Genomic DNA, 57,279 nt, shown 5'->3' with positions numbered 1-57,279 from the left:
CGCCGCCACCGCCTCCGTGAGCCGGTCGCGCGCGGCCGCCCGCTCGCCCGCGTCGAGCAGCGCAACCCCGTCGCGGTAGAGCGCGTACGGCCGCAGGTGCGCGGGTCCGGCGGACTCGGCGACTGCCGACCACGGCCCTTCGCCGAGCTCGGCCGAGAACAACGCCGACCAGAGCGGGTGGGTCGGCCACTCGGCGTACGCGTCCACCTGCGCCTGGAACGGAGCAGCGTCGGGCACGGCTCCCCCGGACGCCTCCGCGTCGGGCGCCTCCGCCCCGGCCGCCTCCGCCCCGGCCGACCGGCGGAGCTGGCCGATCGCGCGCGCAGCGACGGCCAGCACCGGGAGCTGGTAAGCGGGGTTGCGCTCCTGGTCGGGCCGGAGCACCACGCCGGAGATCAGCCGCAGCGCCTCCTCGGCGTCGCCCCGCAGCAGCGCCAGCTCGGCGAGCGTGGCCGCGACCCGCGTGCGGACCTGCTCCTCGAGCCGCCCGAACCGCTCCCAGTCGGCGAGCTTGGCGCGCACGATCGCCTCCGCGGCCGGCACGTCGCCGCGCCACATCAGCAGCCAGGCCCAGCGCTCCCGCAGGTAGACCGCGAAGGTGCTCGTCGAGACCAGCGGCACCGCGCGCTCGTACCACGCGGCGGCCGTGTCCCACTCCCCGAGCGCCAGCTGCGCCTCCGCCGCGTTGCCCTCGAGCATCGCGTCGCTGCTCCAGCCGGCTCCGAGCGCGCGGGACCGCCGCGCGCCCTCCTCGGCCAGCGCCAGCGCATCCTCGTACCGTCCCCAGACGAGACGCGCCTCCGAGGCGTTGACGTAGTAGCGCGACAGGGCGACGAAGTCGTCGGCGGCCAGCTCGCGACACCGCTCGAGGTCGTCGAAGCCGCCGGCGTCGCCGAGCGTGACGCGGCTGACGCCCCGCATGTTCAGCGCGATCGAGGCCTCACGGCTCGCTCCGACCGACATCGCCGTCTCGTAGCACTCGGTCGCGGTGGTGATGCCCTCGGCAGAGCGGCCGTCGAGCATGGCGTCGCGCGCCTTCGACACCAGGAGCCGCGCACGCACCTCGTCGTGCTCCCCCGGCGGGACCAGCGCCAGCGCCCGCTCGAGGAACGCCCGCCCCTCGACGCTGCCGGCCTGGGCGGCGATCACCGAGGCGTCGTCCAGCGCACCGGCGAGACCCAGCGGATCGTCGTCCGGCCACTCGTCGAGGGCCTGGTGGCACAGCGCGAGCGCACGGTCGAGCCGGGTCATCGAGCGCACCGACTGGGCGACGCGGACGAGCATCGCGTGGTGCGGGACGCCCGCGACCGCCTCCGCGTCGGGGACCATCTCCCACAGCTCGAGCGCCCGCTCGCCCAGCGCGGCGGCGGTGGTCCACGCGCCGGCGCGGTCGGCCGCGTCGTGGCCCGAGACCGCGGCGGCGAGCGCGCGGTCGAGCACGCGGGCACGCCACCAGTGGTCGGCGATCTCGGACAGCCGCGCGACGGAGGTCGGGCGGGCCTCGAGCGCCTCCGCGTACGCCGCGTGGAGCCGTCGCCGCTCACCCGGCAGGAGCTCGGTGAGGACGGCCTCCTGCACGAGGGCGTGCCGGAACGCGTACGCGTCCGCGTCCCCCACCAGCACCGCCGCCTCGACCGCCTCACGTGCTACGGGCTCGGAGGCGGCCACGGCATCGGCGCCGAGGGCGTCCGTGAGCAGGTCGTACGGCGCGCGCGGGCCAGCTGCGGCCACCTGACGGCAGAACTCCCGCGCGGCGGGCGAGAGCCGCGAGTAGCGCAGCAGGAGCACGTCGCGGAGCGAGTCGGGCAGGTCGACCCCGAGGAACCCGACGAGCTCCTCGACGAAGAACGGCACTCCCTCGCTGCGGTCGACGAGGTCGGCGAGTCCGGGTCCGATGTCCTCGGCGTCGAGCAACGCGGCGGCGAGCTGCGCGATCTCGGCGTCGTCGAGACGGGGAAGGTCCACCCGCGTGACCAGCCGGGCCCGCTCCAGCTCGGCGAGCGTCGTCCGCAGCGGGTGCCCGCGCCCGACATCGTCGCTGCGATAGCTCAGCACCAGGAGGACCGACTCGTCCATCCCCATCCGTGCGAGGCGGGCGACGGTGGCGCGCGTCGCCTCGTCGGCCCAGTGCAGGTCCTCGACCACCACGACGACCGGGCGCTCGCGGCCGACGGCTGCCAGCAGCCCCGCCACGACCTCGGGCAGCCGACCCGGGCTGATGTCGGTGCGGACGTCGATCAGCCGCGGCGCGACCAGCCCGAGCGCGTCGGCACCGGGACCGGCCGCCTCGAGGGTTCGTTCGACACCGAGGGCGCCGACCACGTCGCGCAGCACGCCTTCGAGCGCGGCGTACGGGAGGGGGCCGGAGCCGGAGTCGGCGCACGCCCCGCTGACCACGAGCGCCTCGTCGGCCTCGCGCACCTGCGCGACGAACTCCTCCAGCAGGCGGCTCTTGCCGATCCCCGCCTCGCCCGCGACCACCAGCGTGCGGGGCGTGCCGCCGCGGACGTCGGAGAACGCTGCGCGCAGCTCGCCGAGCTCGCGGGCGCGGCCCACCAGCGGTGCGCGGACTCGGGACATGCCCTCATCGTGCCGCACCGCGCCGACACCCCCGCCAGAAGGCTCGGGACGGGCGCTAGGCGTCGCCCGTCGCCACCGGCCGCGTCGGATCGCTCACCCACTCGCTCCACGACCCGGCATACAGCGCCGCGTCGACCCCGACCCGCCACAGCGCGAGCACCTCGTGCGCGGCCGTCACGCCCGAGCCGCAGTAGACGGCGACCTCGCGCCCCGGCACCGCCCCGAGCCCGACGAAACGGTCCGCCAGCACCTCCGCGGGCCGCCAGCGCCCGTCCGCGTCGACGTTGTCGAAGGTCGGCGCGCTCACGGCACCGGGCACGTGGCCCGCGACCGGGTCGATCGGCTCGACCTCGCCGCGGTAGCGCGGCGTCACCCGCGCGTCGAGGAGCACGCCGTCGCGCCCGACGCGCGCCGCACCGTCGGCGTCGACCACCGGGAGGTGCCCCGGGTCCGCGACGAAGTCCCCCGGCTCAACGACCGCCTCCTCCGACGCCACCGGCAACCCCGCCGCCTCCCACGCCGCGAATCCGCCGTCGAGCAGCCGTACGTCGGGGTGGCCGTGATACGTCAGCAACCACCACGCCCGCGCGGCCGCCGTGCCGTCGGCGCCGTCGTACACGACCACGGGCACCCCGGACCGTACGCCGTGCGCCCTCATCGCGGTCGCGAACCGCGCAGGATCCGGCAGCGGGTGACGCCCGCGGCGCCCGTCACCCGGCGGGTCGGCGAGCTCGGTGTCCATGTCCACGTACGCCGCTCCGGGCACGTGACCGGCCTGGTACGCCGCGCGTCCGGGCTCGCCGCCGAGGACGTAGCGGACATCCAGGACCACCACCTCGCCGTTCTCCACCAACGTGGCCAGGGCGCCGGCCGTGACGAGGGGTTCGCGTAGGGGATCAGCCATGCGCACACGGTAGCCTCGTGCCTCGTGGCGAGCCTGCTCTTCTTCACCGGGACCATGGACAGCGGCAAGTCGACGCTGGCGCTCCAGACCAACCACAACCACGCGGCTCGCGGGCGCGTCGGGCGGATCTTCACCAGCCAGGACCGGGCCGGCGACGGTCGGCTCTCCAGCCGCCTCGGTCTGTCGACCGACGCGATCGAGGTCGACCCCTCGTTCGACTTCTGGGACCACGTCGTCAGCGCGCTGACGGCCGGCGGGCGGATCGACTACCTGATCTGCGACGAGGCCCAGTTCTACACCGCCGACCAGGTCGAGGCGCTCGCCCGGATCGCCGACGAGCTCCAGATCGACGTCTTCGCGTTCGGCATCCTCACCGACTTCCGCACGCGCCTGTTCGAGGGCTCGGCGCGCCTCGTCGAGCTCGCCGACCGCATCCAGCCGCTGCAGGTCGAGGCGCTGTGCTGGTGCGGCAAGCGCGCGACCCACAACGCCCGCACCGAGAACGGCGTCATGGTCACCGAGGGCGACCAGATCGTCGTCGGCGACGTGGACGAGCCGGGCCTGCCCACCCCCAACATCGGGTACGAGGTGCTCTGCCGCCAGCACCACCGGCGCCGGATGACGACCGCGCGGGCCCGTGCCGTCACGACCTTGAACGACCCGCTGCCCTTCGGCGGCTGACCGTCACCCCTCCACCCCCATCAGGCGGAAGACCTCGACCCGCTCCGCCTTGCCCTTGAGCTCCAGGAACCCGAGCGACTCCGCCCGCGCCTCCGGCAGCAGCGCCAGGGTCGCGGCGCTCACCGCGACGCCGCCCGCCGGGGCCTTCCCCTCGATCCGCGACGCGGTGTTGACGGTGTCGCCGATGACCGTGTGGGTGCGGCCGCCGGCGGTGCCGAGCACGCTCACCGAGACCGGGCCCGAGTTGACCCCGACCCGGAAGCGCGGCCAGTCGGGGTGCTCGCGGACCACCGCCCGGGTGGCCTCCTGGAGGGCGAGGCCCGCGAGCGCGGCGCGACGCGCGTGGTCGGGCTGGTCGCCGCGGCGGTTGAACGTCACCATCAGCGCGTCGCCGATGATCCGGTCGACGTCCCCGCCGTAGCGCCCGACCACGGGCGGCACCGCCACCTCGAAGAACGTGTTGAGCATCTGGGTGACCTCGCGGGGCTCGTGCGCCTCGGAGAACGTCGTGAACCCCTGCAGGTCGGCGAAGAGGATGCTCATGTCGCGCTGCCCCTCGGACGTGTCCTCGAGGTAGAGCTCGGCGAACCGCTCCTCGTGCCACTGCCGCCGGGCCGTCAGCGCGACCAGCAGCACCGCGGCCAGCATCAGGACGTGCCACTCCCACCACGACAGGTGCCAGTTCCGGGAGAACGCGACCGCGACCGAGGCCTCGGCAAGCAGCACGAACGCCGACGCCATCGCGAGGGGCAGGGAGGCGTGCCGCTGGCGCCAGAGCATCACGTAGTGCCACGCGGCCCACGCGTAGCCCACGACCGCCGCGCCCGCGAAGGCGGTGAGTACACCGTCGACCTGCTCGGGCACAGCCCCGGCGTCGAACGGCCAGATCGCCGCGAGGGACAGCACCGCCCAGCCCGCGACCAGCGCGACGATCACGCCGCGCAGCAGGACGGCGCGCCCGACGATGCGGACGTCCCGCTCCCCGCTGAGGTCGCTCCCGGACCACACCGCGAACACCGCCCCGAGCGCGAGGCCCGCAGGCGTCGCGAGGACGAACCCGGCGTTGGGCGTGGTCAGCAGCACGCCTGGCGTGGCCAGCGCGTGCAGCCCGAGGAAGGCCGCCGTGACCAGGAACGCGTACGAGGCGAGCAGGACGCGGGCGTCGCCGCGCTGGAGCGCCGCGGCCCCCATCGCGTACGCCAGGACCGCACCGATCAGTGCCGCCGACAGGACCAGCCAGAAGTGCGCGGGGTGGTCCTCCCACGCGATGTCGAACTCGGGCCGCCCGAGCAGGAGCGCCAGCCCGAGCAGGGGTAGGGCGAGGAACACGGTGATGGCGACTCCACCGGTCCGCCCTGGCGCGGCGGGCCCGCTGGACGTGGCGGCGCGGTGCTCAGGCATCGCCCTCGGCCAGACACTCGTGCACCTGCGAGACGACCACGGAGCCCTCGCCCACCGCGGAGGCGACGCGCTTGACGGAGCCCGCACGCAGGTCACCGACCACGAACACCCCCGGCATCGTCGACTCGTACGGCCGTGGGGGCCGCTCGCGCGGCCAGACCCCGTCGATCTCGGCATCCACGCCCGCGAGGACGAACCCGCGCTCGTCGCGCCGTACCTCCTCTGGCAGCCACTCCGTACGAGGCTGGGCGCCGATCATCAGGAACAGGCCGTCGGTCTCCTCCTTCTCCTCCCGCCCGCTGCGGCGGTCCCGGAGCACGATGCGCTCGAGCCAGCCCTCCCCCTCCCCGCCGACCACCTCGGTCCCGGTCCGGACGGAGACGTTCTCGGCCGCGGCGATCGCGTCGACGAGGTACTGGGACATGCCGGCCTCGATCGTCTCGGCGCGGATGGCGAGCGTCACGTGGGCGCAGTAGCGCGCCAGGTGCAGCACCGCCTGCCCTGCGGAGTTGCCGCCCCCGACGACGACCGCCCGCCGTCCCGCCATCGCGTGCGCCTCGGACACGCTCGCGCCGTAGAACACCCCGGCACCGCTGAGGTCCTCCAGCTCGGGAACGCCCAGACGTCGGTACGAGACTCCCGTCGCGAGCACCACGGCGCGGGCCGTCACCCGGCCGACGTCGGCGATCTCGACCTCGAACCCGCCCCCCTCGGCGTGCCGGAGGCCCACGACCTCGCGCATGAGGAGCACGTGTGCCCCGAACACCCACGCCTGCTGGTAGCCCCGCTGCGCCAGCTCGGCGCCGCTGATGCCACGGGAGAAGCCGAGGTAGTTGCGGATCAGCGAGCTCGACCCGGCCTGGCCGCCGATCGCCTCGCGCTCGACGACCAGGGTCCGCAGCCCCTCGGAGGAGCCGTAGACGCCGGCGGCGAGCCCGGCCGGACCGGCTCCGACGACCACGAGGTCGAACGCGCGGTCGCGGTCGAGGGAGGTCCGTACGCCCCAGGCCTCCGCGATCTGGACGTCGCTGGGGTCGCGGAGCACGACGCCGCCGATCGCCGGCATCCAGACCAGGACGTCCACGCCGGTCAGGTCGTGCCCACGGTGGCGTACGGCGCGCTCGACCTTGTCGGCGAGCTCGGTGCCGCGCTCACGGAAGGCGTGCGGGATGCCGTTGCGGACCAGGAGGCTGCGGATCTCGGCCGCCCGCGCCGAGCCTCGGCCCGCGACCACCACCACCTCGCGCATCGTGGTGGCGTCGCTGCGGGACCACTCCTGGACGAACTCGGCGACGGTCCGGTGGAACAGCTCGTCGCGCCACGTCCACGGCTTGAGCACGTAGTAGCTGACGTCGCCGACCGCGACCGCGGACAGGATGCTGCGGGCGACGTCGCGGCTGGCCCAGGCGCCCCAGGCGACGAGCATCGCCCGCCGCGCGTCGGGGTGCAGGCGCCGGGCGGCGTCGAGGACGGCGGCGCGGTCGGCCGGCTCGAGCGCGTGGTCCACAAGCACGACGGCGACCGGAGCGGAGCGCTCGTGCGCACGCTCCAGGGTGCGGACGGCGTCGTCCGCCGTCAGCTCGCCACGGACCCGGAAGTCGATCCCGAAGGCACGGGTCAGCTCCCCCTCGAGGCGTTCGAGCGAGTCCGGGTCGCGGTCGACCGCGAGCAGCAGCGGGCGCGCGGCGCCGCCCGTGCGGGCGTGGGCCATAACCGCACGCTAGCGAGCAGCCACCCCCCCTACCGCGTCGTTTTCACGCTGCCTCACCCGTCCACGAGCAGCGGCACCCGCATCTCCGCGGCCGTCACCGACCCGTGGAACCCCGCCATCTGCAGCTCGATCGCGAAGTGGCGCGACGAGAACACCCCGAAGTCGCCGAGCGAGGCCACGAGGACGTCGCCGATCCGCGGGCGGACGGTGTCGTCGATCGAGCCGAACCAGCCCGCCGCCTCGGCCTCGTCTCGGGTGAGGACCAGCGCCCGGTCCCCCACCCGCTCACGCCAGCGCTCGGCGACCGCGTGCTCCGCTCCGGAGCGGGTGTAGAGGTGCCGGAACCGGGCCTCCCCGGCGAAGACGATCACGTCGGTGAGCATCGCGGGCTCGGCCTCGACGTCGAAGCGCCCGGCCCGCGGCAGGTCGAGCATGCCGTGGTCGGCGGTGACGAGCAGCGCTGTGCCGGGCGAGAGCGCGTCCCTCAGGTCGGCCAGGTCCTGGTCGATCCCCCGGAGCCGGTCCCGCCACTCCGGCGAGGTGCAGCCCTTCTCGTGGCCGGTGTGGTCGAGCGTGGACTCGTAGGTGTAGACGAGCGAGCCGGGTGTCGCCTCGGACGCCTCCACGACCACGTCGAGCCGCTCGTACACCGACGCGAACGGGTGGAACGGCACCCCGCCCTGGCTACACACGGTCAGCCCGCTCCCCTCGAACTCCGCCTTGTTGACCGTCGAGGTGGGGATGCCGGCGGCGTCGATGCGCTCGAACATCGTCGGGTACGGCTGCCACTCGGCCGGATCGACCGTCGGGTCCCAGCGCAGCGAGTTCATGACGCGGTCGGTGCCCGGGATGCGGCTGGTGTAGCCGACGACGCCGTGGCGGCCCGGCGGCAGCCCGGTCCCGAGCGAGGTCAGGCTGGTCGCCGTCGTCGACGGCAGCCCGGACAGCAGCGGCTCACGGTCGAGCAGGCCGGCGAGGTACGGCGCGGCGTCGGCGTTCTCCACGAGCAGGTCGTAGCCGAGCCCGTCGACCAGCACGACGACGTAGCGCTCGGCTGTGGGGAGCCCGAGCGCGTCGGTCCAGCTCGGGACGCCCATCGCGGCCGCGACGCTGGGGAGGACGGAGGTCAGGGCACGCCCGTCGTAGTCGACGACGGGAAGCACCTCGCCGGTGGCGGTCACCGGGGACGGCTCGTGGCCGCCGAGAGCTCGCGGGTGAAGGCGAGGAGGCGCTGGACCGCGCCGCCCCCGTCGGCGGCGGCGCTCACGCGCAGCGAGAAGTCGTCAGCCGTCGCCGACCCGGTGTAGCCGTGGTCCGCCTCGCAGTTGGGGTCGGAGCAGGCGGCCGGCTCGAGGTCGAGCCGTCGTACGGCGCCCCACCCGATCGTCAGCACCGCCTCTGCGGCGTCGTGGGGCGAGTCCGCGCTCACCGCGGTCGCCGTCGGCACGGTGCGGGTGACCACGACGGAGTCGACCGTCCGCAGCGGCACCGCCTCGGTCGTCGTCGAGGTGTAGGGCTCGGGCAGGACGTCGTCGGCGGGGTGCTCGTCGGTGTGCGCGAGCACCAGCCGCGTCGGCGTCAGCGTCAGCACGGTCATGTGCCGGCGCACCTCGTCGCGGTCGAAGGTCGGCTCGTGGTGGAGCACGTAGGCCACGACGGGCTCGTCGGCGAGCGCGTCGGCGATCCCTGCCGCGACGACCTGCGGGTAGTAGCCGGTCGTCTCGATGTCGGCGCTCAGCTCGGCGGTGCGGTCGCGCTGCTGGTCCGAGGTCTCGGTGCGCTGGGGCGACGGGTGTCGGTTGGCCATGTCCCCAAGTCTCGCACTGTCACCGAGATCACGTCCTGCGGTCCCCACAGCAGCCGCCCTCACCGTGTGCCGACGCCACCTCATGCGCCCGCCATCGTGTCCCCGAGGCCGACCGGTGTGCTGAGGCGGCGGACGTACCAGTCGCGGCGGTTGTCGACCGGCTGCGCGACCCGCGCGCGAGCCTTGAGGACGCGATAGGCGTCCTGACCTGCGAGGACCGGCTCGAGGTTGAGCTCGGAGACCTCGGGGAGGTCGTCCTTGAGCGCGGCCACCCGCTGGAGCAGGTCCTCGACGGAGTCCAGGTCCGCGCGGGGGCCGCCGCGGTAGCCGAAGAGCAGCGGCGCCGACTTCAGCTCGCGGATCATGCCCGCCACGTCGACGTCGGTGACCGGCGGGATCCGGTACGACCGGTCCTCGAGGAGGTCCGCCGCCGCTCCGGAGAGCGCGAAGGACAGCAGCGGTCCGAAGAGCGGGTCCTCGACGGTCCGGATCGACATCGGGACGCCGGGAGGGGCCATCTTCTGCACCACGAACATCGCACGCTCGGGCGGGCCGATGTAGTCGGTCATCGCCGTCCACGCCTCGCGCATGTCGTCGGCGTCGGAGATGTTGCGCCAGACGTGGGTCATGTCGGGCCGCGCGCGTACGGTGTCCGCGGTGGCCTTGAGCACGACGTTCCAGCCGAACCGGTCGCCGGCCGCGATCGCCGCGTCGAGGGTGGGCGCGCGGTCCCAGTCCCACAGGTCGATCCCGTACAGGCGCAGGAGCTCGTGCACCTCGTCGTCGGTGAGCCAGCCGCCGCCCGGGCTGCGGCCCAGCGCGGCGCGGACGAGGGAGCTCGCGCGCTCGCGGTCCACGTCCTCGTAGTGGGCGATCTCGCCCTGCTCGCTGCCCGCCCACGCCGCATAGCTGACCACGCGCGCCAGGGCGCGTACGGCCGACTCGGGAGCGGAGTACGAGGGGACCGAGCCGCGACCGGCCGCACCCTCGACGTCGGGGACCCGGAGCAGCTCCGGGACGCCCTCGGTACCGAGGAAGGTCGAGACGATCGGCTTGTCCGACTGCTCCCCCACGGCGGCCAGGACGTTGGCGACGTCCTCGCCGGAGGTGTTCACCGGCGGGATGTAGACCGCGACGATCGCGTCGACCTCGGGGTTGTCGATCGCGGCGTCGAGGGCCTGCTCGAAGTCGTCGGCGCCCGCGTTCGCTCCCAGGGCGATGGGGTCGGCGACCTTGAGACCGGAGGCGGTGGCGGCGTCGGCGACCAGCAGCGCCAGGGCGTCGGAGTTGCCGACCACGGCCACCCGGGGGCCGCGGGGCAGGGGCTGGTGGGCGAGCAGCTGCGCCACGTCGAACATCTCGTCCAGCGTGTCGACCTGGATCACGCCCGCCTGACGGAACATCGCGTCGACCGCCGACTGCGGGGCGGTGGTCTTGCGGACGGCGTGGCCGACCGGGACGCCCTGCGTGGAGCGGCCCGACTTCACGGCCACGATCGGCTTCTTGCGCCCGACGCGGCGGGCGATGCGGGAGAACTTGCGGGGGTTGCCGATCGACTCGAGGTAGAGCAGGACGACCTCGGTGGCGTCGTCCTCCTCCCAGTACTGGAGGAGGTCGTTGCCGGAGACGTCGGCGCGGTTGCCCGCGGAGACGAACGTGGAAAGACCCAGACCGCGGCGGTCCACGTTCTCGAGGATCGCGAGCCCGAGCGCACCGGACTGGCAGAAGAAGCCGACCCGGCCGCGCGGCGGGATGATCGGCGACAGCGACGCGTTGAGGCGGACCTGGGACGAGGTGTTGATGACGCCGAGGCAGTTGGGGCCGACGAGACGCAGCCCGTACGACCGGGCGAGCCCGACCAGGCGACGCTGGCGCCGGCGCCCCTCCTCGCCGATCTCGGCGAAGCCGGACGAGATCACGACGAGGCCGTGCACGCCCTTGGCAGCACAGTCGAGGACGACCTCGGGGACCGACTCCGAGGGCACCGCGATCACGGCGAGGTCGACCTCGCCGGGGATGTCCTGGACGGTCTTGTACGCCGGCAGCCCGGACACCGCCTCGGCCTGCGGGTTCACGGCGTAGACCGCGCCCGCGAAGTCGCCGAGCACGAGGTTGCGGACCATGTTCTGGCCGATCGTGTCCTGGCGGCGGCTGGCGCCGACGACGGCGACGCTGCGGGCGTTGAAGAAGCGCTCGATGGACGCGGCCTCCGCGCGGTGCTCGCGCGACTGCATGACGCCGATCGCGGTCTCGGTCGGGTCGATGGGGAACACGAGGCGCATGACGCCGTCCTCGACGCTGCGCTCGACCTGGTAGCCCTGGTCGCGGAAGACCTGGATCATCCGCACGTTCTCCGGCAGCACGTCGGCGACGAAGCGGTGGATGCCCATCTCGCGGCCCGCCTGCGCCAAGTGCTCGAGCAGGAGCTGTCCGAGCCCGCGGCCCTGCTGGTCGTCCTCGACGAGGAACGCGACCTCGGCCTCCCCGTCGGCCACCGCGTCGTACCGGCCGACCGCGATGATGCTGGCGCCGATCGTCACCACGAACGCGACGCGGCGGAGGTAGTCGACCTCGGTGAACCGCTTGACGTCACGGTCGGACAGCGTCGGGTACGGCGCGAAGAACCGGTAGTACTTCGACTGCTCCGACACGCGGGCGTAGAACCGGACGAGCTCTTCGGCGTCGTCCGGGGTGATGGGACGGAGGTGGGCGGCACCTCCGTCGCGGAGCACGACGTCCGCCTCCCAGTGCTCGGGGTAGCGCTCGTCGGCTGCGTCGGATTCCTCGGCCACATCCAGGAATCTACCGTCTGCGACCCAGCGTCGTGGCGTCGCAACCCGGGGCCGTCGGCATGATGGCCTAGGGTTCTGGACATCCCCGGGATCAGAGGCGGGCGCACCGACCGGGCGCCCGTCGGAAAGAAGGACGTGCATGGCCCGCCGTACGCCGAGCAGCCCGCCACCAGAGGACTTCGAGGAGCACATCCTCGACGTCGACGTGCGCGAGGAGATGCGGTCGAGCTTCTTGGAGTACGCCTACTCGGTCATCTACTCCCGGGCGCTCCCCGACGCGCGCGACGGACTCAAGCCGGTCCAGCGCCGGATCCTCTACACGATGGACGACATGAACCTGCGGCCCGACCGCGGGACGGTCAAGAGCGCGCGCGTCGTCGGCGAGGTGATGGGTCGCCTCCACCCGCACGGTGACGGCTCGATCTACGACGCCCTGGTGCGGATGGTGCAGCCGTGGTCGCTGCGGCTCCCCCTCGTCCACGGCCAGGGCAACTTCGGCTCGCCCGACGACGGTCCGGCCGCGATGCGCTACACCGAGTGCCGGATGGCGCCTCCCGCCCTGGCGATGACCGAGAGCATCGACGAGGACACGGTCGACTTCAAGCCCAACTACGACGCCCGTGAGGAGGAGCCCTCGGTCCTCCCCGCGGCACTCCCCAACCTCCTGGTCAACGGCGCGTCGGGCATCGCGGTGGGCATGGCCACCAACATGGCCCCGCACAACCTGGTCGAGGTCGTCCAGGCCCTGCGCCACCTGATCAAGCGGCCCGACGCCTCGCTCGACGACCTGATGCGCTTCGTCCCGGGGCCCGACCTGCCGACCGGCGGCAAGATCATCGGCCTCGACGGCATCCGCGAGGCGTACGCGACCGGCCGCGGCAAGTTCACGATGCGCGCGACGGCCCAGATCGAGAGCATCACGGCGCGCCGCAAGGGCATCGTGATCACCCAGCTCCCGTACGGCGTCGGCCCGGAGAAGGTCATCGAGCGCATCAAGACGCTCGTCCAGTCCAAGAAGCTCCAGGGCATCTCCGACCTCAAGAACCTCTCCGAGGCCGAGATCAACCTCGTCATCGAGGTCAAGAACGGCTTCAACCCCGACGCGGTCCTCGCCCAGCTCTACAAGATGACGCCGCTGGAGGACTCCTTCGGCATCAACAACGTCGCCCTGGTCGACGGCCAGCCCCGCACGCTGGGGCTCAAGGACCTGCTCGAGGTCTTCCTCGACCACCGCTTCGAGGTGGTCCGCCGCCGCAGCGAGTTCCGACGCCGCAAGGCCGCCGACCGGCTGCACCTCGTCGAGGGTCTGCTCATCGCCATCCTCGACATCGACGAGGTCATCCAGCTCGTCCGCAGCAGCGACACCCGCAGCGAGGCGCACGAGCGCCTGAAGACGGTCTTCGACCTCTCCGACGCCCAGGCCTCCTACATCCTGGACCTCCAGCTTGGGCGCCTCACGCGGACCTCCCGCATCGAGCTCGAGCGTGAGGCGGAGGAGTTGCGCGCCACGATCGAGGAGCTCGACGCGATCCTCGGCGACGAGGCGCTCCTCAAGGGGCTGGTGTCCGACGAGCTCGGCGAGGTCGCCAAGAAGTACGGCACCCCGCGCCGTACCGTCCTCCTGGAGAGCGCCGGCCAGGCCGTCACGGCCGCCGTCCCGCTCGAGGTCACCGACGATCCGTGCTTCGTGCTGCTGTCCGCGACGGGTCTGCTCGCCCGCACGGCCGACGACACCGTGCCCGACGCCGAGTCGGGTCGGCACATGCACGACGTCATCGCGTCGGCGGTCCGGGCGACCGCACGCGGCGAGGTCGGCCTGCTCACCTCGGCGGGCCGCGTCATCAAGATGAGCGTGATCGACCTCCCGGCCCTGCCCCCGACCGCGGCCGCGCCCAACCTGCAGGGCGGCGCGCTGTGGGCGGAGGTCACCCAGACCGAGCTGCTCCCGGACGAGCGGGCGCTCGCGCTGACGACGTTCTCCCTGGACTCCCCGGGGCTGGCGCTCGGCACGCGCCGGGGCGTGGTGAAGCGGGTGAAGCCCGAATACCTCGGCAGCCGCGACGCGTGGGACGTGGTCTCGCTCGACGACGGCGACGAGGTCGTCGGCATCCGCGAGCTGCGCACGGGCGACGAGGAGCTGTGCTTCATCACGACCGACGCGCAGCTCCTGCGCTTCAACGCGTCGACGGTGCGGCCCCAGGGCCGTACGGGCGGTGGCGTCGCGGGCATCAAGCTGGCGGCCGGCGCGTCGGTGCTGTTCTTCGGGGCGTTCGAGCCGGCCGAGGACGCCGAGGTCGTCACGATCGCCGGCTCGGCCGGTACGCTGCCGGGCGCCGAGGCCGGCTCGGTCAAGGTCACGCCGTTCGAGGCCTATCCGGCCAAGGGACGCGCGACCGGCGGCGTACGCTGCCAGCGGCTGCTCAAGGGCGAGGACGCGCTCGTGCTCGCGTGGGCCGGGCCCGGACCGGCGATGGCGTCGGGGTCGGGCGGTGCGGCGGCGACGCTGCCCGCGGTCGATCCGCGGCGCGACGGGTCCGGGACCCCGGGAGCGCAGCCGGTGCTCGCCGTCGGCAGCCCGGTGGCGACGCAGGTCGGCTGAGGCCGACCCGGCGCCGTCAGCCCGGGGCCGACCCGGCGCCGTCACGCCGGCGCGGTCGTGGGCGCGTTCGCGCGGTGGTGCGCCTCCTGGACGGCCCACGAGTTCCCGTCGGGGTCGTCGAAGAAGATGTAGGACCAGAAGTCGCGGTGCTCGGGATCCGCGCCGGGCAGCAGCTCACCGTCCTCGAAGTGCTGGATGCCCGGATTCGCGACACCACGGTCCTCGAGGTGGGCGTGGGCGGCCTCGATGTCGTCGACGACGAGGTGCAGGCCCTTCGTCGCGCCGGGCTCTGCACCGTTCATGCCGATCCCGAACGAGATCGAGCACCCCGATCCGGGAGGCGTCAGCTGGACGACGCGGAACGCGTCGCTCGGCTGGTGGTCCACGTCGAGGTGGAACCCGAGGCGTTCGTAGAACTCCTTGGCGCGGTCGACGTCGGCGACGCCGAGGACGATGTTCTCGAGCTTCCAGTCCATCTGAGGATCCTCTTCTCTGGCGTGTCCGGCCGATCCCGACGACCCGACGCTTCGGAGGGACGACTCTCTCGTGGCACCGGACTCATCGGCTGCCGGCGCGTCCCGGCCGACCCCTATGCTGACGCCATGCTGAAGCGTGCCACCTTTGCCGTCCTCCTGCCTGCCCTCGTCCTCACGGTTGCGGGGTGCACCGGGGACGACGACGGCGGAGACGGTGACGGCGGCGAGGACCTGGCCGGGCGCCTGAGCGCGGCGCAGACCGTGCTCGACGACGCGCAGAGCCTGGAGCTGGACCTCACCACGCCCGAGCTCCCGAGCGGCACGACCGGCCTCCTCGAGGCGAAGGGCACCGGCACGCACGCCCCGGCGTTCGAGGGCGACGTCAAGGTGTCGCTCAAGGGCGTGCCCATCAACGCCGAGGTGGTCTCGGTCGACGGCACGGTCCACGCCAAGACCGGCTTCTCGCCGACCTTCCTGCCCCTCGACCCGGCATCGATCGGCGCTCCGGACCCCGCGACCCTCATGCGCAGCGACGACGGGATCTCGTCGCTGCTGACCGAGACCGACGACCTGAAGTCCGGCGGCGAGAGCCGCGACGGGCGTGACGTCCTGACGACGATCACCGGCACGATCGAGGGAGCCGTCATCCGCGGGCTGATCCCGACGGCACAGGCTGATACGACGTTCGACGCGACCTACCGCCTGACCGAGGACGACGTGCTGCGCGACGTCACGCTCGAGGGGCTGTTCTACGCCGGCGACGAGCCCGTGACCTACACGGTCGCGGTGACCGCCTCCGACGACCCGGTCGAGATCACCGCACCGTGAGCGAGCCGGCACCGGCTCCGGCACCGAGCGCGAACCGGGCGGCGCGCGTCCTTCTCGCCCTCGCGGCCGTGGCTGTCGCGTTCGCCGCCGCCGACACGTACGTCGTCGTCATGGCGCTCCCGGACATGATGACCGCCGCGGGGCTCGGTCTCGACGAGCTGCAGCGCGCAGCGCCGATCGTGTCCGGGTTCCTGCTCGGCTATGTCGCCGTCCTCCCGCTCGTCGGTCGCATCGCCGACCTTCGGGGCCGGCGCCCGGTCCTCGTCGGGTCGCTGGTGCTGTTCGCGGTCGGCTCCGTGGTGACGGCCGCGGCCGACGGCCTGGCCCCGATGGTCGCCGGACGGTTCCTGCAGGGGGTAGGCGGTGGCGGGCTCGTCCCGGCGACGCTCGCCCTCGTGGCGGACCTGTGGCCGCCCCGTCGCCGCGGGGTGCCGCTCGGCATCGTCGGCGCGGTGCAGGAGCTCGGCAGCGTCCTCGGACCCCTGTACGGCGCAGCTGTCCTCGCGGTCGGCGACTGGCGCGCGATCTTCTGGCTGAACTGCGCCGTGGGCCTCGTCCTCGCCGCCGCCATCGCCGCCCCGCTCGCCGCCGCGTCCGCGCCGCGGGCCGCCCCGTCGGCGCGCGCGTCGCGTCCGGAGCGCGGCCGGACGGCCCCTCTCCCCGACATCCTCGGCGCGGTCCTCGCCGTCCTCACCGTCGCCGGCATCGCGCTGGCGATCGGCCAGCCCGCCCGGCTGCGCAACGACGTCGAGATCGGCACCCTTTTCCTGCCCGTGGTGGGCGAGTCGCGCTGGACGACGCCCGTCGCGCTGGCGACGTACGCCCTCGGGGCAGCGTTCGTCCTCCGCGAGCTGACCGCTCGGCGCCCGCTCGTCGCCCTCCGCACCTGGCCCGCGACGGCACGCGCCGTGGACCTGGTCGGCGCCGGACTGCTCGGTCTGGCGCTCGGGTGCGTGATCGTCACCTTCGCCTCCGCCGACCCGGAGACCAGCGTCGTCTCCCCCGCCGCTCCGGCACTGCTGGGCGTCGCCGCGCTCGCCGCCATCGGGTTCGTCGTCCGGCAGCGTACGGCCGCCGCGCCCCTGGTCCCCCGACACACGCTCCGCGAGCGGCCGGCGTGGGGTGCGCTCGTCGTGTCCCTGTTCGTGGGTGCGGCGCTCATCGCGGCGCTGGTGGACGTCCCGTTCTTCGCCCGGCTCACCGAGCACCGCGGGTCGCAGCTCGGTGCCGCGCTGGTGCTCGTCGAATTCCTGGTCGCGATCCCGGTCGGCGCGGTCGTCGGCGGCTACGCGACCCGCCGCCTCCGACCGGCCTGGATCGCCGGCGCGGGCATGGCGCTCGCCTGCGTCTGCTTCGTCGTGATGGCGGGCTGGGACAGCGACGCGCTCTCCCACCTGTCCTCGTCGGTGGCACTCGCGGCGGCGGGACTCGGGTTCGGCCTCGCCGTCGCACCGGTGAACGCCGCGCTCCTCGACGCGACGCCCGACGAGACGCACGGGATCGCCTCCGCCCTGGTCGTCGTCGCCCGCATGGTCGGCATGCTCGTCGGTGTCTCGATCCTCACGTCGTGGGGCCTGCGGGCGTACCACGACGCGGTGGAGCGCATCCCTCCGCTCTCCGAGGTGTGCCCGGGTTCCGCGACCGCCTGCAAGGCGTACAACGCCGAGCTCGTCGACGCGGGGATCGTGCAGCTCAGCACCGTGTTCACCGGCGCCGCCGTCTGCGCGGGGATCGCCGCGCTCGCTGCCGTCCTGCTGCTCACAGGGCGTCCCGGCGTCGGTGTGAGCGAGACGGCCGACTAGGTTCGGACCATGACGTCAGCCGCTCCCGAGCCTCGCGACTTCTCCGACCTGCTCGCCGCGAACCGCGCGTACGCCGACGCCTTCGACCTCTCCGGGTTCGACGGCGTCGCCCGTGCCGGGGTCGCGATCGTGACCTGCATGGACTCCCGGATCGACCCGCTGCGGATGGTCGGGCTCGAGCCCGGCGACGCGAAGATCCTCCGTAACCCCGGTGGACGCGTCACCGAGCAGGTGCTCGTCGCCCTCGTCCTCGGCGCGAACCTGCTGCAGGTGGACCGCGTCCTCGTCATCGAGCACACCCGGTGCGCGATGGCCAGCGCGTCGGAGTCCGAGCTCCAGGCCCGGATCGGCGACGCCACGGGCACGGACGCGACCTGGATGTTCCTCGGCGCAATCAACGACCAGCGCGCCGAGCTCGCCGAGTCGGTGCACAAGATCGACTCGCACCCGCTGATCCCGCCGCACGTGAAGGCCGGCGGCTTCCTGTACGACGTCGACACGGGTCTGCTCGAGCAGGTCGTCTGAGGCTGGTCACGTACGGCAGCGCGGCCCGCCGCCGTAGCGTGCCGGCCCGCCGCCGTACGACCGCCTCAGCGCGGCCGTACCGTCGTCCCGCCCCAGGCCTCCGGCGGCACGTCCTCGAGCGTCTCGGTGAACGTCCAGCGGTGCCCGGCCAGGTCCTCGGCGACGTACTGGCGCTCGCCGTACTCGAACGTCGTCGGCTCCATCACGATCGGCGCGCCGCACGACCGGGCGTGCTCGCAGTGCTCGTCGATCCCGTCGACGCGGACCATGACGAGGTGGGTGACCTCGCCGCCGCGCGGCGGGCGCTGGTCGTGGCGGACGTCGGCGACGATGACCGCCCCGTCCCCGACTCCGAGCTGCGCACGGTGGTCCTCGCCGATGCGGACGTGCTCCACGAACCCGAACGCCGACGCGAGCCAGGCGACGGCGGCCCGGACGTCGGGATAGACGAGGACCGGGACGACCGTGGCCGCCGGGATCGAGCGGTTGCGCCTCACCCCGCCCATCCTGCGCCCGCAGGCGCCGCCGGCGCTAGGCGTCGATGCGGTCCGCGTCCAGCTCGTAGGCGCCCTGGACGATGAACTCCTTGCGCGGGGCCACCTCGTTGCCCATGAGCAGCTCGAAGACCTCGCTGGCCTCCTCCGCGTCGTCGACGGTGAGTCGCCGCAGCGTCCGGTGACGCGGGTCCATCGTGGTCTCCTTGAGCTGGTCGGCGTCCATCTCGCCGAGGCCCTTGTAGCGCTGGATCGGGTCCTTCCAGCGCAGGCCCTTCTTGCTCAGCTCGGCGAGCTTCCGCTGCAGCTCGGGGTCGGAGTAGGTGTAGACGTACTTGTCCATCCCCTTCTTGGGGTTGGTCAGCTCGATCCGGTGCAGCGGCGGCACGGCGGAGTAGACGCGCCCCTCCTCGACGAGAGGGCGCATGTAGCGGAAGAAGAGCGTCGCCAGCAGGCAGCGGATGTGGGCGCCGTCGGCATCGGCGTCGGCCATGAAGATGATCCGGCCGTAGCGCGCCTGCTCGGTGTCGAACGTGCGTCCGGAGCCGGCGCCGACGACCTGGATGATCGACGAGCACTCGGCGTTCTTGAGCATGTCGGCGATCGACGACTTCTGGACGTTGAGGATCTTGCCCCGGATGGGGAGCAGCGCCTGGTAGTCCGAGGAGCGCGCGGCCTTGGCGGTGCCGAGCGCGGAGTCGCCCTCCACGATGAACAGCTCGGTGCGCTCGGCGTCGTTGCTGCGGCAGTCGGCGAGCTTGGCCGGGAGCGAGCTCGACTCCAGGGCGTTCTTGCGACGCTGCGTCTCGCGCTGCTGGCGCGCCATCTCGCGGGTCCGGGCCGCGGCGACGACCTTCTCCATCACCGCCCGGGCCTTCGCCTTGTGCGCGGTCTTGTTGGAGGTGAGGAACGCCTTCAGCTCGTCGGAGACCACCTTGGTGACGATGCGGGTCACGGGCGGCGTCCCGAGGACCTCCTTGGTCTGGCCCTCGAACTGCGGCTCGGCCAGCCGGACCGTCACCACGGCGGTCAGTCCCTCGAGGATGTCGTCCTTGATGACGTCCTTGTCGTTGGCCTTGAGCTGACGGTTGGCCCGCAGCACGTCGTTGAAGGTCTTGGTGAGCGCGCGCTCGAACCCGGCGACGTGGGTGCCGCCCTTCGGGGTGGCGATGATGTTGACGAACGACCGCGTCACGGTCTCGTAGCCAGTCCCCCACCGCAGCGCGATGTCGACGCCCAGGTCGCGCTCGACGTCCTGCGGGGTCATGTGTCCCTTGTCGTCGAGCAGCGGCACGGTCTCGGTGAAGTGCCCGCTCCCGGACAGCCGCAGGACGTCGGAGACCTCCGGGTCCGGGGCGAGGAACTCGCAGAACTCCGTGATGCCGCCGTCGTGCTTGAACGACTCCTTCTGCGGCGCGTCTCCGCGCTCGTCGCGCAGCACGATCTCGAGCCCGGGGACCAGGAACGAGGTCTGCCGGGCGCGGGCGACGAGCTCGTCGTACGAGAACTCGGCGCCCTTGATGAAGATCTGGTGGTCAGCCCAGTAGCGGACGCGGGTGCCGGTCGTCGTCTTCTTGACCCGGCCCAGCTTGCGCAGCCCGCTCGCAGGGGTGAACGTCGCGTCGGCGCCCTCGCCGTCGAACGAGCCCGGCGCTCCGCGGCGGAAGGACATCTCCCAGCGCGCCCCGTCCTTGGCCACCTCGACGTCGAGCCGCTCCGACAGCGCGTTGACGACCGAGGCGCCCACGCCGTGCAGGCCGCCGGTGGCGACGTACGAGCCGCCACCGAACTTGCCGCCGGCGTGGAGCTTGGTGAAGACGACCTCGACACCGCTCAGACCGGTCTTGGTCTCGGTGTCGACGGGGATGCCGCGCCCGTTGTCCTCCACCTCGACCGAGCCGTCGGGGTGCAGGACCACCTCGATGCGGTCGCAGAAACCGCCCAGCGCCTCGTCCACGGCGTTGTCGATGATCTCCCAGAGGCAGTGCATCAGGCCCCGGGTGTCGGTGGAGCCGATGTACATCCCCGGTCGCTTGCGGACCGCCTCCAGGCCCTCGAGGACCAGCAGGTTGCGAGCGTTGTACTCGGTGTCGATGAGAGGCTCCTTCTCCACGAGCTCCGGGGTCGTCCGGCGCGACGGTGCCAATCTACCCAGGAGGTACGACGGACCCGGCGCACCGGGCGGACCTCGCGAGACGGCGTGTCGTCCGCCACACCGTGAGCGGTGCCGTGGCCTCGTTGCCGACGCCAGGTACGGTCGAGGTGTCGGGCCGATCACCGAGGAGCCCGGCGCGGGAACACCTACTCGTGGTTGGATGTTGATCCGGGAGAAGGCACCAAGCCTTCTCCTTTGTTGGAAATGTCGTTCGGGGAACCGAACCGTTCGGAGAGAAGAGGTCAGACGTGACAACTGTTGTCGCCCCCACCGCTGCCCTCAGCGCCGCTGATCGTTGCGACCGTTGTGGAGCCCAGGCCTATGTCCGAGCTGAGCTCGCCAACGGCTTCGAGCTCCTGTTCTGCGCCCACCACGCTCGTGCGCACGACTCCAAGCTTCGTGAGGTCGCCGCGACCATCCACGACGAGAGCGACAAGCTCACCGCCACCCCGGCGACGGCGCCGGCCGAGGAGCACTGACACCCGGTACGACATCGACGAGGGGCCCCGCACCACCTGGTGCGGGGCCCTTCGTCATGTCAGGGCGTTCAGGTGACGTTGGCCCAGGCTGGTACGACGATGATCCCTTCGACGACCGCCCGGCCGACGATCGAGTTCACGGCGACCCGGACACGCCCGCGCGACTTCGCGGTCATCCTCGAAACGTCGGTGATCACGCCGTAGCGCGTGCCTCGCTCGCGTTCGACGTCGTAGAGCTCGCTCGCCCTCCTCCCCGGGAGCTTGACGAAAATCGTCTCCGGGCGGGGCTTCTCGGTGACGACGAGCGCGACGCGGCTACCCCTTCCGGCCGGCACGCGCAGCGCGGCGTCGGCTCGCAGCTCCACCGCCCATCCGTCGGCGAAACGCCGGCCGCGTAGACGTGCCGCAGGCCCGGAGACCTTAGTCGCCTTCCTTCCGTAGGCCCGCGAAGCGCACCCGGCGTCGCTCCAGCTCCCGACACGTCCGACCGCATCGTGCGGGCGGACCTGGACGCAAGCAGTCGTCCCTCGTGCCAGACGAAGGTCGAGGGACATCGGCCCGTTGCCGTACTTGGGTGTCCGGTTCGTCCAGGCGGGTCGCCGCGCGTGCGAGAGACCCCGCCGCACTCGCACGTCGACGCGCGTCACCCTCGTGTCGTCGGTGGCCTTCCACCGGAAGCGCACTCGCTCACCAGTCACGAGCCGCAGAGACTCGTGACCGCCGGGAAAGCCGACGCCTGGCCCGAAGGAGTCGACCTCCCACCGGATCGTCGTCCCCGCGATGATGGAGCCGTCCCACGCATCGCGACGGACGAGGTCGACGTGAAGGCTCTCCCCCGCGCGCCCGTCGAAGCCGTAGACGCCTCCTCCGAGGTGCGGACATGCGACGTACCGGACCAGACCTTCGACCGTCCAGCACTCCAAACGGACGCTCGACGGGTCGACGCCGGTCATCCTCCAACGGATCGACACCGGAGAGCCGGCACGGACGACGGAGGGACGCCGGGTCACGTCGATCCTGAGTTTCGGTTCGTACGACGTTCCGTGCACCAGGCGCGTCCGGTTCAGGAGATAGACCTCGCCGCCCGAGGCGGCGACCGGCGCATCCTCGTAGTACCAAGCAAGGTCGGTGGGATCGGTGAGGCGCAGCGTCGCCCACCTGCCGCCGATGTCCTTGCGGTAGACGTTCTCGAACGTCCGCTCGACGTACACCCACGACGACTCGTCCGCGGAGAGCGCCACCGGCAGCCCCTCTCGGTCCGCGCCCAGCCCGTCCTGCGAGATCGTCTCGGCCGACCACGTCGCTCCGCCGTTGGTCGAGGAGACCATCATCCGGCGCGTTCGGATGCCGTCCGGCTGTGCCGATGCGACGGCAACCGCGCCATCGCCCCGCACCGCGACGTCGAGCTGCGACGCCTGCCGCGTCGGGCCCAGGTCGTGCCGCGTCCACGGCGCGCCATCGGCGGAGACGTAGGCAACCTGCCGCCACTCGCCCGTAGTCGCGTCGCGCTCGGTGGTCGCGAGTGCGCTCGTGCCGGCGCGGGTGTCGACGACGAGTCGCCCGGCGCGGGCCGCGGGTGTGAACCTGAGCTCCTCGGTCCACGATCGCGCGCCGTCGCGGCTTGTGAGAACGACAACCTGGTCGGCGGCCCGCCCTGCGACGACGACCCGGTCGCCGTCGGCGGTGACTGCGGGAAGCCCCAGTTCGGAGGCGAAGACATCCGGCAGCACATCCTGGCGCGCTCCGTCGAACGCCGCGCGGACGAGCCGGGGACGCCCAGTCCGGCCGGCGACGAGGACCGCGTCGTCAGCGATCGCGGCGTCGCCGAGCGTCGTCCAGACCTCGTCGGTCAGCTGCAGCTGGCTGAGGGTCCGACCGCGGTCTTGTGAAACGGCGATGCGGTGGACGTCCCGCGAGCGCCACGTCGCGACGACGGTGTCCCCAGCCGCGTCGAGGGAACGCTCACCGTAGACCAGGTCAGCGCCGACCGGTGACAGCTCTCGGGAGGTCCACGTCCACCAGTTCTCGTCGGGCAGGGGGTCTTGCCCATCAGCTGCCACAGGCAAAGGCGTCGACATCACCACCGCACCAGCGAGAAGCACCGAAGACAGCATGGACGCGACGGCAACGGCCAATCGCCGCGACAAGTTGGTCACCCAACAGCTCCTCTAGGCGTGTTCGTCGGCACGCGGGAGCGTGACACCAGGAGTGTTTTATAGCGCACCACAACGATCCTGGGAAGCCCTTACGATCTACCCGGCTCAGGGGCAGTCCGTACGACCGAAGTCCACCTCGGCCCCGTCCGTGGCCGGCGTGAAGCGGTAGCAGACCCGCTCCGTCCCGGGGGTGCCGAACGGCTCGCCCACCTCGCGCTCGTACCGCACCACCACCTCGAGGTCGTCGCTGCTGCGCGAGCCCTTCGAGTCCACGACCTCTCCCACGCGGACCCAGGAGCCGAGCTTCTCCCCCGTGTCAGCACCCCGGAAGAGCCCGAGGTTGAGGCGGTTGCGATCGAGGTCGGCTTGCTTCCAGTCCCAGGAGTGGCCGCACCCACCGAGCACGAGGGTCGCAACCGCGACCAGGACGGCGAGAGGGAGTCGGCGTGTCACCACGCCCAGCGAGGCACGACCGCCACGCCGTCGATCACGATCGAGCCCGGGGCTGACGCCAGGACCCTCAATCTCCCCGATCGCTCAACCGGATCGTGGAAGAACCAGACCGCCTTGAACGTCGCCGGTCCACGCTCACCGAACACGTAGCGGGTGTCTCCGCGCGGGTAGAGGAGACCCGCTCCCATCTTTCGCGTCTGCTTGTAGACGACGTACACCGCGGACCCAGCCTCGACCCCTCTCAGGACGAGGCGTCCCTCGCCCTTCAGCCGGGAGGCGACACCCCCGTAGTAGCGCCGGTCGCGCACCTTCTTCACGGTCCCCTTGCGCAGCACCTGCCGGTCGTCGTACGCCCGTGCGGTGCAGCCGACGTTGCCCCACGCGGACACGTTGCCAGCGTCGTCGTACGCCCGGGCCTGCACGCAGACGATCTTTCCGCGTGGCACGCGCAGCCGTACCGTCCGCGCTGTCGTACGTGCGAGCGCCGGGGTGCTCCGCCAGCGCTGGGACATGCGCGACGCGGTCTGCGCACTCACCGAGTAGCGCACGTCGTACGACGCGACGTTCGACTCGAGGTCGGACGTCACCCAGCTGAAGAGCTGGGTGGAAGCGAGCGTGTGCCGCTGCCCGTCCGTGGCCCATGGCACGTCAGGTGGCGTCACATCTGCAGAAGCCCCGGCGACAGGGGTCCCCGTGAGGACCACCGACGCGAGAGCGGCTCCGACCGCAGCCGCCCGGCCACGCGTGATCAGTGCCATCGATCCTCCTCGAACGACGATGGCGAGAATGAAAGCAGACCGGGGGGTCACGCGGCACGGTGACCGCACCCGGTGATCTGGCACCCTTCCCTCATGGGAACCCTCGGCACCGTCCTCGTCGGTCTCGCGATCCTCGTTGGGCTCGCGGGGATCATCGTGCCGATCCTGCCCGGCTCGCTCCTCATCTGGGCCGCGATCGGCGTGTGGGCGATCGCGGTCGGCGAGCCGACAGGGTGGGTCGTCTTCGGTCTCGCGACCGGCGTCTACGCGCTGACGCTCGTGGTCCAGTACGCGGTCCCGGGCAAGCGGCTCAAGGACGCCGGAGTGCCGGGCAAGGCGATGCTCGCGGGCGGCGTTCTCGGTGTCGTCGGGTTCTTCGTGATCCCGTTCGTGGGGTTGTTCGTGGGCTTCGTGCTCGGCGTGTACGCGTGGGAGCTCAACCGTCTCCGCATCCACAGCGCGGCGTGGACGGCGACGAAGCACGCGATGAAGGCCGCTGGCCTCTCCATCCTGATCGAGCTCGCGGGCGGCCTCGTCTCGACGACGCTCTGGGGAGTCGGGGTCGTCCTCGTCTGAGCCTGTGGACGCTCGAACCGCGGTGTCGGTGCGAACCGATATTGTCGAACACATGATCGATATCGAGGCTCCGTCACCCCACGGGCCCGCGGACGGCGGCATCGCCGAGGCGCTGCTCGCCGCGCTCCGCCTGCGCGTCGAGGAGGCCGTCTCGGGCGCCCGGGTCCGGATCGGCTCCGCGCAGGAGGCGCACCTGGCCGCGGGTGCAGGCGAGATCGAGGTCGCCAAGGCCTGCGAGGCGGTGGTGAGGGCGGCTCAAGGGATCCAGCACGACGCCGTGTCCTCACTCGAGCAACGGAGGACCTCCACAGGCCCCGACCAGGACGCGACCAGCCGCCGCGTTCACGCACGCTCGCTTCGTGCCGAGGTCGGCCTGGCTCGCGGTGTCGGCAACGCTGCGGCAGCGCACACGATCGAGACTTCTGTCGCGCTGCGCGAGCACCCGCTGACGCACGCCCTCCTCCGCGACGGCGCCATCAGCGCCACGGCGGCTGCGGCCGTGTGCACGGAGACGGCCGCGCTCGACCGTCGGCTGCGACGTCGCGTCGACGAGCTCGTGGCGGCGAGCCTGCCGGGCATGTCCGTCAGAGAAGCCTCAGCCACCGCACGACGCCACGTCCTGGCGCTCGACGCCGAGGCCGGCGCAGCCCGCGCCGAGGCCGCGCGGGCGACGCGCCACGTCCGGCTACGCCGCCTGCCGGACGCGATGGCCGAGCTCACGGTCCGCGGACCGGCGGAGCAGATCGTCGGCGCATGGCGGCGCCTCCACACCGACACGTTCGCTCTGAAGTCAGCCGGGACCCAAGCCCTCGGCAGGACCACCCGGCAGCTCGCCGCCGATCTCGCGATCGAGGGCCTGACGGGCGTCCAGGTCGACACGGCCGACGGTGCATCGACGCGGATCGCCGCTGAGATCGGTCTGCTCATGCGGCCGGAGACGCTGTTCGGCACCGAGGACACCCCCGGCGTCCTGGACGGCTACGGCCCGATCCCGGCTGCACTGTGCCGTCGGCTCGCGGGCGGGGACGCGACCTGGATCCGTCGGCTCTTCACCGACGACCGCGGCGATCCGCGGGACGCTGACGAGCGCCGGAGGCGGTTCCCGGCCCGGATCGCGCGGTTGATCCGGGCGACCGACGGCCAGTGCCTCCGCCCCTACTGCGACTGCGACATCACCGACATCGACCACGTCGCACGCCACAGCGGCGGTGGTGCCACCTCGCGAGGCAATGCACAAGGCCTCTGCCGTCACGACAACCTCGCGAAGGAAGCGCCGGGCTGGACCGTACGCACCTCCGTGGCGGCCGGCGCCCCCGACGACGACACGGACAGCGTTCCCGACACGATCACGTGGACCACCCCGACCGGTCACGCCTACACCGCCCGCCGCCACCACCGCGACGGTCGCGGGCCCGCCTTCATCGCCTACCGACGGCCACGCATCGAGCTCAGCTCGGTCGAGACGCACCTCCACGACCTGATCCGCGAGCACCGACCGACCCGGCAATGAGCTGGTGCAGCCGCAACGAGCTGGTGCACACCCTCGCGATCGCACGTCGTACGACGAAGCGCCCGCCCGGATCCGGGACAGGCGCTTCGAGGTGCGGCACGGCGTTCAGACGGCACCGCGGTTCACGGGACTCACATCGTGTTGACGATCAGCCCGATGTGGGTGAAGAAGTTCATCGCCCCGAACAGCAGGAAGGCGACGCCCGCGATCCCCCACACCCAGCCGGTGACAGAGACGACCCAGTCTCGGCCGGCACGCACGCCACGGCTCAACCGGTTGATCGCGAACGGGAACAGCACCGCGCCGATGCCGACGAGGGCGATGAGCCCGGACATGAAGGTCGCCTCCACCATCGGGTAGTCGGCGAACGCGCCAGAGATCGGCTCCTCGGCCGGGGCGGCGAACAGCTGGTACTTGATGCCGGCCACCGCGATCGCGATCAGCCCGAGGCCCAGACCGAAGACGAACACGCCGATCGGCTTGACCAGCGCCTTGACGGCCTCGCGCGGGTTCTCCGCCGCGAGGATCGCCTCACCGCGACGCCAGAGCCCGAGAGCCGCGAACAGCAGCAGCACGCCGAAGCCGAGGCTCGTCTCGCCGAAGATGATGTTGTCGAACGGGAAGCCGCCGGCCGCAAGCGGCCACGTCAGGGTCATGTGGGCGCCGGTGATCGTGAGGATCGTGCCGAGCGCGCCGAAGTTCAGCGCCCATCCCGACGGGCTGATGCTGGCCGGATCCTTCAGGAAGTCTCGCGCCAGCCAGACCAGTCCGATCAGACCGGCGCCGACCGCGACGGCCATGATCGTGTTGTACGTGGGCATCGTCGCCCAGTCGATCTTGAGTCCCTCTGCGAGGACCATCTCGCGTCATCCCTTTCCACACGTGCGAGGAGAAAACTTATACGCTCGTATTAACTTCGAGCCTCGCTACGGTATTCCACGCAGGACAGGACGACGTCAGGAGGGTCCGATGGCGGCACGAGCGCCGCGCCAGAGCCGCAGCGCAGCGCGGCTCGACACACTGCGGGAGGCCGCGGGATCACTGCTCATCGACGAGGGCCCGGACGCGATCACGTTCCGTGGCGTCGCCAAGGCGGCCGGCCTCCCCGCGGGCACCGCCTCGTACTACTTCGACTCGCGCGACCAGCTGTACGCCGCCGCCGTCGAGGCCGCGGAGCACCAGCGCACGACCGCGGCGCAGGACCGTGCCGACGCTCTCGAGCCGCGGTTCCGAGAGGCGCCGGAGGTCGCCCGGCTCCTCATCGAGGTCGCGTACGCGCCTCACGTCGCCGACGACGTCGTCGCCCTCCGCCTCGAGCCGATGCTCGCCGCCCAGCGCAGCTCCGACCTCCGCGACACGATGGCCGCCTCGCGCCCTCGCCTCCTGCGGGCGCTCGCGACCGTGATCACCCGCAGCGAGCACCCCGAGCCGTCGACCGACGATCTCGACCTGCTCGCGCAGGTGGTCGACGCCGCACTCCTGTACGCCCGCGGCCGCGGCAGCGACCACGTCCTCGACGACGCGTCACGCACCGTCGCGCGCATGCTCACGCTGCTCGACCGCGAGCGCGAAGGCACCGCGTCGCAGCACCGGCCCGAGGGAGACGCGGACGAACCGCAGGGCGACGCCGCGCCTCAGGACGCCGCGCCTCAGTAGGTGCTCGTACGACGCCGCGACCGCTCGCGGTTGTCGCGTCGTCCCAGCCACCAGGCCATCACGACGCCCGCGAGCGCACCCATCAGGTGCCCTTCCCACGAGATGCCGGCCTGGCCCGGGAGGATGCCGCCGACGATCCCGCCGTACATCACCGCGACCACGACCGCGACGAGGACCGCGACCAGGCGGCGGGTGACGATGCCCCACACCACGAGGAACGCGGCGTAGCCGTAGATCAGCCCGCTGGCTCCGATGTGGACCGTGTACGGCGCACCGATGAGCCACGTCCCGAGCCCGCCGATGAGCACGATGCCGAACGTCGCAGGCCAGAAGCGCGACCGCGCCGTGTACGCGAGCAGGATGCCCAGCACGAGGAACGCGGTGCTGTTGGCGATCAGGTGGTCGAAGCCGCCGTGCAGGAACGGGGCGGCCACGACTCCGTACAACCCGTCGGTGTCGCGGGGGCGGATGCCGTGCTGGTCCAGGAAGACCCCGGGCAGCGCGTCGAAGAGCTCCAGCAGCCACATGACGCCGAGCAGGACGAGCACCGGGATCGCGGGGCCCAGGTACGACCGACGGGCCGGCGTGCTCGTCGTGGACATGCCCTCAGCGTATCGACGTACGACAAGACCGGTCTGCGGTCCGACGTCACCGACCCGCCACCCGCCGGCCACGTCCCGGACACCGTCGCGTCGCCCTGCGCCACCAGGGTTGACCCGCCCACGTCCCCGAACCCAGGAGCCTCACGTGGTTCACCTCCACGCCCGACCCCGACGCGCGACCGCGGCGCTCGCGACGGCCGCGGTCCTCGGCGCCGTCTGCAGCGCCGCGGCCTTCCCGGCGTCCGCCTCCCCCGCCCCCACCGTCGGCGCGCCCCGCGCCGTCGTCGCCACCGCCGAGACGCCGACCGCCTTCGACGACGACGCTGGCGGCAACGCCGACGCCGACGACCCCGCGATCTGGGTCGCGCCGAAGGACCGGTCCCGCAGCCTCGTCCTCGGCACGCTCAAGAACGGCGGCCTCGACGCGTACGACCTCCGCGGCCGCCTCGTCCAGCACGTCGCCGCGCCCGCCGCCCCCGCCGAGGGCCTGGAGTCGAGCCGCTTCAACAACGTCGACATCGCCGCGGGCGTCAGGCTCCGCGGCGCGACGACCGACGTCGCCGTGGTCACCGACCGCGGGCGCGACCGGCTGCGGTTCTACGCGATCGACGGCTCCGCCGACCGCCCTCGTACGAGCGGAGCGCGCGGCGCGAACGCTGACCGCCGCCCGGTCCTGCGGGACATCACCGACCCGTCGGCTCCGCGACTGTTCGCGCCGGACGAGGCGGCGGTGGAGGAGCAGGCGACCGGCTACGGCCTGGCGGTACGACCCGATCCCGCCGGCGGACTGCCGTACGTCGTCGTGAGCCAGCGCCACCGGACGACCCTCGGCCTCTTCCGGCTCGTCGTCACCGCGGAGGGAACCGTCTCCTACGCCCCGGTGGACGACCTCGCCCTCCCGTCGACGTTCCGGCGCGACGAGGGCGGCACCTGGACGCCGTGCGGCGAGCCGGGCGAGGACCCGCAGGTCGAAGGGATGGTCGTGGACGTGCGCAACGACGTCCTGTACGCCGCGCAGGAGGACGTCGGCATCTGGCGGATCCCCCTGGGCCGCAAGGCGCTGGGCACCCCGACGCTCGTCGAGCGGGTACGCGAGTTCGGCGCGCCCGCGACGTACGACCCGGAGACCGAGGAGTGCACGGTCACCGGGAGCTCTCCCTCGAGCGGGCACCACCTCACCGCAGACGCGGAGGGCCTGACGATCGCGTACGGGCGCGACGGGGCGCTGACGCTGGTGGCCTCGAGCCAGGGCGACAGCACCTTCTCGACCTTCCGGATCGGGCACCGCTGGAAGCACCTGAGCACGTTCGCGGTCGCCGACTCGACGCGCACCGACGGCGTCCAGCACAGCGACGGCGCCGCGGTCGTGACGACGCCGCTCGGACGGGAGTTCCCGCGCGGTCTGCTCGTCGTCCACGACGGCGAGGAGGCGCCGTCGTCGCTCGGCGATGATGGCGAGGAGCGCGTCGGGACCAACTTCAAGCTGCTCGACTGGTCGCAGGTCGGGCGCTGACACGCCAGGCAGGCTGGACCCGCCGCGCCGGAGCCAGAACCGCCCCAGCTCCGCGCGCGCGTCAGTCCCGCGACGCACGAGCGCCGCGTACGGAGATCCGTACGCGGCGCTCGTCGCCGGTGTCAGAGGCGGCGCTCAGTCGAGGTAGTCCCGCAGCACCTGCGAGCGCGACGGGTGACGCAGCTTGCTCATCGTCTTGGACTCGATCTGGCGGATCCGCTCGCGCGTGACGCCGTAGACCTTGCCGATCTCGTCGAGCGTCTTGGGCTGCCCATCGGTGAGACCGAAGCGCATCGAGACCACGCCGGCCTCGCGCTCCGAGAGCGTGTCGAGGACCGCGTGGAGCTGCTCCTGCAGGAGCGTGAACGAGACGGCGTCGGCCGGGACGATCGCCTCGGAGTCCTCGATGAGGTCGCCGAACTCGGAGTCGCCGTCCTCGCCCAGCGGCGTGTGGAGGCTGATCGGCTCACGGCCGTACTTCTGGACCTCGACGACCTTCTCCGGGGTCATGTCGAGCTCCTTGGCGAGCTCCTCCGGAGTGGGCTCGCGACCCAGGTCCTGCAGCATCTGGCGCTGGACACGGGCGAGCTTGTTGATGACCTCGACCATGTGGACCGGGATGCGGATCGTGCGGGCCTGGTCGGCCATCGCGCGGGTGATCGCCTGACGGATCCACCACGTCGCGTAGGTCGAGAACTTGAAGCCCTTGGTGTAGTCGAACTTCTCGACCGCACGGATCAGGCCCAGGTTGCCCTCCTGGATCAGGTCCAGGAACAGCATCCCGCGGCCGGTGTAGCGCTTGGCCAGCGAGACGACCAGTCGGAGGTTGGCCTCGAGGAGGTGGTTCTTGGCGCGGCGGCCGTCCTCGACGATCCACTCGAGCTCCTCGCGCACCGAGTCGGACAGCTTGCCGCCCGAGGCGAGCTTCTCCTCGGCGAACAGGCCGGCCTCGATCCGCTTCGCCAGCTCGACCTCCTGGCCGGCGTTGAGCAGGGAGACCTTGCCGATCTGCTTGAGGTAGTCCTTGACCGGGTCGGCGGTCGCACCGGCGACGGTGACCTGCTGCTCCGGCTCGTCGGTGTCGTCGGCGGCCGAGATCGTGAAGCCCGACGCCTCGTCCTCCTTGAGAGTCGGATCGTTCTTCAGATCCTTCTCGAACTCCGAGTCGGAGATGTCCGGGAGGACCTTCTTGCCGTTCTCGTCGACGATGATCGCGCCGGCCGTGACGTCGACCTCGCCGGTCTTCTTGGCCGCGGTCTTCTTCGCGGGCGCCTTCTTCGCCGCGGCCTTCTTGGCCGGCGCAGCCTTCTTGGCTGCTGGCTTCTTGGTCGCGCTCTGGGAGGTCGAGGCCTTCACCGAGGTCCGGGCGGCTGCTGCCTCCGCGACGACCGTCTTGCGTGCTCGACTATCGGGCGCTGAAACCACGAGGTGACTCCCTAGGGGTGCTCGGACCACGAAGGTCGCTGCAGGCGTTCGAGGGCGCGGTCAACCGGCCTCCCGTCAACCGCGGCATCGTCCAGTGTGCCACGCGCTCGGGGCGAACCACGAACCGCCTGGCCCAGGAAAGCGGACCGTGACCGAAACGCGACTTTTGAACCCTACGTGAGGGGCGTCGGCGAGACGCCACGACCCGTCGTCAGGCCTTGACGGCGAGGACCGGGCAGGTGGCGTCGAGAAGCACGCGCTGGGCGTTGCTGCCCAGGATGAGCTTGCCGACCGGGGACCTCCGGCGCAGCCCGATGATGATGAAGTCGGCGCCGGACTCGTCGGCAACCTTGATCAGGTCGTCTGCCGGGTCCATGCCGCGCACGAGCTGGCGGACCTCGGCGTCGACGCCGGAGTCGGCGAGCTGCTCGCGGACCTCCTTGAGCTGCTCCTCGGTCTGGACGGCGTCCTCGTCGTCGAAGTCACGACCACCACGGTGGGAGTTGACCACGACGAGGTGTGAGCCTCGAAGCTTCGCCTCCTCCACGGCCCGCGCGAGAGCCGCACGGCCCTCCGGCTTGGGGACGTAACCCACGACGATCGTGCCCATCCTCGACCTCCATAGCTGCGACGGTGATCCGACAGTATCCCTGATCGGCGCCGCTCGACACCTGGCCCACCCTGCGCGACGAAAACCCGGGCGCGGTGTGTGGACATCCTCGTCCGCACGCCACCTCGAGGACCCACTCTGGAGCCATGACCCTGCGCCCCTCCCCCGTTCCCGAGTCGTTGGCCGGCATGCCTCCGGCCGCCGCCGCGCGACTCGTCGCCGGGCTCGTGGACCGCTGGGTCCGGCGGGCCGTCCCGCCGGACGGCGACCCGCGCCTGTCGGTCTGGACGTACGACGCCGCGCGCGCGTCGTTGGCCGGCCAGTGGACCTCGCCGGCACGGGCCGCGCGGCGCCTCGACGGGTGGATGCGCGCCGACGTCGTGGAGCGGCTCGCGGCGGCGCTCCGCCCCGGCGAGGGACACCGCGCGCCGATGCTGGTCTGGGAGCGCACGGGACGACCGGAGGCGAGGAAGGCCGACCTCGCCTGGTACGCAGCCTGGCGGGCGTGGTCGCGCGGCGAGCCCGCCGCGTTCCTGGTCGTCACCCGCGCCGGGTGGATGAGCCTCCCCGACGGCACGGTGGGCAGGCGCCAGGTGCGGCGTCCGGCGTCTCAGTCCCAGGTGTGGACCGGCTCGTTGGAGTGCATCCGCTCCCGGTAGTCCTGCGTCATCGCCCGCAGCGCCTCCGCCCGGTCGGTGCCGGCCCGCTCGTACAGCGTGCGGAAGCGCTCGACCTGCCAGGTCGCACCGTTGCGGCCGGTGAGGCACCGCTGCTCGATGATCCCGAGGTACTTGTCGCGGTCGGCGGGATCGACCCCCAGCGAGTCGAGACCGTCGGCGGCCATCGGCAGGAGGCGCCGCAGGACGAGCTCGGTGACGCCGACGGTGCCGATCCCCGGCCAGTAGATCGACGCGCCGATGCCGTCCTTGGCCGCGGTCGTGAAGTTCTCCTCGGCGGCGCTGAAGGACATCTGCGTCCACAGCGGACGGTCGGCGTCGACCAGCGCACGGACCAGCCCGAAGTAGTACGCCGCGTTCGCGACCGTGTCGACCACCGTCGGCCCTGCGGGCAGGACGCGGTTCTCGACCCGCAGGTGCGGGCGGTCGCCGATCACGTCGTAGATCGGACGGTTCCACCGGTAGATCGTGCCGTTGTGCAGCCGCAGCTCGGACAGCGACGGCGGGTCGCCGGCGGCGAGCACGGCCTCCGGGTCCTCGTCGTCGAGGACCGGCAGCAGGGCAGGGAAGTAGCGGACGTTCTCCTCGAACAGGTCGAAGATCGAGGTGATCCACCGCTCGCCGAACCACACCCGCGGGCGGACGCCCTGGGCCTTCAGCTCCTCGGACCGGGTGTCGGTCGCCTGCTCGAAGAGCGGGATCCGGGTCTCGTGCCACAGCTGCTTGCCGAGCAGGAACGGCGAGTTGGCGCCGAGCGAGAGCTGGGTGGACGCGATGGCCTGGGACGCGTTCCAGTACGACGCGAACTCCGGCGGCCCGACCTGGAGGTGGAGCTGCACGCTGGTGCAGGCCGCCTCCGGCATGATCGACTCCGACGTGGTCGAGAGCCGCTCCTCCCCCGAGATCGAGATCGCGATGTCCTCGCCCCGCGCCGCGAGGACCTGCTCCGAGAGCAGGGCGTAGCGAGGGTTGGCCGAGATCGTGGCCGGCGTCATGTGCCCGGCCTTGAGGGTCGGCATGATCCCGATCATCAGCAGGTGCGCGTCGACCGACCGTGCGCGCTCCTCCGCGTGGTTGAGATCGTCGCGGATCGTGTCCTCGTAGTGCCTGAGCCCGTCGCCGTCGAGCGCGCGCGGATCGATGTTGATCTCGATGTTGAACTGGCCGAGCTCGGTCTGGAAGTCCTCGTCGGCGATCGCCGTGAGGACGTCCTCATTGCGCAGCGCCGGGTTGCCGTCGTCGTCGACGAGGTTGAGCTCGATCTCGACGCCGGTCATCGGACGCGACGCGTCGAAGCGCGTGTCGCGCAGCATGCGGGAGAAGACGTCCAGGCTCCGCCGGATCTTCTCCCGGAACGCGGTGCGGTCCTCACGGGTGAAGACCTGCTCGTCGACCTCTTGACCCATGCCATCCTCCTCGGCGTGGTCGTCGCGTCCGGACGACCCCCACACTAAGAGAGGCCGGGCACCGTCCGCAGAATGTCGTCGGTGCTCATGCCCTCCCAGTGAGCGGGATCGAGGCACCCGCTCAGCGCGGTCTGCACCAGCCCCGCCATCGAGTAGCGCGGGGCAACCTCGCGGACCCGGTCCAGAGCGCACTGTGCCTGTGCCCCGTCTCCGGCCAGCCATGCCGCGAACGCGGCGAGCGTCAACGGCGCCGCCTCGAAGGGCCGCACCGCGCTGACGGCCACCTCGCGCCACAGCGCGAGGCTCTCGAGCGCGTTGTCGCGCGTGATCCCTGCCCAGAGCACGTCGCGGACCACGACGAGCGACGTCCAGACCGACAGCGCTGCCTTGTCGGCTGCGGACAGGGCGGGCCCGGTGCCGGCCACGGCGTCCGCCGCCGACAGCCACGCGTCGACGACCGGCCGGACCCGGTCGAGCCCCCGCTGGAGGAGCTCGGGGTCGCGCTGGGTCCGCCCGGGAAGCCGTCGCCGCCCGAGCGCGGAGGCCTCCACCGCGGTCGCCCGCTCCGCCTCGGCGCGGAGCAGACCGGCGACCGGGGCGAACCGGCGGACGAGGCCGTCGCGGTCGGGCAGGACCTCGACCCCGCGGAACACCGCCTCGGCGAGCAGCGGCGAGGTCCGGACGTCGCACGGGACGCCCTCCGGCGAGCAGCACGACGGATCCTCGCATGAGTAGGAGAAGTAGCGTGCGCCGTCGAAGCGGACCGCGTCCGTGACGAGCACGTCGTGGTCGCGCAGCCGTTGGGTCATCGCGTCGGCGAGCCGGCGCGCGTCCTCGTCGCGGTGCGCGTCGGCGTACGCCACGAGCGCGACGGCGTCGGGCTCCTGCAGCAGCAGGTAGCCGACGAGCTGCTCGGCCGCGTCCTCCACGTGCTCCACCGGCGGGAGGTCCACGCGCAACCGGAACCCGGCGCGGCAGGAGGGACCGTCGAGGCACACGGCCACCAACGAGTCATGGGGGTGGAATCCGAGCAGAACCGGGACCACGGCGATCAGGTCGGACAGGGTGCGGGCACGCATCACGTCGGTCATGCCGGGAGGGTGGGTCCTCCGCGTGCGCCCGGGACACGCGATCGGCCGCCTGTGGACGAACGTCCGGCAGCCCCTGTGGACGACCAGGCACGCCGGTCCGCGTGCCACCCGCGGTGCCTGGCGCCGGGCACGTCCGCGCCCGAGGACAGAATGGGACCCATGCGCCGCCAGGCCACCATCCTCCACCTCGACCTCGACGCGTTCTTCGCCGCCGTCGAGCAGCGCGACAAGCCGTCGCTGCGCGGCAAGCCCGTCGTCGTCGGCGGTCTCGGCCACCGTGGCGTCGTGTCCACCGCGTCGTACGAGGCACGGGTCTTCGGGGTGCGCTCGGCCATGCGGACCGCCGAGGCGCGGGCGCGCTGCCCGCACGCGGCGTACCTCTCGGGGCGCTTCGACGCCTACCGTGCGGCGAGCCGCATCGTGATGGGGCGCCTGCGGGAGGTCTCCCCGCTGGTCGAGCCCCTCTCGCTCGACGAGGCGTTCGTCGACCTGGCCGCCGGGGAGGAGTCGCGGCACCTCGACCTCGACGGGGTCACCGCGCTCGCCGAGCGGGTCCGCGCCGACGTCGCCGAGCGCACCGGAGGCCTCACGGCGTCGGTCGGCGTCGCGTCCTCGAAGTTCCTCGCCAAGATCGCGAGCGAGCTGGCCAAGCCCGACGGGCTCCACGTCATCGCGCCCGGCACGGAGCTGACCACGCTGGACCCGCTGGGCGTCCGGACGATCCCCGGCGTCGGCCCCGTCACCGCCGAGCGACTACGGAGGATCGGCGTCCACACCGTCGCCGAGCTGCGCGCGCTCGACCTCCCGGAGCTCACGTCGCTGCTCGGCACCGCGTACGGCACCTCGTTGCACGCGCTCGCCCGCGGCGAGGACCACCGCGAGGTCGTGGCCGAGCGCGAGACCAAGTCGCTCAGCGTCGAGGACACCTTCGAGACCGACATCACCGACCCCCGCGTGCTCGCCGACGTGGCCACGACGATGAGCCGCCGGGTCTCGGAGCGGCTGCGCGGCAACGGCATGTCCGGCCGCACGGTCACGCTCAAGATCCGCCACCACGACTTCGAGACCCACACCCGGTCGGCGACGCTCGCCGGCCCGACCGACGACGCGCGCGTCATCGCGCGGACGGCGACCGGGCTGCTCGCGGAGATCGACACGTCCTCCGGCATCCGGCTGCTGGGCGTCGGCGTCTCCGGCATGGCGGACTGGGTGCAGGACGACCTCTTCGTCGCCGACGCCGAGACGCCCGACGACGAGGAGCTCGCGGCGGCGGCCGCCCCGGGGACCGGTGCGGCCGCCCTCGCCTCCGACGTCTCCGCGGTCCCCACCGCCGGTGCCGTCCCCCGTCCGCTCCGGGACCGTCCGCGCTGGTCGCCCGGAGCCGACGTCGTGCACGACGAGCACGGTCCCGGCTGGGTGTGGGGATCGGGGCTGGGCCGCGTCACGGTGCGCTTCGAGACCCGGGACACCGGGCCAGGTCCGGTCCGGACGTTCGACGCGGACGACCCGTCACTGCGACCCGGTACGGTCGAGCCATGAGCACGTCTTCCGGTCCGCGGCCGCCCGTCGCGCCGCGTCATCCGCAGGTCAGGGTCCACCACGGCGACGAGGTCGTCGACGACTACGAGTGGCTCCGCGACAAGGACGCAGCGGAGACCCGTGCCTACCTCGAGGCGGAGAACGCGTACGCGGCCGAGCGCACCGAGCACCTCGCGTCCCTGCGCGACCGCCTCTTCGACGAGATCAAGTCCCGCGTCCTGGAGACCGACCTGTCGGTGCCGGTGCGCCGCGGCTCCTGGTGGTACTACGCGCGCACCTTCGAGGGCCGCGAGTACGCCGTCCACTGCCGCTGCCCCGTCGCCGGCCCGGACGACTGGACGCCGCCCGAGCTCGACTCCGCGACCCCGGTCGAGGGCGAGGAGGTGCTGCTCGACGGCAACGCCGAGGCCGAGGGGCACGACTACTTCGCCCTCGGGGCGCTCACCGTGAGCCGCGACGGCTCCCTGCTCGCCTACTCGGTGGACACCGCGGGCGACGAGCGGTTCACGCTGCGCGTCAAGGACCTGCGGTCGGGCGACCTGCTCGACGACGAGGTCACCGACGTGTCGTACGGCGCGACGTGGTCCTTCGACGCGGGCCACCTCTACTACTCGACCGTCGACGACGCATGGCGTCCCGACAAGGTGTGGCGGCACACGATCGGCACCCCTGCCGAGGCCGACGAGCTGGTCTTCCACGAGACCGACGAGCGCTACTTCACCGGCGTCGGAGCCACCCGCAGCGACCGGTTCCTCGTGATCGCCTCCGGGTCCAAGATCACGACCGAGGTGCGGGTCCTCGACGCCACCGACCCCACCGGCGACTTCCGCGTGGTGGCTCCGCGCCGCGAGGGCGTCGAGTACTCGATCGAGCACGTCGTGATGGGCGGCGAGGACCGCTTCCTCGTGCTGCACAACGACGGCGCGGTCAACTTCACCCTCGCCAGCGCCCCGGTCGCCACGCCGGGGCCCGAGCACTGGCGTACGGAGATCCCGCACCGCGACGACACCCGCCTCGAGGACGTCGACGCGTTCGCCGGCTTCGTCGCGGTCAGCCTGCGCCGCGACGCGCTCAGCCAGGTCGCGATCGTCCGGCTCGACCCCGAGGCGGGGCCCGGCGCCCCGCTCGGCGAGCCTGCCGCGATCTCCTTCGACGAGCCGCTGTTCACCAGCGGTGTCGGCTCCAACCCCGAGTGGGACCAGCCCCTGGTCCGGCTCGGCTACACGTCGTTCGTCACGCCCGAGACCGTGTACGACTACGTCGTCGCGTCCGAGGAGCTGATCCTGCGCAAGCAGCAGCCCGTGCTCGGCGGCTACGACCCCGACGCGTACGAGCAGCACCGCGTCTGGGCGACCGCGCGCGACGGCGCACGCGTGCCGATCTCGGTCGTCGCGCGCAAGGGTGTGGTCCGCGACGGCAGCGCTCCGGCGCTCCTCTACGGCTACGGCGCGTACGAGTCCAGCATGGATCCCGCCTTCCGCGTGACCCGGCTGCCCCTCCTGGACCGCGGCATCGTCTTCGCCGTCGCGCACGTGCGCGGTGGCGGCGAGATGGGGCGCGGCTGGTACGAGGACGGCCGCCTGCTCCACAAGAAGAACACCTTCACCGACTTCGTCGACTGCGCGCGCCACCTCGTCGACGAGCAGTGGACCTCGCACGAGCGTCTCGTCGCGGAGGGCGGCTCCGCCGGAGGTCTGCTGATGGGCGCCGTCGCCAACGACGCACCCGCCGACTTCGCGGGCATCCTCGCCGTCGTCCCGTTCGTCGACGCGCTGACCTCGATCCTGGACCCCTCGCTCCCCTTGACGGTGATCGAGTGGGACGAGTGGGGCGACCCGCTGCACGACCCCGAGGTCTACGCCTACATGAAGTCCTACACGCCCTACGAGAACGTCACGGCGCAGGCCTATCCCAAGATCCTCGCCATCACGAGCCTCAACGACACCCGCGTGCTCTACGTCGAGCCCGCGAAGTGGGTGGCGCGGCTCCGCGCCATGGCCGAGGCGGACGTGATCCTCAAGACGGAGATGAGCGCAGGGCACGGTGGCGTGAGCGGACGGTACGAGTCGTGGCGCGAGCGCGCGTACGAGCTCGCGTGGATCATCGACACCGCAGGAGCGCCGCACGTGCCTGCCGCCGGTTGAGCGAGCCTGCGCGTCACCGCCGTCCGGACGAGCGTGCGGTCGAACGACTCTGTCAGTCCGCCGCGGCAGGATGACGGCATGACGCGGACGATCTACTACACGGCGAGCAGCCTCGACGGTTTCCTGGCCACCTCCGACCACTCGCTCGACTGGCTGCTGTCTCAACCGGTGTCGGAGCAGCTGCAGGGCGAGATGGAGGGCCTCACGACGCGGTTCGGGGCGCAGCTGATGGGGGCGAGCACCTATCAGTGGCTGCTCGACAACGAGGATCTCCTCACGAACCCGGAGAAGTGGCCCTACCCGACGCCGTCCTGGGTCATGACCCACCGTGACCTGCCTGCCGTGCCGGGAGCCGACATCCGCTTCGCCCAGGGCGACGTCGCTGCTGTCCACGCGGAGATGGTCGCGGCGGCCGGCGACAAGGACGTCTGGGTCGTCGGCGGCGGTGATCTCGCCGGGCAGCTGGCCGACGCGGGCCTGCTGGACGAGATCGAGGTGTCCTACGCGCCCGTGACCCTCGGTTCCGGGATGCCGCTGCTTCCTCGACGCATTGACCTGGAGCTGCGTGAGGTTCGTCACGACGCCCCGTTCGTGCTGGCCCGTCTGGAGGTCAAGAAGCCCTGATTTCCCGCGAAACATGTGATCTGGGCTAAGAAACACCTGAGACCGGCACCTTTAGCACGCTCCGTTCGTCTTTTCCAGTGCCGGACGGAATCGACCGGCGGCCGATGGCGTTAAACCCATCGAACCCAGAACGATCCGAAGGAGCTGGTCTTTGTGACGACAGCAACGACTCAGGTGCGCGAGCGCGTCGAGGGACGAGACAGCGTCGGGATGTACCTCGACGAGATCTCGCGCACTCCGCTGCTCGACGCCGCTCGGGAGGTCGAGCTGAGCAAGGCCATCGAAGCCGGACTCTTCGCCAAGAGCCTCCTCGCCGAGGGGCGCGTCGGGCGCAAGAAGGGTGGCGCCCCCAAGTCCGCCACCCAGGAGGAGCTCGAGTGGATGGTCGCCGAGGGCGACCGCGCTCTCGACGAGTTCATCACCGCCAACCTGCGTCTGGTCGTCTCCATCGCCCGCAAGTACGGCCGCTCGCAGATGCCGCTGCTGGACCTGGTCCAGGAGGGCAACACGGGCCTCATCCGTGCGGTCGAGAAGTTCGACTACGCCAAGGGCTTCAAGTTCTCGACGTACGCGACGTGGTGGGTCCGGCAGGCCATCACCCGCGGCATCGCCCAGCAGGGCCGCGTCGTGCGCCTCCCCGTCCACGTCGTCGAGGAGCTCAACCAGGTCGGTGCGGCGCGCCGCAACCTGGAGCGCAAGCTCGGCTACGAGCCCGACCCGGCGGAGATCGCCGAGGAGCTGGGCATGGAGGTCGACCGCGTGCTCGACCTGATCTCGTGGGGCCGCGACCACGTCAGCCTCGACTCCCCCGTGGACGAGGACGGCGACACGTCGCTCGGCGACCTGGTCGCCCGCGAGACGCAGCCCGGCCCGGACCACGCGGTCCTCGACACCGAGTCGCGCGACCGGCTGTCGGGCCTGGTGGAGCACCTCGGCGAGCGTGAGGCCGACATCATCCGCTGCCGGTACGGCCTGCTTGACGGCCGTCAGCACAAGCTTGCCGACATCGGCAAGCGCCACGGGATCTCCGCCGAGCGGGTTCGCCAGCTCGAGCGGGAGGCGATCCAGCGCCTGCGCAAGATCGCCGATCCCGATCTCGCCGCCTGACGGGGGCGCAGCGAGCAAGGGACGACGAACGGGCCGGTGCCCTTCGACCGACGAGGTCGAGGGCACCGGCCCGTCGTCGTCTGATCTCCCGTGCACGGCACGCACGTCGGGCCGCGGCGCCGTCAGGCCTCCCAGGGCGGCTGGTCGCCCATCTTCTCGTAGTAGTGCGCGAGGTGCGCCTTTGCGCGGTCGGCCTCGTCGGACGGGATGTCGACGCCTCCCCGAGCGCCGTCGAGAACGCCGGCGGCAGCGATGATGCCCCGCGGCACCGCGCGGAGGCGTCCGTCCACGACGTCGGCCACCAGAAGCTTGTAGGACGTGAAGTTGTCCGGGGCGTCTCCGTCGTACCAGAGGTGGGCGTCCCGGTACTTCGCGTTGGGCCCGTCCTCCGCTCCCGCCCAGGTGCGGACCCGCTTCTCTGCCGCGGCTCCGTCCCACTCTCGGTCACGGTCGGCCAGCGGCAGGTCCTGGAATCGTGTGACGGTCATGCCTCCACGAGACCCCGAGCCGCCAGGCACCGCCACCCGAAGCAGGCCCCACGAGGCTAGCCGCCGGGTGTGACCGCCTCACCGCTCGACAGCCGGGCCCACAGGCGATCGACCTCACGCTCGAGGTCGTCGAGCGAGCCGGTGTTGTCGATGACCACGTCGGCGGCCGCCAGGCGCTCGTCGCGCGAGGCCTGCGCCCCGATCCGGCTCTCAGCCTCCGCCCGCGTCATGCCGCGCTGCGAGACCAGCCGTTCGATCTGCACGTCCACCGGTGCGTCGACCACCACGACGACGTCGTAGCGCCCTGCCTGTCCGGTCTCCACCAGCAGGGGCACGTCGTGGACCACGACGGCGTCCGGTCCGGCAGCCGCCTCCAGCTCGACGGCGCGGGCGCGTACGAGGGGGTGGATGATGCCTTCGAGATCGCGTCGGGCGGCGGCGTCGGCGAAGACCAGCGCGCCCAGCGCCGGGCGGTCCAGGCGTCCGTCCGGCCCGAGGACCTGGTCGCCGAAGCGCTCGACGACAGCGGCGAGCCCGGGGGTGCCGGGCTCGACGACCTCGCGCGACAGCACGTCCGCGTCGACCACGACGGCGCCGCGGTCGCGCAGCAGCGCCGTGACCGCGCTCTTGCCGGCGCCGATCCCGCCGGTCAGTCCGACCCGTGTCACGCGGGCCGCCGCGTCTCGACGTCGCGCGCGACGCGGTGGTCGGCCTTCAGCTGCTCCGCACGGTCTCGCGTCGCGTCGTCGAGCGGGACCACCTCGACAGCGGTCATGCGGTCGTACGCCCGGAGCAGGGTGCTCGCCACCGTGTCCACGTCCAGCCCGGGCACCTCCTCGAACACCGAGCCGACCGACCTCCGCTGGAACGGAAGCTCCAGCCGGTTGTGCACCACCGGGAGGGCTGCACGCAGCGTGGGACCGTCGCCGAGCACGATGATCGCGCTGAACAGCCACGCGCCCCGCACCACGCGCTGCGCCGTGCCGACCAGCTTGGTGACGCCGCGCGCGTTGATGCTGTACTCCCCCGGGCAGTACTCCCCCGGCACGGCGCCGACCCGCGCGTCGATCCCGAGATCCACCAGCACCGACGTGAGCAACGCCCCGTAGTCGCGGAACCGGTCCCGCATGCCCGTCCCGGGATCGGGGTCCGGGCTCACGTGGTCGATCACGAGGGCCTTGTCGGTGTACGCCGCGACCCGGCCGCCCGCGCCTCGGACGATCGGTGCGAAGCCGAGCGCGCGGCACGCCGCGGCGGCCGACGCGAAGCCAGGGCGCCGGACGTCCGAGCGACCGAACGCCGCCGTCGGCGTGCCCGGGACGCTGATCCGCACCGTCGGACCTATCTCGCCGGCCGACGCCTGGCGAAGCAGCGCGTGCGCAGTCGCGACATCGGCGACGGGGTCGGGGTCGACCGGCTTGGGGTCGAGGATGAAGCGCACGGGGAAAGGCTACCTATCGGTCCGGGGACACGACGAGGCCCCCGCCCAAGTGGGCAGGGGCCTCGTGCAGCGCGTCAGCGGGAACGGGTGGTCACTCGCCGCCGGTGAGCTTGTCGCGCAGCGCCTGCAGCGCCTCGTCCGAGGCGAGAGCACCGCCGGTCGAACGACCGGTGTCCTGCGAGGTGGACGACGAGGACGTCGAGCCGCCGGACGAGTACGACCCGCCCGTGGTCTGACCGGCCTCGCGCGCCGCGACCTCGGCGTCCGCGATCTGCTTCTTGTGGGCCTCCCAGCGGGCGTGGGCCTCGGCGTACTGCCGCTCCCAGGTCTCGCGCTGCTCGTCGTACCCCTCGCGCCACTCGCCGGTCTCCGGGTCGAAGCCCTCGGGGTAGATGTAGTTGCCCTGCGCGTCGTAGGACGACGCCATGCCGTACAGCGTGGGGTCGAACTCGTCGGCGTCCTGCGCGACCTCGGTCTCGTTGGCCTGCTTCAGCGACAGCGAGATGCGACGACGCTCGAGGTCGATGTCGATGATCTTCACCATCACCGAGTCGCCGACCTGGACGACCTGCTCGGGGATCTCCACGTGGCGCTCAGCCAGCTCGGAGATGTGCACCAGGCCCTCGATGCCCTCCTCGACGCGGACGAACGCGCCGAACGGGACGAGCTTGGTGACCTTGCCCGGCACGATCTGGCCGATCTGGTGGGTCCGGGCGAAGTGCTGCCACGGATCCTCCTGGGTCGCCTTCAGCGACAGCGAGACGCGCTCGCGGTCCATGTCGACGTCCAGGACCTCGACCGTGACCTCGTCGCCGACCTGCACGACCTCGCTCGGGTGGTCGATGTGCTTCCACGACAGCTCCGAGACGTGCACGAGGCCGTCCACGCCGCCGAGATCGACGAACGCACCGAAGTTGACGATGGAGGACACGACACCCTTGCGGATCTGGCCCTTCTGGAGCTGCGTGAGGAAGTTCTGGCGGACCTCGGACTGGGTCTGCTCGAGCCACGCACGGCGGGACAGGACCACGTTGTTGCGGTTCTTGTCGAGCTCGATGATCTTGGCCTCGAGCTTCTGACCGACGTACGGGGCCAGGTCGCGGACGCGCCGCATCTCGACGAGCGAGGCGGGAAGGAAGCCGCGGAGCCCGATGTCGAGGATCAGGCCGCCCTTGACGACCTCGATGACGGTGCCCTCGACGACGCCGTCCTCCTCCTTGATCTTCTCGATGTCGCCCCAGGCGCGCTCGTACTGCGCCCGCTTCTTCGAGAGGATCAGACGTCCCTCCTTGTCCTCCTTCTGGAGGACGAGGGCCTCGACGGCGTCGCCGACCGAGACGACCTCGTGGGGGTCGACGTCGTGCTTGATGGACAGCTCCCGAGAGGGGATGACACCTTCGGTCTTGTAGCCGATGTCGAGGAGGACCTCGTCCCGATCGACCTTGACGATGGTGCCGTCGACGATGTCACCGTCGTTGAAGTACTTGATGGTCTTGTCGACCGCTGCGAGGAAGTCCTCCTCGGTGCCGATGTCGTTGATAGCGACCTGCGGCGCGGGTGCTGCCTGGATGCTGCTCGTCATATGGGATTGAGCTCCGATGGGTGGATAGAAGTCGTGCCGGAACGGTGCGAACCCTGGATCGCTGCGTGCTGGTGACTGCTGAGGTGCGACATCGTCGCTGAGCAGGGGCCGAACACGGGCGAGCACGAACCCGCTCGGTCTGGGGCCGTACGAGTCCACAACGCACATCTAGGGTACGGGGTGGCTCGTCGCACGGTCAACGCGGGCTACCACACCCCCCGCCGTGGGTCATCGAGCGGGTCGGTCCCTTGCGCCGACGGCTAGCGCGCCGGGGCGAGGAATGCGGCCAGCGCGTCGGCGTACATCCCCGGGTCGCTCGCGCCCATCAGCTCGCGGGCGGCGTGCATCGCCAGCTGCGGAGCCCCGACGTCCACGGTCGTGATGCCGGTGCGGGCGGCGGTCATGGGGCCGACCGTGGACCCGCACGGGAGGTCGGCTCGGTGCTCGTAGCGCTGGAGCGGGACGCCGGCCTGCTCGCAGGCGAGCGCGAACGCGGCGGTCCCGGTGGCGTCGGTGGCGTAGCGGAGGTTGGGGTGGACCTTGAGGACGGGACCGCCGTTGGGCACGATCCGGTGGTACGGCTCGTGGCGGTCGGCGTAGTTCGGGTGCGTCGCGTGGGCCATGTCGCCCGACGCGACCACCGATCCCGCCACCGCGCGGTGGTAGTCGTCCCGCGAGCCGCCGGCGGACAGGACGATCCGCTCGAGCACGGTGACCAGCAGGTCCGACTCGGCGCCGCGGTCGGAGGTGGAGCCGACCTCCTCGTGGTCGAACAGCACCAGGACGGGCACGACACCCTCGGTCGCCCGCTCGACGACGTCGAGGAGCGCCCTCGTCCCCGCCCAGCAGGTCGTCTGGTTGTCCAGCCGCGGCGCGGCCAGCAGGTCGTCGTTCCGTCCGAAGACGCGGCTCGGCACCAGGTCGTGGGTCATCAGCTCCCACCCGAGGAGCGCGTCACGCTCCACGTCGAGCCGCTCGGCGACGTCGGCCAGGAGGTCGGCGCCCTCCCCCACCCCGTACACCGCGTCGAGGTGGCGCTGCGGGTCGAGGGTGACGCCCTTGCGGTCCTCCGAGAGGTGGATCGCCAGCTGCGGGACGGTCAGCACGGGCTCGTCGATACGGACGAGGAGCTGCTCCGCACGTCGGTCGCGGCGGACGGTGACCCGGCCGGAGAGGCCGAGCTCGCGGTCGAGCCAGGAGTTGAGCAGCGGCCCGCCGTACGGCTGCAGCGCGAGGGTCTCCCATCCCGCGCTGGTGCGGTCGTGGTGCTGCTTGACGCGGAGGTTCGGCGAGTCGGTGTGACCACCGACGATGCGGAACGCCGACCCGGGACCGGTCGCGGACTCCGTGGACCACGCAACCACCGAGCCGCCACGGACCAGGAAGTAGCGGCCCTGATCCGTCGGCCAGGGCTCGGTCTCGCGAACCTCGGCGAAGCCGGCGGCACGCAGTCGGCGCGCCACCTCCGCGCAGAGGTGGAAGGGGCTCGGAGAAGCGTCGACGAGCGCGCACAGATCCTGTGCGCGCTCGTCGCGTGGGCTGGGGGCGAAGCTCGTCGTCGACATCGACGCCATCGTAGCCAGGCTGTCGGTCAGGCCAGCCCGGCTACGCGGCGTGATGCGATCAGGCCCTCGTGGCCGTCGACTCTGCCGGCGAGTCGGAGTCGGTCGACGCGTGCTTCGGCGTCGCGCCGTCGCTGCGGCGCCCGCGGAGCAGGAGGATCGCACCGCCGATGATGAGCAGTCCACCGAGGATCCCGCCGACCAGCGGGATGGTGGTGCGCACCATGCCGAGGAGCGAGGCCTTGGTCTTGTACTCGTCGACGGTCGCCTTGACGGTCTCGTCGTCGTAGCCCAGCTTGGCGTCGGTGATCGTCGCCTTGACCTCACCCTCGACGTCGAGCGTCGCGAGCTGCTCCTCCTGGCCCTTGATGATGACGCCGGTCTCCGGCTCGACCCACAGGGTGCGGACGTTGGAGTACATGCGGTCGGCGACGACGGTCGGCGTGCCCGGCTCTCCGACGAGGCTGCCCGGGACGGGCTGTTCCGCGATCTTGGTCGGCTCGATCGTCTGGACGAACTTGTAGACCGACAGGCCCTCGAGCTCGTCGGTGCCCTCGTACTCCGCCGGCACCGCCTTCTTGAGCGAGCCGTCCCAGAAGTCGACCGCGTCCTTCTGGGTGTTGAACGGGAACTTGAAGTAGTTGCCGAAGAAGCTGAACGGCTCGATCTCGACGCCGTTGCTCTCCGTCTTGGCGCCGGCCCAACGGACCGTCTCGCCGGTGTGGCGGTCGAACGGGACGACGTCGCGCGTCCCGCTCAGCGCCTGGTCGGCGGGGGTGCCGGGAGGGGCCGTGTAGGAGAAGGTGTCCCACACCGCGAGGTCCTCGTCCAGCTCGTCGCTGGCGTCCTTGCTCGCCTCGACCTGGCCGACGACCTGGCGCCGCGACTCGAGCGGGCCGGTCTCGATGGCCGGGCCGCCGGGAGCAGCCACGTTCAGGTAGGTGGCGTCGTCGCCCTCCGCGGTCTTGGAGACCGTCTCCGAGACCTGGTCGAGCGGCACGACGGCCAGCTGGTCGTACGCGTACGTCTTGGCCAGGATGGCCAGCACCAGGAGGAACGCGCCGATGATGACGGCGGCGAACCCGGTCTTCTTGCCCACGTGAACTCCCTCACAGTCGTTGAGACGCGGGAGACACTACCAGTCAGTAGCCCTCGGGTGACATGCACGACTACAACGATTCCGCAAAGTCCGCCACTCCAGGCCTGCAGAGACCGGGGAACGGCTCGGGTGGGAGCACCCCCGCGACTAGACTCCCTGCGGTGAGCACCCTTGCCGCGGACACCAAGCGGGCGGTCCGTGGCTGGATCCCCGCCGACCTGTCGCGCGCCCAGAAGGTGACCGCGGTCGCTCTCGCGCTGATCGTGGTGCAGCTGGCGCTGCGGACCTGGGTCGTCGGCGGCAGCTGGTTCTTCGAGGACGACTTCCAGTTCCTCACCGACATCGCGCGGGGCGAGGACGACCTCGCGTGGTACCTGCGCCCGCACAACGTCCACTTCATGCCGTTGAGCTTCGTCCTGGTCAAGGTCGTGACCTGGGGCGGCCCGTTCGCGTGGTGGCTCGCCGCGCTCCAGACGATCGTGCTCCAGGCGCTGGCGAGCCTGAGCTGCTGGTGGATGCTGCGCAAGCTCTTCGGCGACCGTCCGGCGATCCTGGTCCCGCTGACGCTCTACCTGTTCAGCGTCCTCAGCATCCCGAGCCTCACCTGGTACGCGGCGATGATCAACCAGATCCCGCTGCACAGCTGCATCTTCCTGGGCGTGCTCGCGCACGTCACCTACCTGCGGACGCGGCGCTACCGCTACGCCCTGCTGGCGACCCTCGTCTGCGCCGTCGGGATGCTCTTCTACGTCAAGGCGATCGCGCTGCCGATGGTGTTCGGCCTCCTCGCCCTCCTCTACTTCGGCAGCGGCCCGCTCGGTCGGCGCTTCCTTGCGGTCGTGCGCCGCTACCTCTGGGGCTGGCTGACGTACGCGGCGCTCGGCACCGCGTACCTCGTCATGTACTTCCTCCACATGCCTCGCGAGTCCGGGACTGGCGACACCGACTACCCGGCACTGGCGCAGTCGATGCTGTTCGACACGCTCGGGACGGGTCTGAGCGGTCTGTCGTGGTCCTGGGAGCTCCTCAACGACGGCCCTCGGTCGGTGACCGCACCCACGACGGTCCTCGTGACCCTGTCGTGGCTGGCCGTCGTGGCGGGATGGGGCTACCTGTACGCGACCCGCGTACGTGCCCTCCGCTCTCTGGTCATCGCCATCCCCTACCTCCTGCTGGGCTACGGGATCATCGCCGTCGGGCGCTCGGGCTCGTTCGGCGCGATCAGCGGCAACGAGGCACGCTACCTGTCCGACGCGACCTGCGTGCTCGCCCTCGCACTGGCCCTCGCGATGATGCCGCTGCGGGGCGCGGTCGAGTCGTCCGCACGCCGCCCTCGGCCCCTGGTGACGTTCCGGCTGGCACGAGGCTTCGTCGTCGGCGTGCTCGTCGCGTACGTCGCCGCCTCGACGTGGTCGTCGGTCACGTACGCCCGTCCGTGGCACGACGGCAACGCCACCAAGGACTTCGGGCTGACCGCGATCGCGTCGATCGAGGAGACCGACCGGCCCGAGCTCGCCGACGTGCCGGTCCCCGACCAGGTCATGTGGAACGTCAACACCCCCTACAACCTCCCGTCGTGGATGTTCGCGCCGCTCGGCGACCGGTTCACGACGCCGAGGGTGGCGAACGACCTGATGATGCTCTCGGACGAAGGGGTCGTGTCCCAGGCGGTCGTGGTCCCCGGTGTGGCCTCGGTCCCCGGACCCATCGACGGCTGCGGCTACTCGCTCGCCGGCGCCGAGGCCGTCACGATCCCGCTCGAGGGCGCGACGTTCGACTACCCCTTCTGGATGGCGATCGGCTACCTGGCGGGCGAGGACGGGTACGCCGCCGTGTCCGCCGGCGACAACGCGTACCGCGTGCACCTCGAGCGGGGGCTCCACACGCTGTTCCTCCCGACGGTCGGCAGCATCGACGCGGTGTCGATCGACGCCGGGGGGCGTAACGTGTGCGTGGACCGAGTGACGGTGGGGACGTTGGAAGCGATGGAGCGATGAAGGACCGTCCCGACGAGCGGGAGCACCGCAAGATCTACCCCGCGCTCGACACGATGCGCGCCATCGCGTCCGTCGCGGTCGTCGCGACCCACGTCGCGTTCTGGGCGGGGTTCTACAGCGAGGGCACGCTCGGCGCGCTCACCGCGCGGATGGACTTCGGCGTCGCCGTGTTCTTCGTGCTCTCCGGGTTCCTGCTCAGCCAGCCCTACCTCGCGGCCCAGGCGACCCGCCGTACGCTCCCTCCCGCCGGTCGCTACTTCTGGCACCGCGCCCTGCGCATCCTGCCCGTCTACTGGGTCGCGGTCGTCGCCGCCCTCACCCTCCTTCCGGAGAACGACACCGCGTCGCCTGCGGACTGGCTGGAGAACCTCACGCTGACGCGTCTCTACAGCGGCGAGCTCACCCCGGGCCTCACGCAGATGTGGAGCCTGTCCACCGAGGTGGCGTTCTACGTCCTGCTGCCGCTCGGCATGGCGGTGCTGGCGCGGACGGTGTGCCGTCGCCGCTGGCGACCGGTCGCCCTCCTGGTCGTGCTGGGCGTCCTGTCGCTGCTGAGCTGGGTGTGGGTCGCGCTCTCCGGGACCGACGTCCTCGGTGGGTTGTCCTCGCCAGGCCAGTGGCTGCCTTCCTACCTCAGCTGGTTCAGCGTCGGCATCGCCTTCGCCGTCGCCGAGATCGAGCGGTCCACCCTCGTCCGGCGGCTCGCCGCCGCGCCGTGGACGGCGTGGCTCGCCGCGGGCGCGGTGCTGCTGGTCGCGAGCACGCCGGTCGCGGGCCCGGTGCTCCTCGAGCCTCCGTCGGCGACCGAGGCGGTCGTCAAGAACGTCCTGTACGCCGTCGCCGCGGGCCTGCTCGTCCTGCCGGCGATCTTCGCCGAGCCGTCGACGGCGTTCCAGCGGGTGCTGTCCGTCCCGGCGCTGCGGCACCTGGGCTTCATCTCGTACAGCCTCTTCTGCTGCCACCTCGTGGTGCTCCACCTCGTGTTCACGTGGCGCGACTACGAGCTGTTCTCGGCACCGGGTCTCGAGCTGTTCGCGCTGACGCTGGTGGGCAGCCTGCTCGTCTCCGAGGTCCTCTACCGCGTGGTCGAGCTGCCCGCCCTGCGCCTGCGCAACGTCGGCCGGAGGCGCACTCCGCCCACGACGGCCGCGGAGAGCAGCCCGAGCGAGGCCACGACCAGCAGCTGAGGCCACGCGATGTCACCGGCCCAGCCGGTGTCGGTCCCCCACGGCCGTACGGCGTACGCGACCGTCGCGACGAGCACCGGGGCGCCGGCCAGCCAAGCGATCGCCTCGTCGGAACGGGCTCTCACCACGCCGCCGACGAGCCACGCGACGACGGCGACCGCCACGCCGACCGTCCCGGCGAGCAGGCCCGCGGCGACGCAGACGCCGGCGAGCACGCCCCAGCTCCTGCCCCGCCGCTCCTCCGGTCGGCTCGAGCGCACCCGGCGGCGGAGCAGTGTCAGTGCGAGCAGCGCGAGGAACGTGAGGCCGCCGAAGACCAGGGCGGCACGGTAGCGCGTCGAGGGCGCGTAGGTCAGCGCCAGCTTCTCCTGGTCGCCGTCGACGACCCAGCCCTGCTGCCACCCGTTGACCTGGACGGGAGTCGCGCCCGCGGGCGCGTCCCAACCGGCGTTGCCGTTCTCCGCGACGGTCACCAGCCGGTCCGACGGCGAGCGCCCGTCGAGCGGCACGGTCCTGGACGTCCGTCCCCACGTGGTCGGGGTAGCCGCGGTGGACTCCGCCGTACCGTCGAGTCCGCCGAGCGTCAGGGAGAGCGGACGGAAGACGTCGTTGCCGACGATGCGGACGCGGTGCTTGCCCTCCGTCAGGTCGACCTGGCGGATCCCGCAGATCTCAGCGGCGAACGACTGTGCAGAGAGGAGGTCGGCCCCCGAGGTGCGCACGCGCGTCTCGAAGCGCCGTCCGTCGATCTCCACCGCGGGCCCGTTGCCGCACCGCCCGACGAGGTCGTCGGCGCGCGGCGGTTGAGGGAAGACGGCACGGCGGGACGGCAACCGGATCTCGCTGACACCGACGGGGAGGGGCGTCCTGGTGCCGAAGGCGTCGACGACCTCGCGCTCGTCCGTGGCGCCGAAGTGGATCTCGACCGACTGGGCGCGGACCGGCGCGAACTGCGCAACGCCGTCCACGAACGTGACCTCCCGCTCCGTCCCGTCGGGGAACACCAGCCGGGCCTCGCGCGGCTCGGACGCGGACAGGTCGCGATGGGTCGTCACGGCGACCCGGCTGACCCGGCGCTCACCGACCCACGCCAGCGTCAGCGTCGGATCGGTGTCGTCGGCGGAGGCGACCCAGCCCGTGTCCGGGTTCGCGTCGATCGCGCGGACCACGCTGTTGCGGGAGTCCTCGACCAGGTACGAGCTCGCAGCGGCGACCGCGAGTCTTCCCTGCTGGGCGGCCGCGTCGAAGGCGGCACCGCCGACCGGGGCCACCTCGAGACGGACGTCGTACGAGGCGTCGCCGCCGAGCTCGAGCTCGCGATCCAGCACACGACCGTCCTCGCCCCACTCCTCGCGGTCCGCCACGCAGCGGGTGGCGCCCTCGACGTCGAGACAGCCCGAGCGGTACGCCTGGTCGACGGTCATGACGATCTCGTCAGGGGCGCCCCAGTCCGACGGCAGGCGCGGCATCACCAGCGGCCGCGTCACCTCGAGGCCCGGCACCTCGACCTCGGTCAGCGCCAGCGGGTCGAACGCGGAGGCCGCGCCGGCCACGCGGATGCTCCTCGTCGCGCCCGCGGGCAGGTCGACGGTCGTCGCCACCCCGGGCTGCGCCGTGACGGCAACCTCGCCTGCGTCGGTACGGACGGTCAGGCGACGCGCCCGCTCGGCGCTCGGGTCGAGCGTCACGGAGATCGTGTCGACGTCTGCCGGCCCGCCGAGCTCGAGCTCGAGCCACGACGTCTCCGCGTCACCAGCCCCGGCCCGCCAGGTCGTCCGAGGGTCGCCGTCGAAGGCGGACCACGGCTGCTCACCCGGCACGACAGGCCCCGGAGAACCCGCGTCCGACTGCGAGGAGGACGCGGTGAGCCGCGTCGCACCCACCAGGCGCGGCACGGAGACGAAGCGCTCGTGCGGGCTGACGCGGTAGTCGTGCACGGGTCGGTCGAGCGAGTACGGCTCGTTCTCGGCGAGCGACGCCGAACGGTTCTGCTCGGCCCGGCCGAACGCCGCCTCCTGGCGACGCGCCCCGTCGGTGAGGACGACCTGCTCGGGACGCTCCTCGCCCACGAGGTCGTCCGCCAGGACCGCGGAGCCGCCGAGGTCACCCAGCTCGTCGAGCGTCAGGAGGGACTCCGGACCGCCGGCGACGACCGGTGTGCTCTCGGCGTCCTGGACGGAGACCGGGCTGCGGCCCGAGGATCCGACGGCGAAGATCTCGACGGCTGGGCGCACGGCCTGCCAGCCGTCCTTGATCAGGACGTCCTCGCCGTCCTCGTCGGTGAGGACAGCCGGGCTGCCCATCGTGGGACCGAACTGCGCCACGGAGGTCACCCCCGGCGTGTCGGCGAGCGTCGCGTAGACGCGTTCGGGATCGGTGTGCTCGGTGCCGCCCGACAAGTCGTTGCGCACCACCAGGTAGCGCACGCCCGACCGCTCCAAGAAGCGCGCGAGGCCTTCGGACCCCTCGCCGGAAGCGAGCCGTCGCTCGATCGCGTCGAGCGTGCGGATGTTGCCACCCGGAGCGAGCGGGATCGCGTTGCGCACCGCCCACGGGGAGTCGGCGAGCGGTTGGAGGACGTCGTCCCCGGTCCTGCCCCACAGGTAGTCACCGAACGCGGACGCCGGCACGAGCAACGCCCGCTGACCGGAGTCGTGCGTGTCGAGCCAGGTCGCGGCCTCGCGCCAGTAGCCCGGGACGCTGTCGAAGGTCCCGCGGTTGGCGAGGTTGCCGGTCCATGCCGGCACCGTCGCGCCCACGACGGCTGCGACGCCCAGGACCGCGACGCCGGTCCGCAGCGTCCGCGCGCCGTCGGCGTCGCGCACCTTGGCGCCGATCCCCGACAGCACGGCGGCGAGGCCCAGGACGAGCGGGATCCGCACCACGAGGTCGAACTTGTGGGTGTTGCGCAGCGGCGAGAGCAGGCCGTCGAGCGCGTGCTGGACGGACTCCGCGCCCCATCCGTGGACCACGCCGGTGTGTCCCAAGGTCAGCAGCACCAGGCCGAGGACCAGGCCGCACAGGAGGAAGCGACGGTGCGGCGTCCCGCGCCGGGCGACGCCGACGATGCCCAGGGCGACGACCACGGCGCCGTTGACGATCAGGCCGATCGAGCGCAGGAGGTCGTTCCCGGCGACGGAGTTGGCATCGACGTACGGCACCCAGTTGCTGGTTCCGCGGAGCGCGTCGAACAAGGTCGCCGCGAACGTCGTCGTCGAGGCGCTCTCGATGTAGTCGAGGAACGGCGGGCTGTACTCCCCCAGCAGGAAGAGCGGTACGAGCCACCAGAGCGTGCCGAGGAGCACGAACACCGGCCACCAGATCATCATCGAGCGGCGGCGCGGCGACGCGGGCGCCAGGAGCAGCCACAGCGCGCCGAGCGGGATCACCGCGAATGTCGCGACCGCGTTCACGCCGCCGACGCAGGCGACCGCGAGCGCGCTCAGCGCCGCCATCCAACGGGGGTCGTGCCGGCGCATCCCGATCACGAGCGGGACGAGGACCCACGGCGCCAGCGCCATCGGCCAGACCTCGATGGAGCTCGGGCCGATGACCGACAGCATCCGCGGCGACAGGGCGTAGGCGAGCCCGGCGACGATCCGTGCCCACGGCGCGCCGATCCGCAGCGCGCCCGCCAGCTTGACGATGCCGAGGAACGCCGTGACCAGGAGGAGCGACCACCACAGGCGCTGGATCACCCACGGCTCGAGCCGAGCCAGGTCGCCGAGCAGGAAGAACGGCCCCATCGGGAAGAGGTAGCCGTACGCCTGGTTCTGGACCTGCCCGAACGCGCCGACCGGGTCCCACAGCGTCAGAGCACGGCCGAGGAAGCCCCCCGGGTCGATGACGAGGTCGAGCTTGGTGTCGGTCAGGATCCGACCCGGCGTCTGGACGAACGCGAGGGCGACCAGGCCGAGGCTGACCGCGGCGAGGCGGAACCGCCAGGTCAGCCTTCCGTCGCGCGTCAGCGTTTGCGCAGGACGATCGCGAGGTTCCACGTGGTCACCTCCCGCAGGAGGGGTACGTGGAGGGTCCACCACGCCCAGCGCGGGTGGTAGCGCGGCATCAGCTCGAGCACCTCCGCCTGGTCCTGGGACCGCGCCCACCGCATCCCCGCGCCGGCGGTGACGGCGAACAGCGACGTACCGAAGTCGTTCTTGGGCCGCTTGCCGTGAGTCCGGGCGTAGCGGTCGGCGGCGCGGTAGCCGCCGAGGTAGTGCCACGGCGCCGTCTCGTGGCCGCCCCACGGTCCGAACCACAGTGTGTAGGAGAGGAACACGAGACCGCCCGGGCGCGTCACCCGGAGCATCTCGTCGGCCATCGTCCAGGGCTCGGGCACGTGCTCGAGCACGTTGGAGGAGTAGGTGACGTCGAAGGCACCATCGCGGAACGGGAGAGACATCCCGCTCCCGATCACCGTCCCGGGCTCAGGGTCGCCGAGACCGGACAGCTCGCCCAGGTCGGAGTCGAGGGGGGTGTACGTGGCGCCCGCGTCACGGAACGCGCTCGCGAAGTACCCCGGACCGCCGCCGACGTCGAGGACCCGCTGACCCCGGAGGTCGCCGTACCGCGAGAGCTGACCGACCGAGTCGGCCGCGAGCATCCCGTAGAAGTGGTCGGGATCGGTCTGCTCGACGCGGTGCGCGCGGAACAGACGGATCGACCGACCCAGGGTCGGACGCGACGGGGCCGGGAGGGACGGTGCGGTCACGCGCCGACGATAACCGACGAGCCTGAGGGCATCGTGACATACCTAACTCGCTGGTAACCTTGGCGCTCTTGGGAGGGAGACCAAGTTTCATGTCGCTGCACCACACCACCTCGGGCCACGTGCTGATCTGCAACTGGCGCGACACCCGCAACCCTGAGGGCGGCGGCTCGGAGAGGTTCGTGGAGGAGGTCGCGCTCGGGCTCGTGGAGCGCGGCTACAAGGTGACGGCGTTCTGCGCCGCCCACGACAACGCCCCCCGCGACGAGGTCCGCGACGGCATCCGCTTCGTGCGGCGCGGCGACAAGATGGCCGTGTACGCGTTCGCGTTCCTCGGTCTGCTGCTGCGCCGGTTCGGACGCGTCGACGTCGTGGTCGACGTCCAGAACGGGCTCCCCTTCTTCACCCGGCTCGCGACCCGCAAGCCGGTGGTGGTGCTCGTCCACCACGTGCACCGTGAGCAGTGGCCGGTCGTCTACCCGGGTCTGACGGGACGCATCGGCTGGTGGATCGAGTCACGGCTCGCCCCCCGTCTCTACCGGCGCTCGCGCTACGTCGCGGTCTCGACCGCGACCCGCGACGAGCTGGTCGCCCTCGGTGTGGACGCGGACCGGATCTCGATCGTCCACAACGGCACCGACCCGAGCCCGGTCACGCACGCACGCCGCTCCGAGCACCCGTCGATGTGCGTCGTCGGCCGGCTCGTCCCGCACAAGCAGGTCGAGCACGCGATCGACGCCGTCGCCGAGCTGACCGAGATGCCGGACCTCGAGCTCACCGTCGTCGGCGACGGCTGGTGGGAGGAAGAGCTGCGTGCGTACGCCGAGAAGCGCGGCGTCGCCGACCGCGTGGTCTTCACCGGGTTCGTCGACGAGCGCACCAAGCACGAGGTCTACGCGAGCTCGTGGCTCATGGTGCTCCCCTCCCTGAAGGAGGGCTGGGGTCTGGTGGTCGGCGAGGCCGGCTCGCACGGGACCCCCACGATCGCCTACCGGTCGGCCGGCGGGACCCAGGAGTCCGTCGACGACGGTGAGTCGGGCGAGCTCGTCGACGAGCGGCCCGACTTCGTGGACGCGGTCCGCCGGATGCTCAGCGACCACGAGTACCGCGAGCGTCTGGGCAAGGGCGCCTACGAGAAGTCGCGGGTCTTCACCTGGGCGCAGACGCGAGAAGGCTTCGCCAGCGTCCTGGCGAAGCCTTCTCGGTGAGTGTTGCGGGGTCGGTCAGCCGTTGGACCCGTAGTCGACGACCTGCGTCGTCGGCTGAGTCGGGTTGGTGTCGGCCGCCTGCGTCTGGACGACGCCCACGACCGTGGCCGCACCGAGGCCGGCACCGACGACGATGGCGGCCACACCGCCAAGGAAACTACCCACGAGATTCATCCCTCCTGAAGTCTGAGCGGCCAGGTTACCAGCCAGTTGGGCCGGATGACCAACATCACGGCAGAACTCGTCTCGAGGGCCCGATCCTCTAGTGTGAGCCGCACCATGAGCCCCAACCGACCCCGACGGACGCCCGCAGCCGGCTTGCTCGTCTCGATGCGGCCGCGCCAGTGGCTGAAGAACCTCATCGTCGCCACGGCACCGCTGGCGGCGGGGGTCCTGACGGAGCCCGAGGTCCTGGTCCGCGTCGTTCTCGCCGTCGTGACGTTCACCCTCGTGTCGGCCGCCGTCTACCTCGTCAACGACGTCTGCGACGCGGAGGAGGACAGGCGGCACCCGCTGAAGTCGATGCGCCCGATCGCCGCGGGCGAGGTGTCACCACCGACCGCACTGCTCGCCGGCGGAGTCCTCGCCACGGTCGGGATCGGGGCCGGGACCGCGCTCGACTGGCGGCTCGGGCTGACGCTCGCGATCTACGCCGCCCTCCAGGTGTCGTACGCGCTGTGGCTCAAGCACATGGCGGTGATCGACCTCGCGGTCGTGGCGTCGGGGTTCCTGCTCCGCGCCGTCGGGGGCGGCGTCGCGACCGGTGTCGTGCTGTCGCAGTGGTTCCTGCTCGTCGCCGCCTTCGGCTCGCTCTTCATGGTCGCGGGCAAGCGCTACTCCGAGTTCCACGCTCTCGGCAGCCACGCCGGGACGCGTCGCTCGCTCGAGCTCTACTCCGAGTCGTACCTGCGCTTCGTCTGGGGGCT

47 protein-coding genes (2 of these 47 running past the window's edge) are annotated in these 57,279 nt (G+C 71.9%); 19 read left to right on the top strand and 28 right to left on the bottom strand.

Annotated elements, in window-relative coordinates; translation table 11 throughout:
• A protein-coding gene (locus ACQSSQ_RS08450) for a helix-turn-helix transcriptional regulator (protein ID WP_431326590.1) crosses the window boundary here: on the bottom strand, window positions 1-2,580 show its 5' portion. The gene continues 285 nt to the left of window position 1, outside the view; the window shows 2,580 of its 2,865 coding nt (coding positions 1-2,580); its start codon is at window positions 2,578-2,580; the stop codon falls past the left edge of the window.
• 55 nt (window positions 2,581-2,635) lie between these two features.
• Window positions 2,636-3,484, bottom strand: coding sequence for a sulfurtransferase (locus tag ACQSSQ_RS08445; RefSeq protein ID WP_431326589.1), 849 nt, complete (start codon window positions 3,482-3,484; stop codon window positions 2,636-2,638).
• Window positions 3,485-3,508: 24 nt separating this feature from the next.
• Here ACQSSQ_RS08445 and ACQSSQ_RS08440 point away from each other — a divergent pair, with 24 nt between their 5' ends.
• Window positions 3,509-4,165: a thymidine kinase gene (locus ACQSSQ_RS08440; protein WP_431326588.1), complete on the top strand. Its 657-nt coding sequence runs from the start codon at window positions 3,509-3,511 to the stop codon at window positions 4,163-4,165.
• Window positions 4,166-4,168: 3 nt separating this feature from the next.
• Here ACQSSQ_RS08440 and ACQSSQ_RS08435 read toward each other — a convergent pair whose 3' ends face one another.
• The 5 genes from ACQSSQ_RS08435 to ACQSSQ_RS08415 form a co-directional block, all read right to left on the bottom strand.
• A complete protein-coding gene (locus tag ACQSSQ_RS08435; protein WP_431326587.1) occupies window positions 4,169-5,566 on the bottom strand; it encodes an adenylate/guanylate cyclase domain-containing protein in 1,398 nt (465 codons plus the stop codon).
• Window positions 5,559-7,277, bottom strand: coding sequence for an NAD(P)/FAD-dependent oxidoreductase (locus tag ACQSSQ_RS08430; protein WP_431326586.1), 1,719 nt, complete (start codon window positions 7,275-7,277; stop codon window positions 5,559-5,561). Before ACQSSQ_RS08430 ends, ACQSSQ_RS08435 begins: the two co-directional genes overlap by 8 nt.
• A gap of 53 nt (window positions 7,278-7,330) precedes the next feature.
• Window positions 7,331-8,458, bottom strand: a complete 1,128-nt coding sequence (locus ACQSSQ_RS08425; protein WP_431326585.1) for an alkaline phosphatase family protein — start codon at window positions 8,456-8,458, stop codon at window positions 7,331-7,333.
• Window positions 8,455-9,084: a DUF5998 family protein gene (locus ACQSSQ_RS08420; RefSeq protein ID WP_431326584.1), complete on the bottom strand. Its 630-nt coding sequence runs from the start codon at window positions 9,082-9,084 to the stop codon at window positions 8,455-8,457. The genes ACQSSQ_RS08425 and ACQSSQ_RS08420 overlap by 4 nt, the downstream gene beginning before the upstream one ends.
• Window positions 9,085-9,164: 80 nt before the next feature.
• Window positions 9,165-11,876: a bifunctional acetate--CoA ligase family protein/GNAT family N-acetyltransferase gene (locus ACQSSQ_RS08415; protein ID WP_431326583.1), complete on the bottom strand. Its 2,712-nt coding sequence runs from the start codon at window positions 11,874-11,876 to the stop codon at window positions 9,165-9,167.
• Window positions 11,877-12,015: 139 nt separating this feature from the next.
• Here ACQSSQ_RS08415 and ACQSSQ_RS08410 point away from each other — a divergent pair, with 139 nt between their 5' ends.
• Window positions 12,016-14,475 carry a DNA gyrase/topoisomerase IV subunit A gene (locus ACQSSQ_RS08410; RefSeq protein ID WP_431326582.1) on the top strand — a complete coding sequence of 820 codons (2,460 nt, stop codon included), beginning with the start codon at window positions 12,016-12,018 and terminating at the stop codon, window positions 14,473-14,475.
• Between the two features lie 41 nt (window positions 14,476-14,516).
• Here the strand turns inward: ACQSSQ_RS08410 and ACQSSQ_RS08405 are convergent, their stop codons facing one another.
• Entirely contained in the window at window positions 14,517-14,951 is a 435-nt protein-coding gene (locus tag ACQSSQ_RS08405) for a VOC family protein (RefSeq protein ID WP_431326581.1), read from the bottom strand.
• 126 nt (window positions 14,952-15,077) lie between these two features.
• Here ACQSSQ_RS08405 and ACQSSQ_RS08400 point away from each other — a divergent pair, with 126 nt between their 5' ends.
• Genes ACQSSQ_RS08400 through ACQSSQ_RS08390 form a run of 3 tightly spaced genes read left to right on the top strand, consistent with a single transcriptional unit; the run spans window position 15,078 to window position 18,106 of the window.
• A complete protein-coding gene (locus ACQSSQ_RS08400; RefSeq protein ID WP_431326580.1) occupies window positions 15,078-15,779 on the top strand; it encodes an LppX_LprAFG lipoprotein in 702 nt (233 codons plus the stop codon).
• Window positions 15,776-17,581, top strand: a complete 1,806-nt coding sequence (locus tag ACQSSQ_RS08395; protein WP_431326579.1) for an MFS transporter — start codon at window positions 15,776-15,778, stop codon at window positions 17,579-17,581. The genes ACQSSQ_RS08400 and ACQSSQ_RS08395 overlap by 4 nt, the downstream gene beginning before the upstream one ends.
• 9 nt (window positions 17,582-17,590) lie before the next feature.
• Window positions 17,591-18,106, top strand: coding sequence for a beta-class carbonic anhydrase (locus ACQSSQ_RS08390; RefSeq protein WP_431326578.1), 516 nt, complete (start codon window positions 17,591-17,593; stop codon window positions 18,104-18,106).
• 65 nt (window positions 18,107-18,171) lie between these two features.
• Here ACQSSQ_RS08390 and ACQSSQ_RS08385 read toward each other — a convergent pair whose 3' ends face one another.
• Window positions 18,172-18,603, bottom strand: a complete 432-nt coding sequence (locus ACQSSQ_RS08385; protein WP_431326577.1) for a VOC family protein — start codon at window positions 18,601-18,603, stop codon at window positions 18,172-18,174.
• Between the two features lie 34 nt (window positions 18,604-18,637).
• A complete protein-coding gene (locus tag ACQSSQ_RS08380; RefSeq protein ID WP_431326576.1) occupies window positions 18,638-20,713 on the bottom strand; it encodes a DNA gyrase/topoisomerase IV subunit B in 2,076 nt (691 codons plus the stop codon).
• Window positions 20,714-21,003: 290 nt separating this feature from the next.
• Here ACQSSQ_RS08380 and ACQSSQ_RS08375 point away from each other — a divergent pair, with 290 nt between their 5' ends.
• Complete coding sequence (locus ACQSSQ_RS08375; protein WP_431326575.1) at window positions 21,004-21,234, top strand: DUF7455 domain-containing protein; 231 nt, start codon at window positions 21,004-21,006, stop codon at window positions 21,232-21,234.
• 68 nt (window positions 21,235-21,302) lie between these two features.
• Here ACQSSQ_RS08375 and ACQSSQ_RS08370 read toward each other — a convergent pair whose 3' ends face one another.
• The 3 genes from ACQSSQ_RS08370 to ACQSSQ_RS08360 all read right to left on the bottom strand — a co-directional run bounded on the left by ACQSSQ_RS08370 (window position 21,303) and on the right by ACQSSQ_RS08360 (window position 24,601).
• Window positions 21,303-23,294 carry a PQQ-binding-like beta-propeller repeat protein gene (locus tag ACQSSQ_RS08370; RefSeq protein WP_431326574.1) on the bottom strand — a complete coding sequence of 664 codons (1,992 nt, stop codon included), beginning with the start codon at window positions 23,292-23,294 and terminating at the stop codon, window positions 21,303-21,305.
• Window positions 23,295-23,495: 201 nt separating this feature from the next.
• Entirely contained in the window at window positions 23,496-23,843 is a 348-nt protein-coding gene (locus tag ACQSSQ_RS08365) for a hypothetical protein (RefSeq protein ID WP_431326573.1), read from the bottom strand.
• Window positions 23,840-24,601: a hypothetical protein gene (locus ACQSSQ_RS08360; protein WP_431326572.1), complete on the bottom strand. Its 762-nt coding sequence runs from the start codon at window positions 24,599-24,601 to the stop codon at window positions 23,840-23,842. The genes ACQSSQ_RS08365 and ACQSSQ_RS08360 overlap by 4 nt, the downstream gene beginning before the upstream one ends.
• Before the next feature lie 93 nt (window positions 24,602-24,694).
• Between ACQSSQ_RS08360 and ACQSSQ_RS08355 the strand changes: the two genes are divergently transcribed.
• A complete protein-coding gene (locus ACQSSQ_RS08355) occupies window positions 24,695-25,177 on the top strand; it encodes a DUF456 domain-containing protein (RefSeq protein ID WP_431326571.1) in 483 nt (160 codons plus the stop codon).
• Between the two features lie 52 nt (window positions 25,178-25,229).
• Window positions 25,230-26,687, top strand: a complete 1,458-nt coding sequence (locus ACQSSQ_RS08350) for an HNH endonuclease signature motif containing protein (protein ID WP_431326570.1) — start codon at window positions 25,230-25,232, stop codon at window positions 26,685-26,687.
• 131 nt (window positions 26,688-26,818) lie between these two features.
• Here ACQSSQ_RS08350 and ACQSSQ_RS08345 read toward each other — a convergent pair whose 3' ends face one another.
• Window positions 26,819-27,547, bottom strand: coding sequence for a DUF981 family protein (locus tag ACQSSQ_RS08345; protein WP_431326569.1), 729 nt, complete (start codon window positions 27,545-27,547; stop codon window positions 26,819-26,821).
• Between the two features lie 109 nt (window positions 27,548-27,656).
• Between ACQSSQ_RS08345 and ACQSSQ_RS08340 the strand changes: the two genes are divergently transcribed.
• Window positions 27,657-28,343 (top strand): TetR/AcrR family transcriptional regulator, encoded by a 687-nt coding sequence (locus ACQSSQ_RS08340; RefSeq protein WP_431326568.1) that lies wholly within the window; start codon window positions 27,657-27,659, stop codon window positions 28,341-28,343.
• Here ACQSSQ_RS08340 and ACQSSQ_RS08335 read toward each other — a convergent pair.
• Window positions 28,337-28,945, bottom strand: a complete 609-nt coding sequence (locus ACQSSQ_RS08335; RefSeq protein ID WP_431326567.1) for a rhomboid family intramembrane serine protease — start codon at window positions 28,943-28,945, stop codon at window positions 28,337-28,339. The two genes, ACQSSQ_RS08340 and ACQSSQ_RS08335, sit on opposite strands and share 7 nt — an antisense overlap.
• A 145-nt stretch (window positions 28,946-29,090) precedes the next feature.
• Here ACQSSQ_RS08335 and ACQSSQ_RS08330 point away from each other — a divergent pair, with 145 nt between their 5' ends.
• A complete protein-coding gene (locus ACQSSQ_RS08330; RefSeq protein ID WP_431326566.1) occupies window positions 29,091-30,458 on the top strand; it encodes a phytase in 1,368 nt (455 codons plus the stop codon).
• A gap of 135 nt (window positions 30,459-30,593) precedes the next feature.
• Here the strand turns inward: ACQSSQ_RS08330 and ACQSSQ_RS08325 are convergent, their stop codons facing one another.
• Both ACQSSQ_RS08325 and ACQSSQ_RS08320 read right to left on the bottom strand, forming a co-directional pair.
• Complete coding sequence (locus tag ACQSSQ_RS08325) at window positions 30,594-31,883, bottom strand: RNA polymerase sigma factor (protein ID WP_431326565.1); 1,290 nt, start codon at window positions 31,881-31,883, stop codon at window positions 30,594-30,596.
• A gap of 211 nt (window positions 31,884-32,094) precedes the next feature.
• The gene (locus tag ACQSSQ_RS08320) at window positions 32,095-32,493 is read right to left on the bottom strand and encodes a universal stress protein (RefSeq protein WP_431326564.1); all 399 of its coding nucleotides are present in this window, start codon (window positions 32,491-32,493) and stop codon (window positions 32,095-32,097) included.
• Between the two features lie 146 nt (window positions 32,494-32,639).
• Here ACQSSQ_RS08320 and ACQSSQ_RS08315 point away from each other — a divergent pair, with 146 nt between their 5' ends.
• Window positions 32,640-33,152, top strand: coding sequence for a hypothetical protein (locus tag ACQSSQ_RS08315; RefSeq protein ID WP_431326563.1), 513 nt, complete (start codon window positions 32,640-32,642; stop codon window positions 33,150-33,152).
• On the opposite strand, the gene ACQSSQ_RS08310 is transcribed toward ACQSSQ_RS08315, so the two are convergent.
• Together ACQSSQ_RS08310 and ACQSSQ_RS08305 are read right to left on the bottom strand one after the other, a co-directional pair.
• The gene (locus ACQSSQ_RS08310; protein WP_431326562.1) at window positions 33,104-34,576 is read right to left on the bottom strand and encodes a glutamate-cysteine ligase family protein; all 1,473 of its coding nucleotides are present in this window, start codon (window positions 34,574-34,576) and stop codon (window positions 33,104-33,106) included. The two genes, ACQSSQ_RS08315 and ACQSSQ_RS08310, sit on opposite strands and share 49 nt — an antisense overlap.
• 44 nt (window positions 34,577-34,620) lie before the next feature.
• Window positions 34,621-35,667: a DUF4192 domain-containing protein gene (locus ACQSSQ_RS08305; RefSeq protein ID WP_431326561.1), complete on the bottom strand. Its 1,047-nt coding sequence runs from the start codon at window positions 35,665-35,667 to the stop codon at window positions 34,621-34,623.
• A gap of 159 nt (window positions 35,668-35,826) precedes the next feature.
• Here ACQSSQ_RS08305 and ACQSSQ_RS08300 point away from each other — a divergent pair, with 159 nt between their 5' ends.
• From ACQSSQ_RS08300 to ACQSSQ_RS08285, 4 genes are all read left to right on the top strand, one after another.
• On the top strand, window positions 35,827-37,206 hold the full coding sequence (locus tag ACQSSQ_RS08300; protein WP_431326560.1) for a DNA polymerase IV: 1,380 nt from the start codon (window positions 35,827-35,829) through the stop codon (window positions 37,204-37,206).
• Window positions 37,203-39,350, top strand: coding sequence for a S9 family peptidase (locus ACQSSQ_RS08295; RefSeq protein ID WP_431326559.1), 2,148 nt, complete (start codon window positions 37,203-37,205; stop codon window positions 39,348-39,350). The genes ACQSSQ_RS08300 and ACQSSQ_RS08295 overlap by 4 nt, the downstream gene beginning before the upstream one ends.
• Window positions 39,351-39,428: 78 nt before the next feature.
• A complete protein-coding gene (locus ACQSSQ_RS08290; RefSeq protein WP_431326558.1) occupies window positions 39,429-39,974 on the top strand; it encodes a dihydrofolate reductase family protein in 546 nt (181 codons plus the stop codon).
• 210 nt (window positions 39,975-40,184) lie between these two features.
• Window positions 40,185-41,081 carry a sigma-70 family RNA polymerase sigma factor gene (locus tag ACQSSQ_RS08285; RefSeq protein ID WP_431326789.1) on the top strand — a complete coding sequence of 299 codons (897 nt, stop codon included), beginning with the start codon at window positions 40,185-40,187 and terminating at the stop codon, window positions 41,079-41,081.
• Between the two features lie 122 nt (window positions 41,082-41,203).
• Here ACQSSQ_RS08285 and ACQSSQ_RS08280 read toward each other — a convergent pair whose 3' ends face one another.
• From ACQSSQ_RS08280 to pgfA, 6 genes are all read right to left on the bottom strand, one after another.
• Window positions 41,204-41,569 (bottom strand): hypothetical protein, encoded by a 366-nt coding sequence (locus tag ACQSSQ_RS08280; RefSeq protein WP_431326557.1) that lies wholly within the window; start codon window positions 41,567-41,569, stop codon window positions 41,204-41,206.
• Window positions 41,570-41,625: 56 nt separating this feature from the next.
• Complete coding sequence (coaE, locus tag ACQSSQ_RS08275; RefSeq protein WP_431326556.1) at window positions 41,626-42,237, bottom strand: dephospho-CoA kinase; 612 nt, start codon at window positions 42,235-42,237, stop codon at window positions 41,626-41,628.
• Window positions 42,234-43,010, bottom strand: a complete 777-nt coding sequence (locus tag ACQSSQ_RS08270; RefSeq protein WP_431326555.1) for a lipoate--protein ligase family protein — start codon at window positions 43,008-43,010, stop codon at window positions 42,234-42,236. The genes coaE and ACQSSQ_RS08270 overlap by 4 nt, the downstream gene beginning before the upstream one ends.
• A 91-nt stretch (window positions 43,011-43,101) precedes the next feature.
• Entirely contained in the window at window positions 43,102-44,592 is a 1,491-nt protein-coding gene (rpsA, locus tag ACQSSQ_RS08265) for a 30S ribosomal protein S1 (protein ID WP_431326554.1), read from the bottom strand.
• A 260-nt stretch (window positions 44,593-44,852) separates the two neighbouring features.
• A complete protein-coding gene (locus ACQSSQ_RS08260) occupies window positions 44,853-46,157 on the bottom strand; it encodes a M18 family aminopeptidase (RefSeq protein ID WP_431326553.1) in 1,305 nt (434 codons plus the stop codon).
• Between the two features lie 58 nt (window positions 46,158-46,215).
• Window positions 46,216-47,253: a cell envelope lipid trafficking protein PgfA gene (pgfA, locus tag ACQSSQ_RS08255; protein WP_431326552.1), complete on the bottom strand. Its 1,038-nt coding sequence runs from the start codon at window positions 47,251-47,253 to the stop codon at window positions 46,216-46,218.
• Between the two features lie 161 nt (window positions 47,254-47,414).
• Here pgfA and ACQSSQ_RS08250 point away from each other — a divergent pair, with 161 nt between their 5' ends.
• Both ACQSSQ_RS08250 and ACQSSQ_RS08245 read left to right on the top strand, forming a co-directional pair.
• Window positions 47,415-49,250 (top strand): hypothetical protein, encoded by a 1,836-nt coding sequence (locus ACQSSQ_RS08250; RefSeq protein ID WP_431326551.1) that lies wholly within the window; start codon window positions 47,415-47,417, stop codon window positions 49,248-49,250.
• Window positions 49,247-50,437 (top strand): acyltransferase family protein, encoded by a 1,191-nt coding sequence (locus tag ACQSSQ_RS08245; RefSeq protein ID WP_431326550.1) that lies wholly within the window; start codon window positions 49,247-49,249, stop codon window positions 50,435-50,437. The genes ACQSSQ_RS08250 and ACQSSQ_RS08245 overlap by 4 nt, the downstream gene beginning before the upstream one ends.
• Here ACQSSQ_RS08245 and ACQSSQ_RS08240 read toward each other — a convergent pair.
• Window positions 50,326-54,435, bottom strand: a complete 4,110-nt coding sequence (locus ACQSSQ_RS08240; RefSeq protein WP_431326549.1) for an alpha-(1->3)-arabinofuranosyltransferase — start codon at window positions 54,433-54,435, stop codon at window positions 50,326-50,328. The genes ACQSSQ_RS08245 and ACQSSQ_RS08240 overlap by 112 nt on opposite strands.
• Window positions 54,402-55,148: a class I SAM-dependent methyltransferase gene (locus tag ACQSSQ_RS08235; RefSeq protein WP_431326548.1), complete on the bottom strand. Its 747-nt coding sequence runs from the start codon at window positions 55,146-55,148 to the stop codon at window positions 54,402-54,404. The genes ACQSSQ_RS08240 and ACQSSQ_RS08235 overlap by 34 nt, the downstream gene beginning before the upstream one ends.
• 89 nt (window positions 55,149-55,237) lie before the next feature.
• On the opposite strand from ACQSSQ_RS08235, the gene ACQSSQ_RS08230 reads away from it, so the two are divergent.
• Window positions 55,238-56,353, top strand: a complete 1,116-nt coding sequence (locus tag ACQSSQ_RS08230) for a glycosyltransferase family 4 protein (RefSeq protein ID WP_431326547.1) — start codon at window positions 55,238-55,240, stop codon at window positions 56,351-56,353.
• Window positions 56,354-56,368: 15 nt separating this feature from the next.
• On the opposite strand, the gene ACQSSQ_RS08225 is transcribed toward ACQSSQ_RS08230, so the two are convergent.
• Window positions 56,369-56,497 (bottom strand): hypothetical protein, encoded by a 129-nt coding sequence (locus tag ACQSSQ_RS08225; protein WP_431326546.1) that lies wholly within the window; start codon window positions 56,495-56,497, stop codon window positions 56,369-56,371.
• Window positions 56,498-56,572: 75 nt separating this feature from the next.
• Here ACQSSQ_RS08225 and ACQSSQ_RS08220 point away from each other — a divergent pair, with 75 nt between their 5' ends.
• On the top strand, window positions 56,573-57,279 hold the 5' portion of the coding sequence (locus ACQSSQ_RS08220) for a decaprenyl-phosphate phosphoribosyltransferase (RefSeq protein ID WP_431326545.1). The gene runs 238 nt beyond the window's last position; only the first 707 of its 945 coding nucleotides appear in the window; it begins with the start codon at window positions 56,573-56,575; the stop codon falls past the right edge of the window.

The sequence above is a fragment of the Mumia spirodelae genome (genome assembly GCF_050632745.1).
Lineage (GTDB): Bacteria > Actinomycetota > Actinomycetes > Propionibacteriales > Nocardioidaceae > Mumia.
This window is presented reverse-complemented; position numbering and strand designations above follow the sequence as displayed.

Bases quoted from the DNA above. Each gene is read 5' to 3' on its own strand.
- ACQSSQ_RS08280 (WP_431326557.1), bottom strand. From the start codon at position 41,569: ATGACCGTCACACGATTCCAGGACCTGCCGCTGGCCGACCGTGACCGA.
- ACQSSQ_RS08350 (WP_431326570.1), top strand. From the start codon at position 25,230: ATGATCGATATCGAGGCTCCGTCACCCCACGGGCCCGCGGACGGCGGC.
- ACQSSQ_RS08405 (WP_431326581.1), bottom strand. From the start codon at position 14,951: ATGGACTGGAAGCTCGAGAACATCGTCCTCGGCGTCGCCGACGTCGAC.
- ACQSSQ_RS08245 (WP_431326550.1), top strand. From the start codon at position 49,247: ATGAAGGACCGTCCCGACGAGCGGGAGCACCGCAAGATCTACCCCGCG.
- ACQSSQ_RS08410 (WP_431326582.1), top strand. From the start codon at position 12,016: ATGGCCCGCCGTACGCCGAGCAGCCCGCCACCAGAGGACTTCGAGGAG.
- ACQSSQ_RS08435 (WP_431326587.1), bottom strand. From the start codon at position 5,566: ATGCCTGAGCACCGCGCCGCCACGTCCAGCGGGCCCGCCGCGCCAGGG.
- ACQSSQ_RS08335 (WP_431326567.1), bottom strand. From the start codon at position 28,945: ATGTCCACGACGAGCACGCCGGCCCGTCGGTCGTACCTGGGCCCCGCG.
- ACQSSQ_RS08230 (WP_431326547.1), top strand. From the start codon at position 55,238: ATGTCGCTGCACCACACCACCTCGGGCCACGTGCTGATCTGCAACTGG.
- ACQSSQ_RS08300 (WP_431326560.1), top strand. From the start codon at position 35,827: ATGCGCCGCCAGGCCACCATCCTCCACCTCGACCTCGACGCGTTCTTC.
- ACQSSQ_RS08345 (WP_431326569.1), bottom strand. From the start codon at position 27,547: ATGGTCCTCGCAGAGGGACTCAAGATCGACTGGGCGACGATGCCCACG.
- ACQSSQ_RS08430 (WP_431326586.1), bottom strand. From the start codon at position 7,277: ATGGCCCACGCCCGCACGGGCGGCGCCGCGCGCCCGCTGCTGCTCGCG.
- ACQSSQ_RS08290 (WP_431326558.1), top strand. From the start codon at position 39,429: ATGACGCGGACGATCTACTACACGGCGAGCAGCCTCGACGGTTTCCTG.
- ACQSSQ_RS08445 (WP_431326589.1), bottom strand. From the start codon at position 3,484: ATGGCTGATCCCCTACGCGAACCCCTCGTCACGGCCGGCGCCCTGGCC.
- ACQSSQ_RS08400 (WP_431326580.1), top strand. From the start codon at position 15,078: ATGCTGAAGCGTGCCACCTTTGCCGTCCTCCTGCCTGCCCTCGTCCTC.
- ACQSSQ_RS08285 (WP_431326789.1), top strand. From the start codon at position 40,185: ATGTACCTCGACGAGATCTCGCGCACTCCGCTGCTCGACGCCGCTCGG.
- ACQSSQ_RS08315 (WP_431326563.1), top strand. From the start codon at position 32,640: ATGACCCTGCGCCCCTCCCCCGTTCCCGAGTCGTTGGCCGGCATGCCT.
- ACQSSQ_RS08305 (WP_431326561.1), bottom strand. From the start codon at position 35,667: ATGACCGACGTGATGCGTGCCCGCACCCTGTCCGACCTGATCGCCGTG.
- ACQSSQ_RS08340 (WP_431326568.1), top strand. From the start codon at position 27,657: ATGGCGGCACGAGCGCCGCGCCAGAGCCGCAGCGCAGCGCGGCTCGAC.
- ACQSSQ_RS08360 (WP_431326572.1), bottom strand. From the start codon at position 24,601: ATGGCACTGATCACGCGTGGCCGGGCGGCTGCGGTCGGAGCCGCTCTC.
- ACQSSQ_RS08390 (WP_431326578.1), top strand. From the start codon at position 17,591: ATGACGTCAGCCGCTCCCGAGCCTCGCGACTTCTCCGACCTGCTCGCC.
- ACQSSQ_RS08310 (WP_431326562.1), bottom strand. From the start codon at position 34,576: ATGGGTCAAGAGGTCGACGAGCAGGTCTTCACCCGTGAGGACCGCACC.
- rpsA (WP_431326554.1), bottom strand. From the start codon at position 44,592: ATGACGAGCAGCATCCAGGCAGCACCCGCGCCGCAGGTCGCTATCAAC.
- ACQSSQ_RS08420 (WP_431326584.1), bottom strand. From the start codon at position 9,084: ATGGCCAACCGACACCCGTCGCCCCAGCGCACCGAGACCTCGGACCAG.
- ACQSSQ_RS08295 (WP_431326559.1), top strand. From the start codon at position 37,203: ATGAGCACGTCTTCCGGTCCGCGGCCGCCCGTCGCGCCGCGTCATCCG.
- ACQSSQ_RS08355 (WP_431326571.1), top strand. From the start codon at position 24,695: ATGGGAACCCTCGGCACCGTCCTCGTCGGTCTCGCGATCCTCGTTGGG.
- ACQSSQ_RS08260 (WP_431326553.1), bottom strand. From the start codon at position 46,157: ATGTCGACGACGAGCTTCGCCCCCAGCCCACGCGACGAGCGCGCACAG.
- ACQSSQ_RS08320 (WP_431326564.1), bottom strand. From the start codon at position 32,493: ATGGGCACGATCGTCGTGGGTTACGTCCCCAAGCCGGAGGGCCGTGCG.